Annotated in this window: 36 protein-coding genes; 14 read left to right on the top strand and 22 right to left on the bottom strand. The window is 54.9% G+C overall.

What is annotated here, in order from left to right:
- The 8 genes from KP814_RS26930 to KP814_RS26965 all read left to right on the top strand — a co-directional run.
- Positions 1–359, top strand: a 359-nt coding sequence (locus tag KP814_RS26930; protein ID WP_253938662.1) for a LysR substrate-binding domain-containing protein, incomplete at its 5' end; no start/stop codon positions are given.
- 151 nt (positions 360–510) lie between these two features.
- Positions 511–1,113: a restriction endonuclease subunit S gene (locus KP814_RS26935; RefSeq protein WP_216739683.1), complete on the top strand. Its 603-nt coding sequence runs from the start codon at positions 511–513 to the stop codon at positions 1,111–1,113.
- Positions 1,114–1,204: 91 nt separating this feature from the next.
- A complete protein-coding gene (locus KP814_RS26940; protein WP_216739684.1) occupies positions 1,205–2,920 on the top strand; it encodes a class I SAM-dependent DNA methyltransferase in 1,716 nt (571 codons plus the stop codon).
- Positions 2,910–4,133: a restriction endonuclease subunit S gene (locus tag KP814_RS26945; protein ID WP_216739685.1), complete on the top strand. Its 1,224-nt coding sequence runs from the start codon at positions 2,910–2,912 to the stop codon at positions 4,131–4,133. The genes KP814_RS26940 and KP814_RS26945 overlap by 11 nt, the downstream gene beginning before the upstream one ends.
- Complete coding sequence (locus KP814_RS26950) at positions 4,130–4,618, top strand: endonuclease domain-containing protein (RefSeq protein WP_216739686.1); 489 nt, start codon at positions 4,130–4,132, stop codon at positions 4,616–4,618. Before KP814_RS26945 ends, KP814_RS26950 begins: the two co-directional genes overlap by 4 nt.
- A 162-nt stretch (positions 4,619–4,780) precedes the next feature.
- Positions 4,781–5,002 (top strand): hypothetical protein, encoded by a 222-nt coding sequence (locus KP814_RS26955; protein ID WP_216739687.1) that lies wholly within the window; start codon positions 4,781–4,783, stop codon positions 5,000–5,002.
- Between the two features lie 3 nt (positions 5,003–5,005).
- Complete coding sequence (locus KP814_RS26960) at positions 5,006–8,443, top strand: type I restriction endonuclease subunit R (protein WP_216739688.1); 3,438 nt, start codon at positions 5,006–5,008, stop codon at positions 8,441–8,443.
- Between the two features lie 14 nt (positions 8,444–8,457).
- Positions 8,458–9,219, top strand: a complete 762-nt coding sequence (locus KP814_RS26965) for a M48 family metallopeptidase (protein ID WP_253938663.1) — start codon at positions 8,458–8,460, stop codon at positions 9,217–9,219.
- A 96-nt stretch (positions 9,220–9,315) separates the two neighbouring features.
- On the opposite strand, the gene KP814_RS26970 is transcribed toward KP814_RS26965, so the two are convergent.
- The 15 genes from KP814_RS26970 to KP814_RS27040 form a co-directional block, all read right to left on the bottom strand.
- Positions 9,316–9,558: a hypothetical protein gene (locus tag KP814_RS26970; protein WP_216739689.1), complete on the bottom strand. Its 243-nt coding sequence runs from the start codon at positions 9,556–9,558 to the stop codon at positions 9,316–9,318.
- 137 nt (positions 9,559–9,695) lie between these two features.
- A complete protein-coding gene (locus tag KP814_RS26975) occupies positions 9,696–10,460 on the bottom strand; it encodes an ABC transporter substrate-binding protein (RefSeq protein WP_216739690.1) in 765 nt (254 codons plus the stop codon).
- Positions 10,461–10,716: 256 nt separating this feature from the next.
- Positions 10,717–11,442: a transporter substrate-binding domain-containing protein gene (locus KP814_RS26980; RefSeq protein WP_253938664.1), complete on the bottom strand. Its 726-nt coding sequence runs from the start codon at positions 11,440–11,442 to the stop codon at positions 10,717–10,719.
- A 1,067-nt stretch (positions 11,443–12,509) separates the two neighbouring features.
- On the bottom strand, positions 12,510–16,379 hold the full coding sequence (locus KP814_RS26985) for a G8 domain-containing protein (RefSeq protein WP_216739692.1): 3,870 nt from the start codon (positions 16,377–16,379) through the stop codon (positions 12,510–12,512).
- Between the two features lie 750 nt (positions 16,380–17,129).
- Positions 17,130–17,687 (bottom strand): imm11 family protein, encoded by a 558-nt coding sequence (locus KP814_RS26990; RefSeq protein WP_253938665.1) that lies wholly within the window; start codon positions 17,685–17,687, stop codon positions 17,130–17,132.
- Between the two features lie 32 nt (positions 17,688–17,719).
- Positions 17,720–18,172 (bottom strand): imm11 family protein, encoded by a 453-nt coding sequence (locus KP814_RS26995; protein ID WP_216739693.1) that lies wholly within the window; start codon positions 18,170–18,172, stop codon positions 17,720–17,722.
- Between the two features lie 494 nt (positions 18,173–18,666).
- Positions 18,667–19,911 (bottom strand): MFS transporter, encoded by a 1,245-nt coding sequence (locus tag KP814_RS27000; RefSeq protein WP_216739694.1) that lies wholly within the window; start codon positions 19,909–19,911, stop codon positions 18,667–18,669.
- Between the two features lie 119 nt (positions 19,912–20,030).
- A complete protein-coding gene (locus KP814_RS27005) occupies positions 20,031–23,177 on the bottom strand; it encodes an alpha/beta fold hydrolase (RefSeq protein ID WP_216739695.1) in 3,147 nt (1,048 codons plus the stop codon).
- Positions 23,167–30,219 carry an SDR family NAD(P)-dependent oxidoreductase gene (locus tag KP814_RS27010; RefSeq protein ID WP_216739696.1) on the bottom strand — a complete coding sequence of 2,351 codons (7,053 nt, stop codon included), beginning with the start codon at positions 30,217–30,219 and terminating at the stop codon, positions 23,167–23,169. The genes KP814_RS27005 and KP814_RS27010 overlap by 11 nt, the downstream gene beginning before the upstream one ends.
- A gap of 120 nt (positions 30,220–30,339) precedes the next feature.
- Positions 30,340–30,894, bottom strand: coding sequence for an isochorismatase family protein (locus tag KP814_RS27015; RefSeq protein WP_216739697.1), 555 nt, complete (start codon positions 30,892–30,894; stop codon positions 30,340–30,342).
- Between the two features lie 12 nt (positions 30,895–30,906).
- Complete coding sequence (locus KP814_RS27020) at positions 30,907–32,325, bottom strand: FAD-dependent oxidoreductase (protein WP_216739698.1); 1,419 nt, start codon at positions 32,323–32,325, stop codon at positions 30,907–30,909.
- A gap of 18 nt (positions 32,326–32,343) precedes the next feature.
- Positions 32,344–33,255, bottom strand: a complete 912-nt coding sequence (locus KP814_RS27025) for an ACP S-malonyltransferase (protein WP_253938666.1) — start codon at positions 33,253–33,255, stop codon at positions 32,344–32,346.
- Between the two features lie 30 nt (positions 33,256–33,285).
- Positions 33,286–39,060: an SDR family NAD(P)-dependent oxidoreductase gene (locus KP814_RS27030; RefSeq protein ID WP_216739699.1), complete on the bottom strand. Its 5,775-nt coding sequence runs from the start codon at positions 39,058–39,060 to the stop codon at positions 33,286–33,288.
- Positions 39,061–39,075: 15 nt separating this feature from the next.
- Positions 39,076–39,918, bottom strand: coding sequence for a polyketide synthase dehydratase domain-containing protein (locus KP814_RS27035; protein ID WP_216739700.1), 843 nt, complete (start codon positions 39,916–39,918; stop codon positions 39,076–39,078).
- Positions 39,902–44,959 (bottom strand): beta-ketoacyl synthase N-terminal-like domain-containing protein, encoded by a 5,058-nt coding sequence (locus tag KP814_RS27040; RefSeq protein ID WP_216739701.1) that lies wholly within the window; start codon positions 44,957–44,959, stop codon positions 39,902–39,904. Before KP814_RS27040 ends, KP814_RS27035 begins: the two co-directional genes overlap by 17 nt.
- Before the next feature lie 1,166 nt (positions 44,960–46,125).
- Here KP814_RS27040 and KP814_RS27045 point away from each other — a divergent pair.
- Complete coding sequence (locus KP814_RS27045) at positions 46,126–46,890, top strand: transcriptional regulator (protein ID WP_216739702.1); 765 nt, start codon at positions 46,126–46,128, stop codon at positions 46,888–46,890.
- Positions 46,891–46,982: 92 nt separating this feature from the next.
- Here the strand turns inward: KP814_RS27045 and KP814_RS27050 are convergent, their stop codons facing one another.
- From KP814_RS27050 to KP814_RS27080, 7 genes are all read right to left on the bottom strand, one after another.
- Positions 46,983–47,393 carry a hypothetical protein gene (locus KP814_RS27050; protein ID WP_216739703.1) on the bottom strand — a complete coding sequence of 137 codons (411 nt, stop codon included), beginning with the start codon at positions 47,391–47,393 and terminating at the stop codon, positions 46,983–46,985.
- 714 nt (positions 47,394–48,107) lie between these two features.
- A complete protein-coding gene (locus KP814_RS27055) occupies positions 48,108–48,734 on the bottom strand; it encodes an HAD hydrolase-like protein (RefSeq protein ID WP_216739704.1) in 627 nt (208 codons plus the stop codon).
- Positions 48,735–48,756: 22 nt separating this feature from the next.
- On the bottom strand, positions 48,757–48,999 hold the full coding sequence (locus tag KP814_RS27060) for a hypothetical protein (protein ID WP_216739705.1): 243 nt from the start codon (positions 48,997–48,999) through the stop codon (positions 48,757–48,759).
- A 306-nt stretch (positions 49,000–49,305) separates the two neighbouring features.
- Entirely contained in the window at positions 49,306–49,749 is a 444-nt protein-coding gene (locus KP814_RS27065) for a DUF6334 family protein (protein ID WP_216739706.1), read from the bottom strand.
- Positions 49,750–49,893: 144 nt separating this feature from the next.
- A complete protein-coding gene (locus KP814_RS27070; protein ID WP_216739707.1) occupies positions 49,894–50,289 on the bottom strand; it encodes an Imm7 family immunity protein in 396 nt (131 codons plus the stop codon).
- A 37-nt stretch (positions 50,290–50,326) separates the two neighbouring features.
- The gene (locus KP814_RS27075; protein WP_216739708.1) at positions 50,327–50,797 is read right to left on the bottom strand and encodes a hypothetical protein; all 471 of its coding nucleotides are present in this window, start codon (positions 50,795–50,797) and stop codon (positions 50,327–50,329) included.
- 59 nt (positions 50,798–50,856) lie between these two features.
- The gene (locus KP814_RS27080) at positions 50,857–51,582 is read right to left on the bottom strand and encodes a hypothetical protein (RefSeq protein WP_216739709.1); all 726 of its coding nucleotides are present in this window, start codon (positions 51,580–51,582) and stop codon (positions 50,857–50,859) included.
- Between the two features lie 320 nt (positions 51,583–51,902).
- Between KP814_RS27080 and KP814_RS27085 the strand changes: the two genes are divergently transcribed.
- The 5 genes from KP814_RS27085 (at position 51,903) to KP814_RS27105 (ending at position 57,546) form a co-directional block, all read left to right on the top strand.
- Positions 51,903–53,519, top strand: coding sequence for a peptide ABC transporter substrate-binding protein (locus KP814_RS27085; RefSeq protein ID WP_216739710.1), 1,617 nt, complete (start codon positions 51,903–51,905; stop codon positions 53,517–53,519).
- Positions 53,520–53,603: 84 nt separating this feature from the next.
- Positions 53,604–54,524, top strand: coding sequence for an oligopeptide ABC transporter permease OppB (gene oppB, locus KP814_RS27090; protein ID WP_216739711.1), 921 nt, complete (start codon positions 53,604–53,606; stop codon positions 54,522–54,524).
- 9 nt (positions 54,525–54,533) lie between these two features.
- Positions 54,534–55,466: an ABC transporter permease subunit gene (locus KP814_RS27095; RefSeq protein WP_127970628.1), complete on the top strand. Its 933-nt coding sequence runs from the start codon at positions 54,534–54,536 to the stop codon at positions 55,464–55,466.
- Between the two features lie 70 nt (positions 55,467–55,536).
- Entirely contained in the window at positions 55,537–56,526 is a 990-nt protein-coding gene (locus KP814_RS27100) for an ABC transporter ATP-binding protein (protein WP_216739712.1), read from the top strand.
- Positions 56,527–56,550: 24 nt separating this feature from the next.
- On the top strand, positions 56,551–57,546 hold the full coding sequence (locus tag KP814_RS27105) for an ABC transporter ATP-binding protein (protein WP_216739713.1): 996 nt from the start codon (positions 56,551–56,553) through the stop codon (positions 57,544–57,546).
- The last annotated feature ends 125 nt before the right edge of the window (positions 57,547–57,671 follow it).

Here is a 57,671-nt window from a genome sequence, read left to right on the forward strand (position 1 = left end):
ATCTGGCGCAACACCACTATCTGGCGCAACACCACTTCGTGCTCTACTCCCAACTGCAAGCCAAATCCGACATCCAATTCAAGGACGGCAGCCACTTCCCCGCCGCAAAAATCCGCAGCGCCATCATGGCCAACAGCCTCAAATCCATCGCCTACTTCGTAAAAAGCGGCCTGGGCGTCAACTGGGGCCCGAGATGGCTCTACGAACAAGACCTGCAAGAAGGCAAACTAATCGAACTCCTCCCCACCACCCCCACCGAAAACTTCACCGTCACCGCCCTCTACACCACCCGACAATTTCTGCCCTATCGGGTGAGGTGGTTTTTGGAATTGTTGGGGGAGCGGTTGGAGTTGGGTTAGGGATAGAAAGCGGCTATTACACCAACTTTATCGCCAATCTGGTCAATTGAGCCATTTTATTTGCATCAAAGGCGATGAAACGCTTTTAGCTTGACATTCAACCGGGATCAACTGATTATTTCTGCATCATCGTCTATGAACTGGTAAAGATGTGAAGCTCAAACAGATCGCAACCATCAATGCAGGCTATCCATTTCGGGGCAAAATCCCTGAAGCGGCAGGCTCCGCTGTGGTCGCGGTTCAGATGAAGGATGTTTCGCTAACCGAAGGGATTCGCTGGTCAGACTGTATTGAGACAGAGCTAACCGGCAAGCGTGAACCCGACTACCTCACCGCAGGCGATATTTTAGTGGCCGCTCGCGGCAGCCATAACTACGCCGTACAGGTGGATCAGGCACTGGTCTCCACCGGTAAGCAAGCCGTTGCTGCGCCGCATTTTTTTCTTATTCGCTTAAAAAAAACCAGCCTGAAAAAGAAAGACGTTCTGCCAGAGTTTATGGTGTGGTTACTAAATCAAGCGCCGGCTCAGCGCTATTTTGAGCAGAATGCCGAAGGCACGTTAACAAAGAGCATTCGTCGCAGTGTGTTGGAAGAGGCCCCCGTGGTTGTCCCTCCTCTGGCGAAACAGCAAGCGATTATTGCGATGGCCAACACCCTGAATGAAGAGCAAAGGCTGATACAGAGGCTGGTAAACAACGGCGAACGCATGATGGGCGCCATCGCCAACGACTTATACCCGGCGCATGGCCACTAAACAGCAGCACAACGAATTTAAGACTTAAACCGGGCCAGCCAATGATTTGGCCCTACTACCAATCATTTGGCCCTACTAAAGGAAGCAATGGATGAACACAGTCCTGAACCAGAACAAAGACGCCGTGAGCGGTAAAGATAGAATCAATCAAGACAGCATCAATAAAGCGCTTTGGGCCGCCTGCGATACCTTCCGTGGCACCATCAGCGCCGATACCTATAAAGACTTCATCCTCACCATGCTGTTCCTCAAGTACATCTCAGACGTGTGGCAGGATCACTACGATGGCTACAAGGCTGAATATGGCGACGAGCCGGAACTCATCGAAGAGATGATGAAAAACGAGCGTTTTGTACTGCCCAAGGCGGCCAGTTTCTATGCCCTTTACGAGCGCCGTCACGAACCCGGCAACGGTGAGCGCATCGATCAGGCGTTGCACGCCATTGAAGAAGCCAACGGAACCAAACTGAAAGACGCCGGTAAAAGTGTGTTCCAGGACATCAGCTTCAACACCGACAAACTGGGTGAGGAAAAGCAAAAGAACACCATCCTGCGTCACCTGCTGGAAGACTTCGCCAAGCCCGAGCTGAACCTCAAACCCAGCCGCGTTGGCGCGCTGGATGTGATCGGTAACGCCTACGAATACCTGATCAAAAACTTCGCCGCCAGCGGTGGCCAGAAAGCCGGTGAATTTTATACCCCGCCCGAAGTCAGCGACCTGATTGCTGAACTGTTAGATCCGCAACCGGGCGACAGCATCTGTGACCCAGCTTGTGGTTCCGCATCGCTGTTAATGAAATGTGGCAGTAAAGTTCGCAAAAATCACGACAGTAAGAACTATGCTCTCTACGGTCAGGAAGCCATTGGCTCTACCTGGTCGCTGGCAAAAATGAACATGTTCCTGCACGGCGAAGACAACCACAAAATTGAATGGGGCGACACCATCCGTAACCCCAAACTGCTGGATAAAAACGGCGATTTAATGTTGTTTGATATCGTGACCGCCAACCCGCCGTTCAGCCTGGATAAATGGGGCCACGACGAAGCCGAGCACGACAAGTTCAGCCGCTTCCGCCGTGGCGTACCGCCGAAAACCAAAGGCGACTACGCCTTTATCCTGCACATGATCGAAACGCTAAAACCCAAAAGCGGAAGAATGGGCGTGGTGGTTCCACACGGCGTACTGTTCCGTGGCTCCAGCGAAGGCAAAATCCGCCAGCAACTGATTGACGAAAACCTGTTGGATGCCGTGATTGGCCTGCCGGAGAAACTCTTTTACGGCACTGGGATTCCGGCGGCGATTTTGATTTTCAGGAAAAATAGAAATGACCCCACCCCAACCCTCCCCTTACCAAGGGAGGGGGTTAAAAACTCCTCCCCCTGGCAAGGGGGAGGCAGGGAGGGGGTTTTGTTTATCGACGCCAGCCGCGACTTCAAAGCCGGTAAAAACCAGAACCTGTTGACAGAAGAGAATATCGCCAAAATCGTCGCTACCTATCGGGCATTTAATGACCCCACCCTAGCCCTCCCCTTACCAGGGGAGGGAACGCAAACTCCTCCCCCTGGCAAGGGGGAGGCTGGGAGGGGGTCTGTATTAGTCGATAAATACGCCTATGTCGCCAGCCTCGATGAGATCAAAGAAAACGACTACAACCTCAACATCCCTCGCTATGTCGATACCTTTGAAGAAGAGGAAGAAATTGATCTGATGGCGGTGCGTGCTGAACGTGAGCAACTGAAAGCGCAGCTGACCGAGCTGGAAACGGAGATGGCTAAGTATCTTGAGGAGTTGGGATATGGCGCCTAACCAGAAAGCGACAGCTTTAGACTCATTTGTTGATCCCAGCGCCCCAATTTGCTATGGCATCCTGAAACCTGGCGAACACGTTTCTGACGGAATTCCTGTCATAAAAGTTAAGAATATTATTGGCGGTAGGATTCTGGAGGATGACCTTCTAAGGACATCTCCCCAAATACATAATCAATACAAGCGAGCGGAAGTAAATCAAGGTGATTTACTACTAACAATAAGAGGGACAACAGGACGGGTTGCGATCGTACCGCCGTCACTTTCTGGCGCTAATATCACGCAGGATACAGCAAGAATTAGAGTGTCTAGCGATGATGACCCTTTGTATGTTTTTTACGCATTGCAGTCGCCAAGTGTTCAACGACAAATAGATTTGAACACTGTGGGACAAGCTGTCAAAGGAATCAATATAGCTGAGGTGAGAAAGCTAAAAATCTTTCATCCAGCTGATACCGAACAAAAGAAAATCGCCCAAATCCTCTCCACCTGGGATAAGGCCATCACCACCACCGAACAACTGCTCGCCAACAGCCAGCAGCAGAAGAAAGCCCTGATGCAGCAACTGCTTACCGGTAAAAAACGTTTGTTGGATGAGAATGGGGTTAGGTTTGGGGGGGAGTGGCGCGAAGTCTCATTGTCAACCATCTGCCAAATCAACCCTAAGAAATCACCTGCTCCCGAAGATGGAAAAGTATCTTTTATTGCAATGGAATGTGTATCGGAAGATGCAAAGCTACTTTCGTCGTCGGTTCGCGAGTATGACGAGGTGAGTAAAGGCTTTACCTCGTTTGCCGATGATGACGTGCTTGTGGCAAAAATTACGCCCTGCTTCGAGAATGGCAAAGGAGCGTATGTCGAGCGAATGCGAAACGGTATTGGATTTGGCAGTACCGAGTTCCATGTCCTGAGATCAGGAGCTAAATCTGACTCAAAATATCTCTATTACCTGACAAACACCTCAGAGTTTCGAGTTCGAGGCGAAGCAAATATGCAAGGTTCCGCAGGCCAAAAACGAGTTACAACAGACTACCTAAAGTCATTGAAAGTGACAGTACCAGTAAAGCTATCTGAACAACAAAAAATCGCTTCGATTCTATCCATCGCCGATCAGGAAATCACCGCTTTCCAACAAAAGCTCGGTGCCTTAAAGCAAGAGAAAAAAGCCCTGATGCAGCAGTTGTTGACGGGTAAGCGCCGAGTGATTGTATGAGTCAGAATGACCCCACCCCAACCCTCCCCTTGCCAGGGGAGGGAGTAAGAAGGCCTGATGCCGTCACTCCTCCCCCTGGCAAGGGGGAGGCTGGGAGGGGGTCATATTTTCAACCGCAAAGCCTTTTCAATCCTCGCTACCTCAAACAACGCCGACAAGATTTACGCAATAATCTAACCGACCCCGAAAAGCGTTTATGGCAAAAACTTCGCGGAAGCCAATTGGGTGTTAAGTTCCGGCGTCAACATGGCATAGGACACTATATTGCCGATTTTTACTGCGCATCCTGTTCGTTAGTCATCGAAGTTGATGGTGACAGCCATTACACGCCTGACGCGCTTGAATATGATCGGGAGCGGAATAACTATATGCAGTCTTTGGGTATTGACGTAATCCGCTTTAGCAACGAAGAAGTGATGAAAAACATTGACGGGGTATTACAGGCCATTCAGAAACAAATAGTAAAAAATGGGGAAAGACAATGACAGGCAGCCAGCTTACCCAATACCCGGCTAGCGAGCTTGTCATATTTTCAACCGAGAAGGTAAAACCATGGAAAATGATCTGATCCTCTACACAACGGAAGACGGCCAATAACAGTTTACGCTTCGCGATCTGGGGAGCTGGCATGGCTGACCCAGCTCGAAATGGCCGAACAATATCAGACGAGCAAGCAGAACGCCGGTAAGCATGTGGAGGCTGTCTTGGCAGACGGAGAGCTGGCTGAAGAGGCAGTTGTTAACTCAAAGTTTACAACTGCGGCTGAGTATGAACGTTTTGCAGAGCATGGTCGCCTCCTGAAAGAACAAGCTGGAGAAAACGATCCAAGCGAACGGTTGAATTGGACGCCGCCCAAGCAGCAAGGATAACGAATGACACAATACACACCCAAATTTCAGGAAGAATACAGCGCCAAGTTACCGGCGCTCACGTTGTTGACCCACCTAGGGTGGTCATTCCTCTCTCCTGAACTTGCGTTAGCCGCCCGCGGTGCCAAGACTGACGAAGTGGTTTTACGCCAGGTGCTGCGCACTGAGCTGCAGAAGCGCACTTTCACCTTTGCCGGTAAGCGCTATCCGCTGTCTGAAAAGTCCATCGACAACCTGATTGCCGAGGTGTGCAGCCCCGCGCTTAACGAAGGCCTGTTGACGGCCAATGAGCGTCTGTACAACCATCTTTTGTATGGCATATCCGTCACGGAGTTTGTGGATGGTAAAAAGGCCAGCCCAACTGTCGCCCTGATTGACTGGCTGAACCCGGCCAATAACAGCTTTGTGTTTACCGAAGAATTTACCGTTACCCGCTCGGGCGGTATTGGCTCTTCATTTCAAGACAAGCGCAGACCCGACATTGTGTGTTTTGTGAACGGCATTCCTCTCGTGGTGATTGAGGCCAAGCGCCCGGATGGGAAGGCCCGATCTGGAAAAGGGGGTGGCCCCACCATTGACGAAGGCATTTCGCAAAGCCTGCGTAACCAGCGCCATGATGAAATCCCGTTGCTGTTCGCCTATAGCCAGATGCTGCTTTCCATAAACGGCAACGAAGGCCGCTATGGTACTTGCGGTACGCCCACCAAGTTTTGGGCCGCCTGGCGTGAAGAAGACATTTCCGACGCAGAAATGCTCGCCATCAAAAACCAAAAGCTCAAAGACGACCAGCTGGCGAGCTTGTTCAGCCACCGCCCGGCAAAGGACCTGGAGTGGTACAAGAGCCTGACCGCTGCGGGTGAGCTGGCTGTTACCGGCCAGGATCAACTGCTGATCAGCCTGTTAAGCCCTGCCCGGCTGCTGGAGATGATCCGTTACTTCACCTTGTTCGATAAAAAGGCAGGCAAAATCGTCGCGCGTTATCAGCAGGTATTTGGTATCAAACGATTGATTGAGCGCTTGACCCCACCCCAACCCTCCCCTTGCCAAGAGAGGGGTTTAAAAACTCCTCCCCCTGGCAAGGGGGAGGCTGGGAGGGGGTCAGATCGAGGCGGTGTGATCTGGCATACCACGGGGTCGGGCAAGTCATTCACCATGGTGTTTTTAAGCAAGGCGCTGATCCTGTACGAAAGCCTGAAGCAATGCCGTATCGTGGTGGTGACTGACCGGGTGGATCTGGAAACCCAGCTCAGTAAAACCTTTGCCTCTGGCGGTGAACTGGCCGGTAAAAAAGACAAAGAGGCGGCGATGGCCACCTCTGGCAAACGCTTGGCCGAACAGATCGGCAAAGGTACTGAGCGGATTATCTTCTCGCTGATCCAGAAGTTTAATACCGCCACCAAGATGCCGGAGTGCGTAAACCACAGCCCCGACATTATTGTGCTGATAGACGAAGGCCACCGCAGCCAGGGTGGTGAAAACCATATCCGCATGAAGCAGGCGCTGCCCAATGCCGCCTTTGTCGCCTTCACCGGCACACCGTTGTTAAAAGACGACAAGACCACCAACAAGTTTGGCCCCATTGTGCACGCTTACACCATGCAACGCGCCGTGGAAGACCAGACGGTTACGCCGCTGCTCTACGAAGAGCGTATTCCCGATCTGGACGTGAATGAACGGGCCATCGACAGTTGGTTTGAGCGTATTACGGAGGGGCTTTCAGACGAGCAGAAAGCCGACCTGAAGCGCAAGTTCGCCAAGAAAGGCCAGGTATACGGTGCGGAAGACCGCATTCGTTTGATTGCCCTGGATATCGCCAATCATTTCGTTAAAAACATCGACGAAGGTTTAAAAGGCCAGTTAGCCTGCGACAGCAAGGCCTCCGCCATCAAATATAAAAAGTATCTGGATGAAGCAGGCCTGTTTGAATCCGCTGTAGTGATGAGCCCACCGGATAGCCGTGAGGGCAATACCGACGTAGATGAAGCCACCACACCGGAAGTCACCCAGTGGTGGAAGGACAATGTTGTCACTCCCTTTGGCTCAGGGGATGAACAGGCATACACCAAACATATTATTGAGCGCTTCGACAAAGATGACTCCCTGAAAATACTGATTGTGGTCGATAAGCTGCTCACCGGCTTTGATGAGCCGAAAAACGCAGTGTTGTACATCGATAAACCATTAAAAGAGCACAACCTGATTCAAGCGATTGCACGGGTAAACCGTCTGCATCCGAAGAAGAAATTCGGCTTGCTCATCGACTATCGCGGCATTCTGGCTGAACTGGATACCACCATTCAGAAATATCAGGATCTGGCCTCCCGCACTCAGGGCGGTTACGACATCAATGATATTGCTGGCCTCTACAACCAGATGAGTACCGAATACAAGCGCCTGCCACAGCTCTATAAGCAGCTATGGGCTATATTCGATGGCGTGAAAAACAAGAACGACATCGAGCAGTTGCGTCAGGTTCTGGTGCCGAAGATTGAAGAGCGTGGTGGAGAGTCCTCAACGGGTATTACTGGAGAGCCCTCAGCGGGTATTACTGGAGAGCTGGTCGATGTGCACCTGAAGGTGCGTGAAGACTTCTACGAAGCCCTGACAGCCTTCGCCAGTTGCCTGAAGGTCGCCCTGCAATCAGCCACCTTCTTTGAAGATAAGAGCTTTAGCGATCAGGATCGCCGTCATTACAAAGAAACGGTGAAGCAATTCTCCAGCCTGCGCCAACTGGTTCAGCAAGATGCGGGAGAGAAAATCGACTATGACGAATACGCCGAACAGGTTAAAAAGTTGCTGGATAAGCATGTGGTGGGCGTAGAGGTTAAAGAACCCGGTGGCGTATATGAGGTCGGCAAGATGGGTCAAAAGCAACAGCCGGAAGACTGGAGCGAAGATAAAACCCGCAACGAAACCGATATCATCAAAACCCGTGTGACACGCATGATTGAACAAGAGCTGCGGGATGACCCCTATGCTCAGGAGGCGTTTTCCAAACTGCTGCGTCAGGCCATTGAAGAAGCCGAAAAACTGTTCGACCATCCATTGAAGCAGTACATGCTGTTCCGTGAGTTTGAAGAGCAAGTACAAGACAGACGCTTGAACGACATACCCGATGCATTTGCCGGTAATCGTCATGCCCAGGCCTACTTTGGCGTATTCAAGAAAGTGCTGCCGGAAGCCTTTGCCCTCACTGTTAATAGTGGGGATCAGCAAGTTCTGGATAAGTGGGTCGAAGTCGCCTTTGAAATTGACCAGACGGTAGAAACCTCTGTCGCGGAGAACTCCATCAACCCGCAGAACATCGAAGCTGACATTCGAAAAAAACTACTTCCCCGTATGTTCCAGGAATGCAAAGCCATTGGCGGCGGCATGGATCAGGCCAAGAAGATTGTTGAGATGATTGTTCAGATCACCCGTGTGGGATTGAGCAGGGTTTGAACGGGGATCACCAGATGAATGCGCCGATAAAACCCCAATCAACGAAATCGGGCCAGACCATGAGCTTCCGCTACGGTGACGAGCAAATAATATTTGAGCGAGTTAAACGCCCGCATGCGACTGGCAAGGTATTAATCAAGGTGCATCCCGATTGCCGGGTCATCGCGTCTGCTCCCGAAGAGGCTGACAGCGAAGCAGTTCTCTCCGCGGTTAAAAAACGTGGCCGTTGGATATACGAGCAACTTAGGCACTTTCGCAAACAGCTTGAGTTCACCACCCCGCGTCAGTACATCAGCGGCGAGAGCCATTACTATCTGGGGAAACAGTACCTGCTGAAAGTGATTGAAGCGCCTGAGCAGGTTCAAGGCGTGAAACTGCTACGCGGCAAGCTGGAAGTATCGGTACGAACAAAGTCAGCCGACAAGGTTAAAGAGCTACTGACTGACTGGTACAAAGCACGAGCCAAGGAAACCTTCGCCAAGCGCCTCGACGCTATGCTGGAGCAAACCCTATGGGTAGATGGACGGCCACCGCTGCGCATACTGACGATGCAAACCCAATGGGGCAGCTGTTCACCCAATGGCCTAATCACCCTGAACCCTCACCTGGTCAAAGCGCCCCGCGAATGCATCGACTACGTGATCCTGCACGAGCTTTGCCACATCGCTGAGCATAACCACAGTGAGCGATTCTACCGACTAATGGGCCAGGTCATGCCAAAGTGGGAAAAGACCAAGGAACGCCTGGATGGGATGGTGACGTTAATAAACATATAGCGCCGAGAAGCTAAAAATAATGTGGCTTCGGTCATTACCTGCAAGATCGGCCAAAGCTGCCTACGATAGCCCGTTATCTGTTCTTATCAAAAGGCCCTATTCCTCCGTATCCCACTCAGGCCATTCGCCGCGAAAGCGGGCGACTATTTCTGTAGTCGAGATGAATCCGACAATGATATGCGTATCAGGTACTTTTTCTTCGCCGGGCAGGTCATACCAGCAGTTGTCTTTCCACCGCAGTAGCTGGTTTTCTCCGAGCCCGTTGGGAAACTTTGTTGACGCTAGAAAAATTCCCTCCCATTTTGGAGAGCCTTTTTGCCATTTCACTTTTCTATTCATTGATACCCGTCTTTAGATTCGCTCATTGCTTGGGCAGGTTTTTTAGTTGGCGTGGACGTTGCCCGACTTGGGCATACGGCGGGAAAATCATAACACCATCAGTCAACATCTTTTCTATTGCTTTAACGCTCCGGTCATTACCGATATTTATCCCAAATCCCCTCAATCTCCCCACTATCAAGCAACTCCTTAATCGCTGCATTCAACCGGTCCAGTGCGGCGGCTTTGTTGGGGTGGATGCGTAGCATGACGTCTACGCCGCCGACTTCGAAGCCGGGTTCAAGGCCTCGGTAGACGGGGTTTTCGCGCATGCGGTAGAGGACGAGGTCTTTGTTAATGATGACCTGGTCCAGGCGGCCGGCGAGGAGCATGGTGAGGAGTTGGGATTCGCCGTTGACGTCGTAGCGTTCGATGGCGCCGCTTTGGAAGAGTTTGGTGAAGGTTGGATATTGGTAGCCGCGCACGACGCCGATGCGTTTGCCAATTAAGTCTGAGGGCGCTTCGACGGGCAGGCTTTTATTGCGGCCGAATAGCAGGATGTCGACGGATTGCGCATAGGGAATGGTAAACAGCCCCAGGGTTTTCTCCCCTGCCCGCCATGCGGGATTCACTCCCGACTCGATATCCACCAGATTTTCATTGAACATCATCAGGCCGCGGGCCAAGGGGTGTGTTTGTGAGACGAAGGTGTCGCCGGTGATACGGCTGATGGCATCGAAAAAGTCTTTGTAGAAGCCGGTTGGGACGCCATCCTGGTAGAAATAATAGGGGGGAAATTCCGTGTTATGAGCCAGCACTCTGAACTCTTCCGCGTGCGCCCCATCCTTCGGCGGCCATATCCCGATCAGGAGAACGAGGAGGCTTCTCAGAAAGATACCCGCCAACAGCTTTCGTAGGGTCATTCTTACTCTAACTTCTATGACAAAGGCATGTGAAAAAGCGTGGCTCTCCCTGCGTCCGTTTGACGCCGCCTCAGCGTAACGCGCTTGCTGCCGGTATACGCCTCATAGTTAGGTGGCTACCGGTTAAAGCAGTCTGCTCTGATCATCTCCTTTTTGGCATGACACATTTGTAAATCAATGCAAATTCAGCCGCCAGACAGTCCCGCCCGTTCGCACGAGACCGGCTTGTCTGGCGGCAGATATGACTGTAGGCGGATTATTTGACTCCGTAATCCGCCAGGATCTTGTCGTAGGTTCCGTCCGCTTTGATGGCGGCGAGACCCCGATTGTAAGCCTCGATGATTTTCTGGCCCTGAGAGTTGGCCTTGCCGGTGGCGACATGCAGGTCGTTCACCGACAGGGCGTTGCTGGTGAACTCCACCGAACCCAGGTCGATGCCGGCGTCCTTCATGACAGACTTGGCGACGATCTCATCTTCCAGGGTCAGGTCCACGCGATCGCTCAACCGCTTTTTAACGTTGGCCTCTATCGTCCCCGCTTCCGGTCTGGAGAAATTAGTGGCGTGGGTGAACTCGTCGCCATAGCCGTAACCGCTGACGATGCCGACCTTCTTCCCGCTGAGACTATCCAGCCCATTGAACTCAAACGGGTCGCCTTTACGCTTGATGAACTTGATGCTGTTCTGCGCGTAGTAGTTGCTGTAGTTCAGCACTTTGGCGCGCTCCTCCGTGAACCAGGCGCCGGGCAATATGTCGATATTGCCGTTGATCACGTCGTTCAACGCCCGTTTCCACGGCAGGATTTTGAAATCCACCGTGTAACCCTCTTTCTCCATCGCCGCTTTCAGCAGCGCAATGGAAATTCCGGGATCACTCCCCTCCTGTATAAACGGCGGCCAAGGGTCCTGCGCAGCTGTGACGGTCTCCGCCTGCGCGGAAAACGCAACGAGCATGGTCAGAATCAAGGTAGAAAGAGCCTTCATGCTTATACCTCTCTGTTTGAGATAGATCATTGGCGTAGGCCGATAAACCTCGGGGAGAAAGTTCATCAGGCGAAGGTCAAACGGCGTTGTTTACAAATCCCCAGGGTGGCGTGGCGCAGCGGCCAGTAACCGTAATAAGGTTAGTTTATAAACAGGTCGCCAACAAATTGGAGCGCCGCAGTGTGTGGGCTTTTGGGGAGACAATATTGGAGGTGGCGGTAGTTTTGAACGTGGGAGTGACCTTGAAAGTTTGGATGTTGGAAGGCGCTGCGCTTTTCCAACCTACTTTGGGAGGCGGCGTTAATTGTAGGTTGAATAAGCGGAGCGCCATCCAACTGTTTTCGTGAAACGAAAATACAGCGCGGATCTTGGCGGGGTTTGTGGAGAAGAAAAGTCGAACGTGGCGGTAGTTTTGAACGTTTGGATGTTGGAAGGCGCTGCGCTTTTCCAACCTACTTTGGGAGGTGGTGTTAGTTGTAGGTTGGATAAGCAAAGCGCCATCCAACTGTTTTCGTCAAACGAAAATACAGCGTGGTTCTTTGCGGGGCTTATTGAGAAGAAAAGTTGAACGCGGCGGTAGTCTTGTACGTTCGATGTTGGAAGGCGCTGTGCTTTTCCAACCTACTTTGGGAAGGGTGTTAGTTGTAGGTTGGATAAGCGGAGCGCCATCCAACTGTTTTCGAAGAACGGAAAATACAGCGCAGTTCTTTGCAGGGCTTATTGAGAAGAAAGTTTGAACGCGGCGGTAATCTTGTACGTTCGAATGTTGGAAGGCGCTGCGCTATTCCAACCTACTTTGGGAGGTGGTGTTAGTTGTAGGTTGGATAAGCAAAGCGCCATCCAACTGTTTTCGTGAAACGAAAATACAGCGCGGTTCTTTGCGGGGCTTATTGAGAAGAAAGTTTGAACGCCGTGGTAGTTTTGAACGTTCGATGTTGGAAGGCGCTGCGCTTTTCCAACCTACTTTGGGAGGGGTGTTAGTTGTAGGTTGGATAAGCGAAGCGCCATCCAACAGTTTTCGTGGAATGAGCGCCGGAGTTCAGTTCGACTCCGGCGCATGAGAAAGGCTAGCGATCGCTAATCAGGTAGACGTTGTCGGCGGTGCCTTTGGGCAGTTCGGTGGCGCTTTGGAACAGAAAGCTCTGGAAGTTGTTTGCGCCGTTGAGCACATGAATTTCCGTACTGTTCACGCCATTGCGTTTGAAACCGATCAGGTCCGGCGCGCCGTCGCCATTGAAGTCAGACACGCGGAAGCTCCAGTTGTCATCGGTGGCGTGCAGCGCTGTGGCGGAGTGGACGACGAAGTTATCGTAACCGCTCTGCGCGCTCAGGATGTGCACCTCCGTTCTGTTGGAGCCGCCTCGTTTGGCGATGTACCAGAGGTCGGGTCTGCCGTCGCGGTCATAATCGCTGATCAGGAACTCATCCGACGAGTTCGGTCGCAAGCCCAGTCCTGTGGCGTCATGCAACAGGAAGTTCTGCGGGTTTCTCCCGTCCAGCACGTGCACTTCCGTGCGGCCACTGCCCGTCGTGTTATGCAGGATGGCCCAGATGTCCGGCTGGCCATCGCCGTTGTAGTCCCGTATCGCCATGTGATCGTTGACGTTCATGTAGCCCAGCGCCGTGCCGGACTGGAAGATAAAACGCTGCAGCCCGCTCTTGCCGTCCATGATATGCACCTCCATCGTCCCCGTGCCGGTGTTGCGCTTTTTGAAGCCGGCGATATCCATGTAGCCATCGCGATCCCAGTCCGTCATATCGAACTGCCAGGCTTCGTTAGCGGCTTCCAGCGCGCTGTTCTGCGCGGCGGTGGAGATGAAACTCTTGCTGCGCAACAGCTTCTGGAACGTGGTTCTGGCGCCGCCTTGTTTGTTCAACACATAAACATTGGGAGCCAGCGGACGATTGGCCCCTGGCGCGCACCCGGGATTCAAACATACGAAGATAGAGCCCAGTTCGCCGGGATTTCTGAAATCCGCGCCAGCAGGCGCTTTGAAGCGCACAAACAAACTGCCGTTCTCATAAGCCCAGGCGTTGCCGTCAAACGCGCGCAACGCCGCCCTGGCGCCGACCGAACCCAACTGAATCAGCGGACCGGAGAATCCGTATTGCGCCGCCGGCGTTCCCAGATAGACATACACGTTAGGCGCCACGCCCGGCAGCTCCAAAGTCACATACTCGCCGCTGCTCATGCTGTGATAATCGAAGCGGGTGATGCTGGGAATCTGATCATGGTAGATATAGCTGTAGTTATACGCGCCATCGACCATGGGCAGCAGACTGACGCCTTCGATTTCCTTGCGGGATTCGGTATAGCGCGCGCCGTCGCTACGGAAAAAGGTGCTGTCCTGACGTCTGCGGCTGACCAGCGGCGCCGGCGGCAGCCAGATTTCATCAGAGGGACGCACTTCCACGTAGGCGAAACGACGGCGACTTTCCATGCCGCTCAGTCCGTCTTTGATGCGGCTGCTGTTACCGTCGACCAGCATGGGATGGTCCTGGGTGATGGCGGTCATGGGCTGGCCGGTGAATGTCCCGTCCACATCGTAAATCGCCCCGTTGAACCAGACCGGGCCAATGTAGTCGTTGCGATAGCGCACCTGATAACTGCCCGGTGAAACCGTGGTGTTGTGCAGGGAGTGCCCGGAGTATTTGATGTTGGCGCCCCATTGATCGAACAGGGTGAAATTATCCCGCTCGAAACCGGTGAAATGGGAATCGCGAATACGCACCGGCCCGTCATACAGAATATGCCCAATCGCCATACCAATGACGCCACTGGAGGCGGATAGGCCCAGCGGCGCCACAGGCTCGTAGTTTTCCGAAGCGCCCACCCAGAGCACGCGATTATAGTCCGTCACCCAGGTGCTGGCTTCGCCTTCATAGTTATCCGCCACGATCAGGTCGTTGTAAGTGCTTTTGCCGCGATTGCCGCCCACTCGGGAATACATCCCCAGGTAGTTTTTGTACACCGTCAGCCCATTAATGACCGGCTCCTGCTGGGGCATGTAGTCATTGTTCAGGTTAGGCGTTTGCGAAGCGTCATTGGGGGTGGGCGCCATACCCAGCAACCAGCCGTGGAAACTGGAGTGCGCGGTGTTATTGTCAATAGCGCCGGCAGGCAGGTTCTGCACATTGGGATTCAGCCCCGGAACGAACACCGGACTGTTGGGGTTCTGATGAAAGGCGAACCAGAAACCGGAGCCGTCGGAGCCGGCGGCGTGATTATTCTGCACGATGTTATTGGGATTGGTGATCCAGAAGGTGGACGGACCGCTGGCGTTTCTCAATCTGCCATTGGTGAAATCGCTGGGCAGCAGCGCGTATTCCGGTGCGGGCTTGCGAGTCACCATGCCCAGATTGCCGACGATACGGTTGCCGGTCTCGTTGCCGTCCTCCATGAACAGGGCATGCCCCAGGTTGTCGTAGCAGACGTTGTTTTCCACTGAGGCGTTGTTGGTGCCATGAACGGTAATCGCGCGATTGTAGGTGTGGTGGATACTGGAGTTGCGAATGTATTGCCCGGCGGCGTTGCCGGCCAAATGCCAGTGGAAAGGATAACGTCCCAGCTTGCGGCGCTGCCCCATGCGGGTCAACTCCACATTGGAAAGACGACCGAAAGCGCCGCGCATCACCATGATGTTGCCGCCATAGGCGATGCGACCGCTGTCTGCGTCCCCCTGAATCCGGAGATTACGGGACAATAGGCCCACTTCCGCGCGTTCGTCCAGCGTCCAGCTTTGTCCATTGTCACTGTATTGCTGCAGTTTGCCGAAGTGGTTGTACGCGAGGCGGTCATTGAGCGTGAGCGTCTTTCTGTCGCCGCTCAGGCTGACGATAGTGAATTCCTCGGCATGGTTCATGTCGAAGTCGCTGGAGGCGATGACAATGCGATCCCCCGCGCGCCAGTTCACGGTCTCTTTCAGCGTGATGCTGTTGTCGCCAATCGCAGCGGAAGCGCCCAGTTGCGTCCAGGATCGCTGGGGCTGGCCATGCATTTCGATACGGCCGCCGTTCATGGCGTGAATCAGCTTGGATTCCGCCGCCGGATTATCTCCCAGCAAGGTAATCACGCCCTGGCCATTAAACGGCGCCTCTTCCCGGCCCAGCTCCAATAAGCCGCCCGCCATGACGTGGATTTCCGCCACATCCAGCGTAAAGTCGCGGTTGACGGGCGCGGTGAGAATCCCCTCGTTGATGATCACACTCGCCGCGTTCAGGTTGTCCAATACCATGGTGGAGCCAGCGGGAATGTAGACTTCTTCGCCAGGCCCGGGAACCGAGTTCTCCAGCCAGGACGACGCCTCCGACCAGACCGGCAGCTTCTCCAACTGCACGTCGTCGACAAAGGCGGTGTTATCGCCGCTTGCGCTCAGGCCGCTCAATAATAATTGGTATTTGCCTGGCTCCAGCCACATCGTGGTGGAATGATACAGGCGATAGTTAGTGTCCTGCGGGCGGATTCGGCCAACCTGGCTGCCGGCGAGCGATACCCGCAGCGTTTGCCCTTGAGAAGAGTTGATGCAGCCCCGTTGCGCTCCACGCAGATTGACGCGGTAAGAGCCTGCGCGAGGGATGGTAATGGTTTTCTGCACCTGCCCCGTCTGCTGGATAAACAGCGCCTGCTGGCCCTGAGGCGTGGCGGGATTGCATGAAGTAAACGCAGAGCCGTTTTCGGTAATGCCCGCGCTATCGGCGAAGGCCCATTCGCCGCCTTTGGGCAGATATTGATAGCCTCCCGAGGGAACATCCGGCGTCTCAAAACCGGAATCGCCAATCGGCGTCATCTCGCCCTCGCCGACCGCCGTCACCGCCATGGCGCTCTGATAAAACGTCAGCGCCGCGACGGTCGTCAGGATGGAAAGCGCCCTCTTGCGTTTTAAGACTGAGCCGCGCGTCGGCTCGTCAGTATGATTATTCGTGTCACCCAAGTTCATTTTATAGTCTTCCACAGTGCATTGATTCTTAGCTCTGGCTCGCCTGAACCCCGTTTAAAGGCGTTAGGAATCTATGCTTCAAACAGACATAGAAATCCCACATCCAAAATTACTCTTAAACGTTTCAGATTCGACATAGATAAATTAAGTAAAAAGTTCGGCATTGCTATCTTTGTCGCCGAAACCAGAACCTCATCCATTAAGTCGAATAACCGAAATGCATCAAGCCAATAACCGCTGGCGCGGCAATCAAATTAATGCGGTGTTTCCGTTATCCGTATCCCAGGCGAACATTAACATAAGTTCACAGTCAATCCATTAGGGCAATGTTTATAACCCATACGGGATAACGATGTATGAAGAATTATCCGAATTAATATGCAACTTAATCTGCATCACCAATGATAGATTTTCATATTTTAATCATGCGCCGTTGCAACCTGTTTCGTATGATCCCAAAGCCCTGCTGACAGGCCCTGCAAGCCTGATTTAGACTACTCGGCGACATAGCGACATATAGAAAGGGAGAGCTTTTCGTGTCAGAACTCATTAGTGAAAAGAAGAAATTCGACGAAACCTGGGAAAAGGAAGCGCTCAAGGCAAATCGCACTATATGGTTGAATAGTTGACAGTAAATTCATAGAGTACGCCCCTCCCCCCCTAATAAGGACTGTTATGGGCTCTTCTTTAATTGAATGCAGAGATCCTGATCGTCCGAATCTCCTAGTGAGTCTAACTCAAAATAATCCATCAAGTGTCGTCAGAGTACTTTAGCTTTGTCATAATCAAGTTGGTAAAGCCAGCTTGAATAAAATCATTTACAAGCTCTTCACTTATAATATACGAAGACACATGTTCTTTGGCCCTGAATAATGCGGGTGCGTTTTCAACCTTTTTGGTATCGAGAATATACTCCCCAATATCAATAACCTTATCGGTATCTCTCCAATACTTTACCTGACTGGCCTTAGTATCCAGGCAATCCATAATAGTCAGGGGGTTGATGAAGAAGTAATCGCCAGTGTGTGGTTTATTCTTATGGTTCAGTAGCGTGAAGGGAAAGTATTCGATATTGTCGTTGCCGATCCTGGATTCAATAATCGCTTTTACGTCTTTGTGAAGAATTAAATAACTTTCCGTGCTACCGATTAAAGAAGCAAGCTTCAAACCCTCTCTGTCTTCGGACATATGAACAACGGCATTTTCGGGGTAATAATCCTTAACGGCCTTCCCTCCTCGAAGCCTACTGTAGTGAGCGCCTATGCCTACTGGCGAGTGGTCTAACACCACTAAACCCTCATCATCCATATTGCCAATTGTGCTCAGCCTATAGAAATTCATTAATCTTCGTTGGCATACTGTAGCTTAGTTAAGATCATATTGGTGAAACCCTTTTGCCTAAAAGCGTTAGCCAGGTCTTCGTTAACAACGCAAGTAAATATCTCTTCTTTCACTCTGAAAATTGTAGGAGCATTCTCAACTTTCTTCCGGTCTAGAATAAACTGCCCTACATCCAAAACCTTATCGGTATCTTTCCAAGATTGCACCTCACTGGCTTCGATATCAAGGCAATCCAGCTTTATCAGAGGGTTAATAAAACAATAATCTTCTGAGTGTGGCTTGTAATTCTGATTATGAATGGTAAAAGGAAAGTATTCTACATCCTTGTTACCCGCTTTTTCTTCAATGATGCTTTTAACATCTTTGTGTACTATCAAAAAGCTCTTAGTGTTCCCTACAAGGCAGGCAAATCGCACTATGCGGTGAATAATCGACCATATTTTTTCTGCCATGAGAAGTGAAAGTGGCGCCCAATATCTCAAATTCGCTGCTTTAACCCACTATGCTTTGGTTTCCGGGGATTCGCTTCTACAGCGTATTTCACTAAGATCGTATCTTTAGCAATTTCCTGCCGTTTTAATGGAATTTCAAGCAAAAACGAAGTGCGATTCCCCTGAGAAGCGCTTAAGGCTTTTTCTCGTCTGTTTTCATCGCAGCAAATAACGGAGTTTGATCAGGCTTTGTTCGGCGATCAATTTGATAACTTTCGTCAGGGAATGAGCGTCATGTTTCCTGATTCGGATGATATTAATTTTAAAAGAATAAGGTCCAACAGATTAAAGCTTCTCGGTTATAGCTGGCAGGCGGATATAAAGACATGGATCAAAGTGTCGGGTTGATTACATCATGATGCATAAGCCGCCTGCTTTTCGTTTAAACAACCCGACAATCAGGCGGCGACATTCAAACGCTGACCGTTAACGGGACAGCGTTGTTTATTATTTTGCTAATCCGCGTATTTCACCTGCCGCGCCAGACTCAGTTGTTCTTTACAGCAAACCAGAATCGCCAGGCAGACGCAGAGCAGCGCCGAGACGATGGGGGCGCTGACGCTGATATTGGCCACAAAGCCAAAGGCGAAGCCGGAGAATCCTGCGCTGAAGGCGGCGATGGCGGCGGCCATTCCCATGATTGAGCCTTGCCTGCTCGCATCGACGCTCATGGATAACTGCGCCATCAAGCCGCTGTACGACAGGCCAAAGCCCACCGCGCCCAATACCGCCAGCAGATACAGCACATAGGGATGGGTGTTAAGCAGAGTTCCGCCGATGCAGAGCGCCATCAGGCCCAACGCCAGTCCAACCATGCCAAGCGGCTTCAGCATTTTCATGGCGGCGCCCACCAGAAACAGGAACGCCGCCGCCAGGCCAAAGCCGACCCAGGAGACGAAACTGCTCACTTCCTGCTGGCCGAAACCGAGCCCGCCTGTCAGATACAGACCAATAAACTGGAAGAAGGTATTCCAGCCCACCAGCATCAACAGCAGGAGCAAGGCGTAAGTGCGGATATCCTTGATTCTGACTGCGTCGAGCAGGTTCGCAATGGGGTTGGGAAGCGTCATCGCGCGGCTCTCGGCGTCCGCTTGCTGGTCCTGAAACACCAGCAGCAGGATCAGCAAATTCACCACGGACAGCGCCGCCACAAAGATAAAAGGCGTCTGCAGATTGAACCAGGGAACTAGCGCAGGATCGCTCAGATAACCGCCGATCAACGGGCCGACGACATAACCCAGGGAGACAAAGAACATGATGTAGCCAATGTACCTGGCCCGCTGTTTCTCCTCAGTGACATCGATAATGGAGGCCTGCGCGACGGGCAGACTGCCGGAAAAGAAACCGCCAATAAGCCGCCCGGCCATGAACAGCCACAGGCTCTTGAACGCCAGGGCGAGCGCCAGCAGGACATAGCTCATCGCCAGACCGCTCAGGCACAGCAGCAACGTCTTCTTCCGTCCCAGGCCATCAGACAAAGCGCCCAGCAAGGGCGCGCCAAAAAACATGGCGATGGAGAACGCCCCCAGCGCAACGCCGTATACGCCGTTGCGGAAACCTTCCGATCCTTCGCTGATCAGCCCAGCCACGGGATCGTGGGCGATGGGCGTCAACATGGGAATAATCAGGCTGGCGCCCAGATTATCAATGAAGATAACCAGATAAATGCCGATTAAACTCAACATCCTTATGTTTGTCATAAAACCTCTCGTACTGGAGCGCCCTAGGAGGACGCCCTATATTTTTCCCATTATTGGCTATTTGATTTGGCGCTTTATTGGCTTCTGAATCCTGGTCACTGCGCCGAAACGTCTTCGTCTTAACCGATAACCTCCCCATTGAGAAAGCGGAGTAATTGCGTATTAAAAAACCGGCTCGCAGTCAGGGGGATAAAATGTCCGTGTCCCTTCACGACCAGTTCGGCGGCCTGAGGAATGCGGCGTAACTGATCGAATGTGGCTTCATCGATAACGCAGTCGTTTTGTCCGTGCGTCAACAACACCGGCATAGCGATCCCGCCAAGGCGCGCAGTGACGTCGAAGCGCATCAGCGCGTCGTAGTAATAACGCAGCACGCTCATTGGCGCGCCGGCGCCCAGGCTGGCGACAATATCCTCCGCGCCGTCAAACACGATCTCCAGCATGTCGCGATGCGCCTTCAGTTCATCATGCAGGTCCAGCGTGTTGCCGAATACGTCCTCGCCGAAGCTCGGCGCGGTGCTGATCAAGGTCAGCGAACGCACTAGATCCGGGTTGTGAATGGCGATCAGACAGGACAGACATCCCCCCAGAGACCAGCCCACCAGATCGACGACGCCGCTGTTGAACTCCTGCTGAATAAAAACCGCCATGTCTTCCGCCAGTCTCTCCAACGAGAAAGCCGCGGCGTCGAAAGGACAGTCCTTATGGCCGGGATAGATCGGAATTAGCACCCGTCGCCCGGACTGAGTCAGGGCATTGATCTGCTGTGTCCAGGCCTCCGCGCTGGTGTTCAGAGGCGGCGCCAGGATAACGGGCCGCCCTTCCCCATAGCTCAGCCATTGCGCCATAGGGCCGGATGCGGTCGGAGACGCGCTTTCTTTCGGCGCTTTCGTTTCTCCTTTCTCCTCCACGACAGCCGCGCTATCAACTCCTGACGCGGCGCCTGACGCAGCAATGGCGGCGGCGAGATCCGCCAGGGTTGCATACTTGAACAAGTCGTGAGCCTGCAATCCGGGGCCGCGCTGTTGATAGGGGGCCAGCAGTTTCAGGGCGGACAGGGAATCCAGCCCCAGATCTTCAATTAAGACGTCCCTGGGCAGTTCATCCGGCGCAAACCCCAGCAGGTCTGACACCGCGGCGCGCAGCTCTTCTACAATGGCTTCGGTGGAAAGCGCCGAATCAGCCTGGGTGAACGCAGAAGCGTCGGCAGCTTGCTCGTCTTCCCGGTCATCAATCCAATAACGCTTGCCGTCAAACGGATACGCCGGCGCGTTGACGTCTGGATTCAGTGAGACGACCGCGTCCAATCGCCGCCGCACTTCCCCCTGCTCCCCCGACCGCCACAGCGTCATCAGGGCCAGTTTTTCCGTCGACAGGGTCAGTTCTCGCACGGCCAAAGGCGCATTTCGCAACGCTTCTCCGGCATCCAGCTCGTGCGTCAGTTGCGCCAGTGCGGATAGCAAATCTGACTTATTCGCGGCGATAACGACGCAGTGCTGTCCATAGCGGGGACGACGCAACAGCAATTGGCTGAGGTCATAAAGCGCATCCTCGGCCAATGTCCCGACTAGCTGACGAAGCCCCGCGATACTGGCGATCAGGCTGTGGCGACTCTGCGCCGAGAGGCAAAACGGCAGCGCCTCCCCTGTCCAGCGGTCATTCGATTTCCGCCTTACAGAGGGCATTTTCTGCAGTAATACATGGCCATTGGAACCAGTAAAACCAAAGGCGCTGACTGCGCACAAGGTTTTATCCTGCGGCCATGGCTGGGGTCCGAAATTCATGCGAAAGCCGGCGAAGTCGATCAGTGCATTGGTTTTGCGCAGAGGCGGAAACGGCGGAATCGTCTCGTGCCTGAAACTCAACAGCACCTTGATGACGCCGGCGAGCCCGGAGCACACCAGAGTGTGGCCGATAATCGGCTTCACCGCGCCTAATAGACAGTCGTAGTCCTTGCCGCTGTGTTTGAAAGCCTCGGTCAATCCGCGCATCTCAATAGGATCGCCCAAATGGGTGCCGGTGCCGTGGGTCTCCACATAAGCCAGCCGCTCGACATCCACCTCGTGACGACAATAGAGGTCGCGGATCAGCTTGCTTTGCGACTGGGCGTTGGGAGCCATTAAACCGTTGCTTTTGCCGTCATGATTCAAGCCCGTGGCGACAATCGCGCCGTAGACGCGAAGCCCCCGCGCTTTGGCTTCTCCGTAGCGCATCAGGATAATCGAGGCGCATCCCTCCGCAGGCGTGAAACCGTCCGCATCGTCGCTGAACGCCGCACAGCGCCCACTTGGCGACGACATGTTGGAGCGTTGCGCAAACTCAAACAGCTCCGGCGTGCTGAACACGGACGCCGCCGCCACGATCGCCGCGCCGCAATGGCCCGCCTGAATATTAAGGCAGGCTTCATGCAAGGCGCTCAGCGAAGAGGAGCAGGCGGTGTCCAGGGTCAGCGACGGCCCGTTAAAGTCATAGAAATAGGAGATCCTGCCGGACAGGGTCGAGGTGGCATTGCCAAGAAAGCTGTGGGTGCTGAACGCCTGTTCAGGGCGCCCCGCCACCACGAATTTATAGTCGCCGGGCAGACTGACTGCGAATACGCCGCACTGCAGCTCACGCAATTCGTCCAGTCCCAGGTAGCTGTCGTCAATGGCGTGCTGCGCGGACTGCATCAGCAGGCGTTGCTGCGGGTCCATGCATTTGGCTTCATTGGGAGAGATTTTGAAAAAGCCCGCGTCGAAGTGGTCGTAGTCGGGCAGAAAGCCTCCCACAAACTCCCCTGCTCCCTGACAAGGCCAACGCTCTGTCGCCGTGAGTTGGGAAGTCCCCTGCATGATCGCCCGCCAATATTCATCCAGGCCGTCGCAACCGGCGAACTGGGCCGCCATGCCCACGACGACAATGGCGTCATCCTGGATAATGGCGTCATCCTGGATGTCGTCTTGCGGATCTTCGCCCCTGGCCACCTGCGTGGCCTCACTCGACAGGTCCGCCTTCGTGGCCTCATTCGATGGCTCCAATGCCCCTGTTTGCGGCTTGTCCGCCAGCGCCTTGCTGACGCGGACGGCGAGCCCGTCGATGCTGATGCACTCGTAGATATCCGTCGGCGTGATCGCAATGTCGAAATGGCGGTTGATCAGCTTGCTCAGCTGCGCCGCCAGAATGGAGTCCACGCCGAGGGAGGCGACTTCCGCCGCCGTCTCAATATCGCCTGGGTCCGCTAATAGAGCCTCTGCAAACAGCGCGACAAGGCGCTCTTTAACTTCCATGATTCACCTCTTTCATCGCGGCGCTGTCCGCCGCCTGTTCAAACCAATAAGGCTTCGTATCGAAGACATATCCGGGCAAATGCAAACGACGATAATCGCCGTCCGCAAACAAGGGCGTCCAATCAATCAAGGCGCCCTGTTGATATTGCGCCTGAGCCTCCCGCATCGACGTCGTCCAGTCGTTTTTCGACAGGTCCGGCGTCCAGTGCGAAGTTTTGCCTGCGCACTTTTCCTGATGCGCGGCGTCAGTTCCGCGAATCTGCTCCGCCAGATCCGCAGAGGAGTGCGCGATCCAACTCAGGCGATAAGGAAACACTTCGCGCCCGGTGTTCAGAGTAAAAGCAATGTCCGCCAACCCGTGATCGGAGGTTTGCAGGCGGTCCCGTAATTGCTCCGCCATGCCCGCCAGGGAGTACGGCGTTTTGGCGCTGAGGGTCACCAGCCAGCAAGGCTTCTCCGACCGTTTGACGACTGGCGCAGGCTGCCCCTCTGACACAATGACATGCGCATTGGAGCCGCCAAATCCGAACGAACTGATCCCCGCCACTCTCGGGACCGCCGCCTCCCAGGCGCAATTCTCGGTCAGCAGGCGGAATGGGCCTTCGCTGAGGCGAATCATGGGGTTCAGGCGATGGAAATGGATATTCGCCGGCAGCCGCTGATGTTGAAGGCACAGCAGCACCTTCAGCAGCGACGCAATGCCCGCCGCAGGCTCCAGGTGCCCGATATTGGATTTCACCGCTCCCAGCGCAATGCTCTCCTCGCGCCGGTTCGGGGCCAGCGCGCGGAACGCCTGATGCAGGGCGTCGATTTCAATGGGATCACCCAGTTGCGTACCGGTGCCATGGGTCTCGATGTAACTGACCCGCTGCGCCAGTTCCGGCGTGTAGGCTTTCTGCAACAGCGCTGACTGCGCCTGTGGATTTGGCGCGGTCAACGAGTTTGCGCGCCCGCCATGGTTTTCCGCAGAGGCTTCAATCACGCCGTAAATGCTGTCGCCGTCACGCTGCGCATCCGCCAGACGCTTGATCACCACGCACCCTACGCCTTCCGCCCGTACATAGCCGTTGGCGCTGTCATCAAAGGTCGCGCAGTGGTAATCAGGCGACAGTACGCCCATGCTTTGCGCCGCGTCGCTGATGGCGGGGTCGATCAGCAGACTCACCGCGCCTACCAAGGCCACATCGCATTCGTTGCGCTGCAATGACATCACTCCGCGATTCACCGCCACCAGCGCGCTGGAGCAGGCGGTGTCGATAGTCTGGCTGGGTCCATTAAAGTTGAGCAGGTACGACACCCGGTTAGCCAGCATGGCATGGGCATTGCCGGTGGCGGCGTAGGGGTGCGAGCTTTGCCCCCAGGTCTGCAGCAGGGTCTGATAATCGTTGAACTGCACCCCGGCGAACACGCCAACATTACTCAGTAATGCCGGCGCGTACCCGGCGTCGGTCAGGGCGTTATAGCTGGTCTGTAAAAACAGGCGGTGTTGCGGGTCCATCAACATTGCTTCGCGGGCGGACAAACCGAAGAAGCGGGCGTCAAAACGCTCGATATCGTCAATGGTTCCCGCGTAATAGGATTTTTCTCCCCAACGCGCCACAGGGCGAATAGCGCTACGGTTTTCCGTCAGCAGTTCCCAGAATGCGTCCAGATCCGCCGCCCCCGGCAGGACGCCGCTCATGCCAATGATGGCGAAACGTTGCTCTGAATGCTTTTCCTCGGAATGCGCTTCTGCGAACATCTGCTTTGTCAGCGCAACAACGCCTGTTTGGAAAGACTCGCCGGACAACGCCGTTTTAGTCTGCGCAGCAGCGCCGTCCGATTCGTCGGCGTCCGCCAGGGTGGCGCCYTGCTGCTGCAGATATTCCGCCAGTCTCTGGATGTTGTTGTAGCTGAACAAGGCGTTTGGCGGAACCTGAGCGCCAAAGGTCTTGCCGATATCCTGCGCCAGGGTCTGCATCATGACGGAATTAAGACCCAGGTCGCCCCAGCTCTTATCCGCGCTGATATCCTCCTCCGAGAGCCTGGTTAAGGCTTCCACCAGACGAGTCAGTCCCGCCCGGATCTGCGCTTCGGAGGCGGCCTGTGAGATATTTTGACTGGCGTTATTAGCCTGCTGTCCGGAGTCCTGTTGCATGGAATCCTGAACTGCAGATGAGGTGAAATGCTCGCGAATCTTCTCCTGATCGCCCACCAGCCCCATGACCTGGTCATACTGATCGGGGACGCCGTTGATCCAGGTGATGAAAAGCCCCGCGCCCTGAGCCAGCGTCAACGGAACAAACCCGTAATGACGCCGCAGGTAATCCGCCAGAGAGCGATATTGATCCATCAGGTTTTCGCTATCCTGATCGTCGATCCACAGAGGCCAGTTGATGGATAGCGTATGGCCTTTGCGCGCCCCTTGTTTGACCCGACGATTGCGTTCCGCCGCAAACTCGTCAAGGAAACGATTGGCGGCGACATAATCGCACTGCCCCACATTGCCCATGATGCTGGACATGGAAGAAAACAGGCAGAAGAAATCCAGCTCCAGGTGGGCCGTGCAGCGATCCAGTTGCCGGGTTCCCGCCACCTTCGCCGCCATGACCGCGGAGAAGTCCGCCAGCGACTTGTTCTGCACCTGGGCGTCTTTCAATACGCCCGCGGACTGAATGACGCCATTTAAGCGACCGTACTTTTGCAGGACCTCGGCAATCAGGCGCTCCGCCTGAACCGGGTCGGCGATATCCGCCCGCTGGTAACTGATTTCGCCTTGCGGCCACTGCTGCAACCAGGCTTTCCGCTCTGGCGACAGGGCGGAGCGTCCGACCAGAATCACTTTGGCGTTGTAGTCCGCGTGCAGACGTCGGGCGATTTCTCTGCCGATCATGCCCATGCCGCCGCTGATCAGATACACGCCATCCTGACGCAAACGCGTTCCTTGAGACGGTTCAATGCAGGTCAGGCTACGCTCACTTTGTTCACCTTCCCGGCGTTCCACTTCCTTGAATTCGTCCCCGGTTTCGGCCTGTTCCGCCAACAGCCAGCGCCAGTCCTCCAACTCCCAGGACCCAGCGGGCTTGACGATCTGCGCCTGCCTGTAACGAACCGGGGTATTTTCCAGCGCCAGCACTCTGAAAACCCCGCCCATGGCGATGTTTTCAGGGGTCTGTCGGCTATCGCTGACATTTAATATTACGCAAGGGCGCGAACAGTCCTGCATCGCCTTCGCCAGGTTCAACGCCGACGCGTCGCTCCAGGAGACGTTACAGTTAATCCAATAAATCTCTTGCTGATTCAGTTCATTGGCGATGTAATCCAGCGCCTGGGTGAAATCCTCCAGGTGATCAGGCCGCAGGGTCAGGACGTCGTGCTGGAAACTCAACGCCGTTCCTGGACTGACGCGCAGAACCCGCGCGCCGTCGATCATCGACGGCAACGCCTGCTCTGACGGCGCCATCACCGCCACCAGCGGGATTGGCTTCAACAATGCTGGAGGGTCCCTGTGTCGCCATACCGGCGTCAACAATACCGCGGGCGTCGAGTCCGGCGTCGGCGCTAAACTTGGCGTGATTTGTTTAGCTGAATTAATCACCGCCGAAACGACTTCCGCCTGCAGCGTCGGCGCCCAGTAAACATCACGGGCGAACGGATACTTTGGAGCCCCTCGCAGCAGGGATTTCACTGGAAAGCTGCCAGCGAAGTCGACGCTGTCCCCTTGCAGGTAGGCGCGCATTAACGATGCAAATGCCCCGCTCGTCGGCCTGTTCGTTTCAGACGTATTTGCGCCTTCCAGTCTGTCGATCAATGCGGGAACTGACGCCACGACATAACATTCCCGCTCGGCGTGGTGTTGTCGAGCGCAGCACAGGGTGTAGCTCAGACTGTATAAGCTGACTTGCGATTGATCGCGCAAATACGCCGCCAGTTGCTGTTTCACCCGTCGCAGACCGCTGCGATTGGGCGCCGACAAGGCGATAAGAGTCTCCGATTGCGCCGGGATCGCAGCGGACTCACTCGCAAGATATTGCTGCAGAATAACGTGTCCGTTAGCGCCCCCCGCTCCAAACGAGCTGAGCCCGGCGAAGCGGGTGGCCGCTCCCGCCAGAGGCCAGGGCTGCTTCTCCCGCACCAGTTGAAAGCGGGTTTGTTCGATATTCAGATAGGGATTCTCAATGGCGCAATGCAGCGTGGGAGCAAGCTGCTCATGGGCGAACTGCTGGACCACCTTGAAGAGTCCCGCCATCGCGGCGGCGGACTCCAGATGCCCGATATTGCTTTTCACCGAGCCGAGGTAACAAGGCGCGTCCGCCCCCTCCAGATCAGCGCCATATGCGTTTTGCAACGCCTGCAGTTCAATGGGGTCGCCCAGGCTGGTGCCGGTGCCGTGGGCCTCGATGTAGTTAACCTGGGCGGGATTCACGCCGGACTTTCGCAAAGCGTCCTGAATCACCCGTTGCTGCGCCCGCGCTGACGGAACCGTAAAGCTGCTGGTTTTGCCGCCGGAATTAATCGCCGTGGCGCGTACGATGGCGTAAATCACGTCCTGATCGCGTATGGCGTCGGCGACAGTCTTCAACACCACTGCCGCAGCGCCTTCGCCGGGAACATAACCGTCCGCCTCCACGCCGAAAGCGTGACAATGTCCGCTGGCGCTGAGGAACTTGCCTTGCGACAGCAGCCGGTATTTGCCCGGGTGCGCCATGATATTCACGCCGCCGGCCAGGGCTATGCGGCACTCGCCCAGACGCAGGCTGTTGCACGCCATATGCAACGCGGTCAGAGATCCCGAGCACATGGTGTCCACGGTCAGGCTGGGGCCTTGCAGATCGAATGCATAAGATACGCGGTTGGCGATGGCGGCGAAGGAACTGCTCACGACCCTGCCGGGGGCGTTCATGTCCTGATAATGGCCGAACATGGCGGCGGCGAACACGCCCACCTCCTGGCTGGGGGAAACAAAGTACCCCGCGTCTTCCAGAGCATGGTAGCTGACTTGCAGAAAACGTCTTTCCTGAGGATCAAGCAGTTCTGCGTCCACCGGCGCAATGTTGAAAAAAGCTGGATCGAACTCCGCGACGCCCGGCATAAAACCGCCATGACGGCCGTAGGCGGCGTCCGCCTGCGCCGCGGAGGCGGAGTAATCCCGCCGCCAGTCCCAGCGATCTTGCGGGATGACGCGCACCGCGTCTTCGCCGTCCGCCAGAGACCGCCAGAACGCTTCCGGCGTCGCGCCATTGGGGAATTCCCCCGCCATGCCGATGATGGCGATGTCGTCGTCCCGATAAGCGTCCGTCGAGAGTTTGGGTTGGTTGGTCAACGTTGGTGCAGCGCCGCCGCCATGAGTTTTGACAAGCTCAGAGTTAGCCTCTTTGGCGTCAGGCGCTTTGTCTGTGGCGGCGATTTGCGCTTGTTCGGCAGGTGCTGTTTCCACTTGCTGGGACGCCGCAGCGCCGTCCGTGTCCGCCAGACAGGCGCATAGCAGCGGCTGCGCCCGCTCCATCAAATGCTCCGCCAGTTGCCTGATGGTGGAACACTCAAACAAGATAGCGCGACTGAGTTTGAAGTCGCCCTGGGGCGACAACTGCGCTGCAATGTCCGTGCTGATCTGAATGCTGGCGACGCTGTCGAGGCCTTTGTCCAGCAGGTTGTCATCATCCTTCAGCGTTTTTATTCCGCTATGGCGACGGAAGATTGCTTTCAGCCAGCGGCGCGTTTTTTCTTCCAATGCGCCCTGATCCATTGTCGATACAGGAGAGTCCGTGGACGCCTGAGATTGCGTCTCGCTCGCTGGAACCACTATGTCCGTGCGCAACGCCCCCATTCCTTCCGCTACGCCTTCATAGATCACCAGATGACGTTCTCCCGCGGCCAGGGCGGACAGCATACGTTCACAGGCCGGCTGCGGCTCCAGAGGGCGCAGCGCTGATTCGTCCGTCATTTGCATGCCCTGGGAGCGCCACAGGCCCCAGGCGAAGCTATACCAGTTGGGTAGCTGCTCCGACGCCAGTTCGACGAACTCATTGGCCGCCCCGTAGGCGCATTGCCCCACATTGCCGATGGTCGCGGTCAGGGAACTGAAGTTGACCACGTACTGCGGCCGGTAATCCTGCTGCAACGCCGCCAGATTCAACACCACGCCGACTTTGGCGAGCAGCGTCCTGTGCAGGCGCTCCGCATTCAGGTTGTGAAACAGACAGTCGTCCAGGGTTCCGGCCAGGTTAAACACCGCCTTGATAGCGCCGAATCCCTGCTCAATATGGGTGAAAGCCGCTTTCAGCACGCCATAGTCCGTGGCGTCGACGCGCAGGTAGCTTCTCACGCCATACGCCTTCAAGGTCTGCGTTAATGCGGCGTCAGGCGCTTTACGGCCCAATACGAATACATTCAGACGACGGGAGGATTGCAGTACGCGGATCAGTTCCTGACCCACGCCGCCAGCGCCGCCAATCAGCACGATATTGTCGCCATGGTTGAACGGGACGCCTCCGGCGTCACCCTGCCCGGCGGCGATCCAGGATTCCAAAGACAGGCCGGTCTCATCAAAACACAGGCGGCGTCCCGGCCAGGCGAGCGCAGCGGCGATACGACCGGATAAAGAAGCGCCAATGGGGCCAGAGGGAATACGTGCGGAAGTGAAAACACAACGGGGCATTTCCAGGCAGGCGGAGCGCGCCAGTCCGTCGAATAACGCGGTGAGCGCATCTTCCTGAGCATGAAATGACAGCAGACGCATTGGACGGTTTTGCGCGAATACCCAGCGCAGCAGCTCAAGGCTGCGACGACTACAGGACATCCAGCTCGCCTGAGTCAGCGACGCCAGGGGCTGATTGCGACCGACAATGACTGCAACGACGTCCCGACCACCGTCGATGCGAGCCAGCTCCGCCCGCATCGCCGCCTCATCCGCGACCTGATCCAGGCGCAGAACCGCCGCGCCCATATGGCGTGCGGCCTCCTCCGCCTCGGCGCTGTCCGTCGCCACCAGCACTCGCTCCGCCTGAATTTCGCCGTAGGGAGGCGCGGCGACCTCCGTCAATTGCCGTTTTAATATTTCCATTCAAACACCACTGTAAATATGCGTTGAGTCTTCCGTGTTGCTGCGCCGAAGCCTTCTACAGCCAAACCATCCCCATAGCGCCGCCAGCGACGCTATGTTTTCGCCCACAGTCAGGCGCGATTAACGAATGTAGCGCCCATCCAGATACTTCATCGCCAGATCCAGATAATTGGGGTATTCGGAATGCCGGATCAGCTCGAAGAAGAACATTTCCCGGGTGATCAGTTGCACGCCGTTTTGCTCAAGACGTCGCAGCGCCGCCTGATGGTCGGTTTGCGAGCGCGCTGAGCAGGTGTCCGCCAGCAGAAAGACTTCTTTGCCCTGGGCTTTCAAACGCAGCGCGGATTGCAGGATGCAGACGTGGGTTTCCGCCCCCGCCAGCACGTAATGGTCGCGTCTGGCGGCTTCCACTGAATGGGCGACGGCCTGTTCCTGCATGAAATCGAAGTGGGTTTTCTCTAAATATTCCGCCTCTCTGGCCACTTCGGTCAGAGACTGCGACAGCTTGCCTAACTTTTTGTGCTCGATGATCTGGGTGGGAACCTGCAGATCGCAACACATGTCCGCCAGCCAGCGGCAGTCGTTCAATAACTGGGTGCCGTTTTGCAGCAGCGGAATCAGTTCCAACTGCATATTGAAAATAACCACAGACGCTTTTTCTTTTTGTAACAACATTGTCCGACTCCTTTAAACCATTAAGTCCTTGATGAATTTGTGAGATTGTTCTTTGTGCAGGGATAGCGCCTTGGCCACTTTGAAGATCGCGTCGCCGACCCAGGAGGCGAATTTTTCCCCCGGCTTGTTGACGCCCATGATCTCCTTGATGACCTTGAACTGTACGTAGGCCAGCGTGTTGTCCCTGTAGGGGTAGGCGGCGCCCAGTCGATCCGCGATCACCATCGCCGAGACAATGGCGCCTTCGTGCCCGGTCAGGCTGGTGTCTGTGCCGCAGAACCAAAGATTATTGACGCCCTGAATCTCTTTGATGCGGGTCTTGCGATAGAAGTCCACGGGCCTGAGCTTGGGCAGCTTCCACGACCTTTCGCAGGCGATGCGCTCCGGCCTGATCTCCGCCTTTGGATCGAACGTGACCAACAGCGGCTTGTCCACGCCCCGATACGGCGGCAGCACGTTGTTGACCCGGGTCAACGTGCCGAATTGCGCCTCCGGCGCCGAGATATCGAAACTGTCCGGCATTTTGAACTGGCAATAGAGTCCTTCTCCCTGGGCGCTGATCCAACGTTCGTCATGATGCAGGTAGCTCTTCACGGGAACATGTTCGAAGCCGCCTAAAATCTCCTGATAGACGGTTTCCGTGGCGCCCAGCAAGGAGAGCGTCACATCCGCGTGGGTGGCGAATATCACCTGGTCGAAGCGCTGGCTCTTTCCGTTAAACTCCACGGTGACGCCTGAGGCGGACGGGGTGACGCGCTGTACCGGCGTATTCAGTTTCACCCGATCGCCCAGCTCCTGCTCGATGCGTTTCAGGTAGCCGTTTATTCCCCCCTTGGCTTTGCGCCAGTAACCAGGCGAAAAGAACGATAACAGATTCATGTTGAAGGAAATGGCGACGTACATCAGCGTGTAGTCCAGGGACGGCGCGTTACAGCCGGAATAAACCGTCATCAACGGCGCCAGCGCCTGATGTTTGAACGCCTCCGAATAGCCGTTCGCGTCCAGATACTGGCCGATGCTCATTTTCTTGTAGCGCTCGTCCCCGGAACTCAGCACGGCGGCCATATCCAGATGAAAGCGGTCAAATTCCTGCAGCAGCTCTTCGCCCAGCTCACCTTTGCCGTTGAGATTGTTCCAGAAGCGCCCTTCCCCGGGAAAATCCACATGCATGGTCAGCGGAGCCACATAACTGTCGACGCCGAAATGCGTCAGCAACGCGCACAAGTTAGGGGTCAGGCGCTCATTGAAATACTCCACGCCCATGTCGATATACTGCGTTCCCGTCTCGGTTTCGACAGGATGACTGTAGGCGTGGCCGCCCAGATAGTCGGCGGCTTCGAACAAGGTGACCTGATTGTCTTTACTGAGCAGCCACGCGGCCATTGCGCCGGCGCCGCCCCCGCCGATCACGGCGATGTTGCTTCCTTTCATATTGATTACCTCTATGGGTTAAGCCTGTGCGTGCGTCGCAACCGCATGCTGAATTTTTCCCTGCAGATTGGTAAGCACCCGTCCCGGCCCCAGTTCGACAAACTGCGCCTGCGGGTAGCGCCGCAACAGGCTCCGAATGGTCAGCGACCAGCGCACGGGTTTTACCAGCTGAAACGCCATTTCTTCGATGAGATGCTCGCCGCCAATGGCGCCGCCGCTGGTGCTGGAAATCACGGTTTTCTGCGGCGCTTTCAACTCAAGGCCCAGCAGAAAGTCAGTGAACTGCACCCGGCAGGGCTCCATATAACGGGAATGAAACGCCCCGCTGACCGGCAACGGCACACAGCGAAGCCCCTCCTTTTCCAGCAGTGGAGATAGCCGCCGCATGCGCTCTTCCTGGCCGCTCAACACCACCTGGCCCGGCGCGTTATCATTCGCCACATCGACATCAAAACAGTCGAGCTGAATCAGCTTTTCTCTTAACCTGTCGGCGCTGACGCCCAACACCGCCAACATGCCGCCGCCACGGATGGCCTGCATCAGCTCTCCGCGTTTGGCGACGATGCGAAGCCCGGTCATCAGATCGAACACTCCCGCTGCGAACAGCGCCGGAAACAGCCCCAGGCTGTGCCCGAGCAGACGTCCCTCAAAGGTGTTATGAAAGCGGCGGCCGGACTGACTCAGGTAGTCCAGGTAGGTCAGGCAGCACACAAAGTACAGCGCCGGCTGCGTATAGGCGGTCTGATTCAAACGCCCTTCCCGATCATGCAGGCACAGGTCGACGAGGGAGTAACCCAGGACCGCTTCCGCTTCCTGGCGCTGCGTCGGGTAGCGCTCGAACAAATCTTTTCCCATGCCCGGATGCTGCGATCCCTGGCCGGGGAACATCAGTATTTCCATGATTTCAACACTTCCATCGTTGTGATTCATCAGGCGGTTTCACTGCCGTTTGGACCGGCCTCAGCTAAGGTCAAACACTTCAAAACGAGGCTCCGGCCGCACTTGTCGAGGGCGCGTATCGACCTCGTCTTCCCCGTGTGGACGCACCACGACGGACACCATGTCATCCAGCATGATCAGCACCTCTCCCTGTCTGTCGGTGAAGTAGAAATCAAAGCGTCTGGCTTTGCTGGTCTGGGCAGTGGTTTTCTCCAGGCAATAGCCGTAAACCGCTTCGTTGTCCGGCAGCCGGTTCACCACCAGACGCCCCAGGTGATAAGGCATAAAGACAGCCGTTTCGCCATCGCCACTGCTCTCTGCCGCGCCCGCCGGCGCCAGAATCGCCAGTTGCAGGCCGGCGTCCAGCAGCGCCGGAGACACCAGGCGCCCCCAGTCGTGGTCGACCTGTAGAAACGCCCTGACCAGGCCCGGTCTGATCTGCGCCCAGCGAATGCCCTGCAGGGGCGCGCCGTAGTCATAACCGCGTTGCTGGAAGTCCCCATAAATTTCCGCCTGAGAGCGGCGGGGAGCGTTATCTATGTCTATCGCCTGCAATGGGTTTTCCACACCCAGGCGCGCCAATACGGTCGAGATATGTTGCGGAGTACTCTCGTCGCGGGTTCGCTCTGCGCTGCAATACTCGGTGAAGCCGCCGCGTCCGACGAAAAGTGTGCGGCCGCCCTCCTCGATCACCTCCACGTTGTGGGGGTCAGTGATCATGTCTTTCCACATAATGTTGGCGAAGCCGCCGTCATCGGCGCTTTCGCACAAAGTCGACAAGGTCCAGGCGGCGGGCGCCATGGTGCGACCGTTGATGCGGTGCGCCTGCGTCAACGAGTGGAAGCCCTTGAAGTTGGATTCAATCGAGTCAATCCAGTGACGATGGCGACTGAACACATACTCCGGGACCGCCGCCAGCCGGCGCTGCGGATAGACGTCGCGCCAGGGCAAATCATTTCCGGCTTCATACATGGCGGCGACGTTTTCAGCGTTATCGCGGGTCAGACGTTGTGGGGCCGCCTGTGGCGTTTGTCCCGATGTCCCTTTCTGTGACGCGACGCCTGTCATTTGCAGATCCCGCCCCAGTTGCTGAATCAGATCAGCCTGATCGCGGCACACCAGCGCCCGACGGAAGCGCTCGTGATCCCGCGCGCAGGCCAGCGTGTACGCCAGCGCATCCATATCCACCGGCCCCTTCTGCAGCCAATCGCGCAGGGCGTCGAGGGTCTGCTGCAGTCCCGCGCTGCTGTGATGTGACAGCGGAATGACATAAATCTCTTGCCTGGTTGGGCCTTGTGCAGCGTCGGTAATGGTTTCTGGCGAGGTTAACGCCTGCGCCACGCCCTGAATCACCACATGGGCGTTGCCGCCGCCGGCGCCGAAAGAACTGACGGCGGAAACCCTGGGGGCTGCGGCGTCCCATTCTCTCCGCTCTCTGTTCAGCAGGAACGGGGTCTGAGTGAAATCCAGATGGGGATTGAGCTGCTCAGCGTGCAGTGAGGGAACCCACTCGCCGTGGCGCATTTGCAGAACGGCCTTTAGCACGCCGCAAAGTCCCGCCGCCGATTCCAGGTGGCCCACGTTCGACTTCACCGAGCCCAGACGAATACTCTGCGGCGCGGCCGCCCCGTAGCTTTTGCTTAACGCGCGCAGTTCAATGGGGTCGCCCAGTTCCGTACCAGTGCCGTGCGCCTCCACATAGCCCACCTCCTGTGCGGAGACGCCGGCGGCTCGCAGCGCTTTGCCGATCAGCGCCGCCTGAGCCTCAGGATTGGGCGCGGTATAGCCGTTGGAGCGACCGCCGGCGTTGATGGCGGAGCCCTTGATGAAGGCGTACACGCGATCATTATCGCGAATGGCGTCCTCCGCCCGTTTCATCACCAGGCAGATTACGCCTTCGCCATCCACAAAACCGTCCGCATTGGCGCCAAACGGCTTGCACTGTTCGCTGCGGGACAGCATGTGCAGACCGCACAGCTGCTCGTAATGACGGGGATGAGTAATGAGGTTCACGCCGCCCACTACCGCCTGTTCGCAGTCGCCGTTTTTCAGCGCCTGACAGGCCAGATGCAATGCGGTGAGCGAGGCGGAGCACGCCGTGTCCACCGCCATGCTGGGGCCGCGCCAGTCAAAAAAGTAGGACGCGCGATTCGCCATCGACCAGAACAAAGAGGTCGCTGGCGCTGTGGACGCTTCTACCGGGGTGTGCCAGGCGTAATCGCCATTCATCACCCCCACGAACACCGCCGTGTCGCTGCCCGCCCATTGCTTGCGGGTATAACCCGCGTCCAGCATTGAGCGATAAGTCTGCTCTAGCATAATCCGCTCTTGCGGGTCCATTCTGGCGGCTTCGTTGGGCGTCAGATTGAAAAACACATGATCGAAGGCGTCCACGTCGTCAATAAATGCGCCGCGATTGGTGTAGCTGCCGCGACCGTTGAGAGGAGCATCCGTGAGGAATCCTTCCTGCTTCCAGCGTTCCGCCGGAATCACATCGGTGCAATCGCGACCCTGACGTAGATTTTCCCAAAAATGCGCTACATCCCGCGCCTTCGGCAATCGCGCCGACATGCCGATAATGGCGATATCGCCGGGACGCCATAACGATTTTTCTGGCGCGCCAGAGGATGATTGCGCATCCCGTTCAGGCTCATCGGCGCCACTACTGTCCGCATGTTGGCCTGTCTCAGAGGACTGGGCTGGCGTGCTATCTGATGTGGCCTCGTCTGAGGACGAAGTCGCCACCGTGGTCGCCAGATATTCCGCCAGTTGGCGCAGGCTGGGATATTCAAACAGCACCGTGGCGGGCAGATAGCCGAATATCTCCTTCAATGGACGAATCAGCTCCAGCGAAATAATAGAATCAACGCCGTATTCCTGAAACGGCGTATCCGCCTCCACATCCTCCGGCTCCATCATCATGGTGTCCGCAATGACCGTGCGAACCTGGTTCATGATTTCCGCCAAACTGTCCCGGCTCGGCGGCGTTTTTTCTACCACAGGAACCGCAACCGGCTCAGCGCTCGACTCCCCTTCACCCCAGGCCAGCCCGGAGATGAATATATGCTCCGCCAGCTGTCGGATAGTGGGATATTCAAACAGGATCGTGGCGGGCAAATATCCCGTTTTCTCTTTGATCGGCTTCAACAGCTCCATAGAGATCAGCGAGTCGACGCCCATTTCACTGAAAGGCATATCGCGCTCGATTTCACTGGGATCAAATTGCAGCACTTCGGCGATAACCTGCTGCAAAAACGCTTCAATAGACGCCTGACTGGCGACCCCAACCTGGGACACAGTTTGCGCCGCCGCACTGCCTTGAGATGGCTCTATGGGGACAGCTTCCGCCTGGGGCGCAGTGTTTTCGGACACAGCGCCTTGCTGCGCGGCAGCTCCGGCGAAGCCGACGATAACTTGCTGATCTTCGCCGCCATGGGCGTCCACGCCCTGGAATCCCGCCTGCACAATCAAACGCCGCCAGCTATCGCCGGACAGCAAAGGACTGTTGGGAATGCGATACGCGTCCTGACTCAGCCACCAGCCGTCCGTCAGGCCGAAGGTCAACGTCGCGTAATCCTGGCAGGAAGTGATTTCGTTGAGCACGAATACGCCGTCGTCACGCAGCAGGCGACGCACCTGGCGCAAGGTTTCCGGCAGGTCCGAGGTGGCGTGGATGACGTTGGTGGCGATGACCACATCGAAGGGTTCTTCGAACGCAGGCGGCTTCTCGATATTGCAGATTTTGTATTCTACAAAGGGGTAGTCAGCGAACCGGCGCCTGGCCTTGTTCAAAAACGCGAAAGACAGATCGGTAAAGGTGTAGCTCACATTGTCCGGGGCCAGTTCCGGCAGCACAAACTGGGTGGTGCTGCCGGTGCCGGCGCCGATTTCGATAATACGCAGAGGGCGTCCCGCGCGGGCCTTTTGCAAGTTGGCGACGATCCTCGCCACGACCTGGTTAAAGTAGTCCGCAATGGGATTGTCCCGGTATACCGGTTCAACCAGCTCAAAGCCGCCATCGGGGAAAATCACGCTCAGTGGGTTGGTCTCCCCGCGCAAAATAGCGGGCAGATTCTCAATACATTGATCCAGCAGGCGGATATGCCCTTGCAGCTCTGGATAGCGGCGTATCACTTCCTCGCGTTGCGGGGAATGTCCCGCCCTGATGCTACGGAGCGCCGCCGCCAGCTTGCCGAACTTCGGCGCAATGATTTCCGGCATAGGCGTCTGGCTCAAGCGCCAGCGCGCATACTCCTGCAAGGCGGCGGACATCGCCTCGTTGCGGGCGACTAACGGGTCCTGCGTGCGATACGCCGGGATCAAGTCATCGCCGGTTGCTGGAGCGGCAGGCGCCTGGTCCTTGAGTTGGGGAGGCGTTTGAGTCGTTACGTTTTTAGCCATTGCCTCTTGAAGTGCGGCATGAGGAGCGATATTCAGGCGTTTCAACGCCAGATCAGACGCTTTCACCACAGTGATTTGTCTGCGCTCGGTCACCAGAAAACGCTCAATAACGGCGAGGCCCTCGTCCACTTCGATAGAGCCGATTTGCAGCTTTTTCATGCGCTCGCGATAGTGCTCCGAGGCCACGACGCCCACCGAGCCCCAAAAGCCCCAGTTGATGACCTTGCTGTTGATCATCAGTCCGTTGTGCAATAAATCCGCGAAGGCGTCTTTGGCCACGCAGGCGGCGGTGTAGTTGCCCTGACCCGGATTGGCGATATAGGACTGAATGGAAGAGAAAAACAGGCAGAAATCCAGCGTTCGTCCCTTCAACGCCCGCGCCAGATTGTAGGCGCCGTGAACTTTCGGCCGCAGCACATTGAACAGGGTCTGCTCGGACATCGCCGCCAGAGACGCATCCTCCAGCACCAGAGCGGAATGCACCACGCCATGAATCACGGCGTACTGGTCCAACACGGCCTGCAATGCGGCGCGGTCGCTGAGATCGACGGAGTGATAATGCGCCTCAACGGCGCCCAGATCGCGCAGTCGCATCAGCAGGTCGTTCGCCTCAGACCGACGTCCGAGGATAACCAGTTTCGCCTGATAGCGGACGGCCAGATATTCCGCCAGCTTGCCGCCCAATCCGCCGGCGCCGCCGAGAATCACATAGGTTCCCTGCTGACGAAAAGCAGATTGGACAGGCCATGGACTCAAGGTCGTCGGCTGCATCTCGGCGACGCCGTAGCGTCCCTCGGCGATACAGACCGGCGTTCCGGGCAGCGTCGGAAGCGATATGCGCAACAGGTCTTGCAGCGCGTCCGCCGTCAGCTTTTGCAGCGAGAAACTGCGTACAATCCATTCCGGACGCTCCTTGGCCAGCGTCTGCGCCAGCCCCACGTAGACGCCGTCCACAGGATGGGTGACGCTCTCAAACAACGGGCTGGCGACGGCTTTGTCCGTAAATACGTCCAGCTTGACCGCAGGCTTGTCGCCCAGCGCTTTCAGCAGATGGAAAAAGGCGCTGATGTCTTCATCCGGCACGGCGGCGCGCCAGGGAGTACGGGTTACGAAACATAGACGCAAAGTGGCGGAGCCCGCGACGGCACGCGCCAAATCATCAATGGACTGAGGAGTTAGCAGACGCACGTCAGCCTGGGGCAAACGGTCAGCGATTTCCTGGCGCAACGCCGCTTGCGACGGTGGAACAATAATGATCCGGGGCTCCACCTCTTGCGCCTTCTCTTGCTCCGTCTCTTGCTCTGCCGTGGACACCGCCGGTAAAGGCAGAATTTTCCATGCGGGAGAAAATACCAGCGAATCGATAGCCGTTTGAGAAATTCCGGCAAATTCCATATCCCTCATACTCCTTTATTGTAAATGTGATGGTTTGACGCCCAGGTCAAAAACAGACAGCAAGGGGGTGTAGGTTTCGTCAAAAATAGTGAGGTTGGTGCGAAACGGAGACAGTTTTTCCGTTAGCACGAAGGCGCTGCCCAGGGCCTGATCGGGCAGCGCTCGATGCAAGGTCAGCCGGCCCAGGGAATACGGCATCAGACTCTCCCGGCGTTCGCCGATGGAAATCGCCATGCCCGCCTGAAACGCACAGTCCAGCAGGCTGGCCCAGCCCAAAAAAACGCCGTCGTAATTACTGAGCCAGGACAGCGCCTTGTTGGACAGACGTTGCACATAGCTGATGCGTTGAAAGTAAGGGCCGTAGACGATCCCCATGTCGGCGAAGGCGGCGTAAACCTCGCTTCGCGGAAAGTGATCCCGGGTCTCAGCGCCGACCTGACTGCGTACGCACAACGGCGTCGCCAGAGGATCAGCGCGCCCGGATACCGCCTGCGCATTCAAAACACCGCCGCCGCACATCTCTCCCCCATGTTCTATGCGGAACTCAATGCGCGTCGGGCTGATCGACGCCAGTTGCACGTCGATCTCCGTCTCAGGCGTATTGGCGAGAACGGGCCGCAGCCAGACCACTTCGTCGACAAATCCGGTTGTGAAATCCGGCCGCGCCCTGGCGACGGCGCTCAAGGCCAGCTCCAGGTACACCACCCCAGGCAGGACTTTCCAGCCGCGCACGCGATGATGCGAAAAATAAGGGTGATCGTCTCTCAGGCTGACGCGGAATCCATCACCGGTTGGCAGGCTGCGCCAATGTCCTTCTGTATCGAAAAAAGAGTCTCTGGCTCTAATGCTTGCGCTCATAATCTGTCTCGCCATCCTTAGCTGTTGTCGTTACCTGCGCCAATCCTGTTTGCTGTTTGGCGTACCGCCCGGTCTGGTTCTTGGCGTACCAATAGTCGCGTTCGTCGAACGCATAGGTCGGCAGCCTCATTTTGCCGGCGCCGGCGCCCTCATACAGACGCAGCCAGTCGATATGGCGTCCTTGTAGAAAATTCGATCGCACCTGCGCCAGATAATCTGGATCGTCCAGCGTTCCGGGATAGGTCGCCTCGTCTGGAGCCAGGCCTTGATTATCCTGACTTTGTTCATTCAGGGATTGACCGTGTCGAGGCGCATGCACGCCAACATGGCCGGAATGGAGTTGCGTCAGCAATTCGTCCGCGCCGCTCACCAGCCAGGCGTGGCGATACTCAAAATGCTCGCGCCCGCAGCTCAACGTGAAAGCCAGATCAAGCAAGCCGCTCTCCCCGAGTTCCGCGCGACGTTCGGCCACGAAACGCGCCAGCGCCGCCATACTTTTCTGCAACGCGCTTTCGGTACGGGCGGAAATGGGAATCAGGTATTGGTCAGGGTGATTGACCGAACGCCGCTCCCGCCGCGGAGGCGCGGACAAGACAACATGGGCGTTGGCGCCGCCGAAACCAAAGGAGCTGACGCCCGCCGTCAATGGCTGTTCGCTGCGCCAGGGAATACTGTCCGCCAACACCTGAAACGGTGATGATGACAGATCGATCTCCGGGTTCAGTTGCTGAAAATGCAGATTGGCGGGCAGTTGTTCGTACTCGAAGGCCTTGATGACTTTCACCACTGACGCCACGCCCGCCGCCGGCTCCAGATGGCCGATGTTGGATTTGACCGCGCCCAGCCAGACGGTTTGAGTCGCTTCGCCATTAGTGCGTTCCCGCAAGGCGCGTTTCAGCGCCGCCACTTCAATGGGGTCGCCCAGGCGGGTGCCTGTGCCATGGGTTTCGATATAGCTGACCCGCTGCGCCAGTTCCGGCGTGTAAGCGTCCAGCAACAGGCGATATTGCGCGTTGGGATTCGGCGCCGTCAGCGAGTTGGCTTTGCCGCCGTGATTTTCCGCCACACTTTCAATGACGGCGTGAATGAGGTCTCCGTCCGCCTGCGCGTCCTGCAAGCGTTTCACCATAAAACAGCCCACGCCTTCCCCTCTCACATAGCCATTGGCGCTGGCGTCAAAAGTGGCGCAGCGGCTGTCCGGGGACATAAAACGCCCCGCCTCCAATCCTTCGTTGATCTGCGCATCCAGAATCAGATTGACGCCTCCCACCATGGCGGCGTCGCAGGCCTGGGCTTGCAGATCCCGACAGGCCTTCACTAGCGCCGTCAGCACGCCGGAGCAGGCCGTATCCAGAGTAAAGGACGGGCCATTCCAGTCAAAGAAGGCGGAAATACGATTGGCCAGGATGCTCAGTGAGTGTCCCGACAAGGAGTACGGCGTCTGTTTTTCGCCGTCGCGAGCCTGCAGTAAGGCATAGTCGCTGCCGGTGGCCGCCATATAGCATCCGATGCGGCCGCCAGCCAATTGAGATGGCGCATAGCCTGCGTCTTCCAATGTTCTCCAGGCGGCCTGCAGCAATAACCGCTGGCGCGGGTCCATCCTGGTGGCTTCCAGGGGAGAAATGGAGAAAAAGCGCGCGTCAAATCCTCTGACCGAAGAAATGAAACCGGCTCGGTAGCCCGGCAAAGAGCGGTCCGCCGGAGCCTCGGAGATACAATCCTTACGATCCAATAAGGCGCGCCAGAAACTTTCCGCATCGTCTCCGCCCGGCAAGGTGGCCGACATGCCGACAATCGCCAATCGGTCGTCTCCGTTGCCGTCACGACGACGGTCAACGCTTCGCTCTTGCGATCTGGCGATCCGCTCCGGGGATTGACGTTGACGGATAGCTCCGGCCACCTCATTGATGGTGTTGAACTGATAGAACTCGTAGCTGCGAAACGCAATGTCGAAGCGCTGCTGAATCGCGGCGGCCAGCAGGTTGTAACTGATGGAGTTCAGACCCAGCCACCCAAGAGGCTGATCAAGATCGAGGGCGCAGACATCCAGCGTATCCAGCAGAATGCGCTGGATCTCCTGCTGAATTCCCTGCTCCTGCGGAACCGCCGCTGGCTGCGCTGACGAGGCTGACAACGTCTGAGTTCTAAGGGGTAAATCCGTCATCGCGGCTTCGCTCAGGAGTTTGACGTCCGCTTTGCCGTTGGCAGTTAGCGGAATACGGCTCAAACGATGCAGCGCTTTCGGCGTCATGTAATACGGCAAAGCGCGTCGACACCATTGCATGGCTGCGTCGACGTCCAATGTGCTGCTCTCAGGGGCCCAGACAAAGCAGCACAGATGCGCTTCCGGCGTGCGCCTGACCACGGTGAAAACGGCGGCGTCCGGGGCGAATTCTTTCAGGCGGTGACTCACCTCGCCGGTATCGACCCGATAGCCGTTCACTTTGTACTGACTGTCCCGGCGGCCGACGTATTCAATGTCCTGATGGGACAGGTAATGCACGATGTCGCCGGTTTTGTAGGCGCGCACGCCATTCGGCAAAGTGACAAAAGCCCGCTCTGAGGGCGCGTTCAAATAGCCTTTGCCAACGCATTCGCCCGCGATCGTCAGTTCGCCCTGCATTCCCGGCGCTACGGAGTCACCCTGCGCATCCAGTATGTAGTAGTCAGTGTTGAACACCGGTTGCCCCAAAGGAATCCGTTCCGCTTCCGTCACCCGGCGGCAGCTGGCCCAGATCGTCGCCTCAGTGGGACCATACATGTTGTATAGCTGTCCAGTCTGTTGCAGCAGGTATTGCGCCAGTTCTTTATCCAGAGCTTCGCCGCCGCACAGAATGGTCAATTCGCCGTCGGCGCGCCAACCCGCCTGTTGCAGCATACGCCAGGTTGACGGGGTCGCCTGCGCGACGTCCGCCCGCCGTTGATTGAGCGCAGCCCCCAGCAATTCAGCGCTCATGCGGACCTGATCGGAGACGATATGCAGCTCACCGCCGCACATCAGCGGCAATAGCAATTCAAGGATGGAAATGTCAAAACTGACAGGCGTCAGGGCGAGCATCCGTTCGCCAGCCTGAAACCCCGGCGAGGCCTGCATCGACAGGAGAAAGTTCGCCAGATTGCGTTCACTGATCACCACGCCTTTGGGCCTGCCGGTGGACCCGGAGGTGAACATCACGTAGGCGGTGGCGTCGGGGTTCGCGTCCTCCGCCAATGGCTGCTCAAGACCCTCTGCTCCACTGGCGGACTCTGTGATCACCAGAGCGAGTGCAGCGTCGACATTGATGATCGTCGCGTCGGGAAACAACGTTTCCGCTCTGGCGCGCGTGCGCTCATCCACCAATAGGACGCCGACATTGGCCACATCCATCATGTAGCTGAGCCGTTCATCCGGCAGCAGCGGGTCCATGGGCGTGAAAGCGCGCTGAGACGCCAGGGCGCTCAGATAGGCCACTGGCAACGCCGCCGACCGCTCCAGAAACACGCCTATGCTGATGCGCCCAGCAGAGACATTCGTCGAGCCATTTGTAGAGACATCCAGATGCGTCTTGATTTCGCTATACAGAAGACCGACGGCGGCGCAGGTTTGACGATAAGTCAGACTCGTCCGCTCATCACTGATTGCAGGCGCATTGGCGTGCTGTTTACCAGCCTGGGCCACCCTCGCCAGAATGCGCGCATGCGGCGCAGCCTCGTTGCGTTCGCCGCAGATAACTGGCGCCAAAGGCTGACTGATACTGCATTCACGCAGTGCACGCTCAGGCGATGCGGCGATAAAAGTCGCGACCTTGATAAAGTTATCCGCCAGCGTCGTCAGGGTTTCCCGCGCCAGAAAGCGGGATGATGAATCGAAAGACAAAAACAGCTGATCGCCGTCGCTGCTGAAGTTGATGGTGAGATCATTCTGACCTCCGGTATCCGGGCGTTCGGTCAACTCCACATTGCATCCCGTCAACACCGGAGCGGCATAAGGCACGAGTCCGTCAGAGGCGTTCACCACCAGATTAAACAAACGGCCGCCATGATTGGCGCGCGGGTCCGCCCATTCAACCAACTGCAGCGCGGGCGTATGTTGATGCGGGCGTACAGCCTGTCGCGCCTGTTTGACGCAAGAGAGCAATGTCGCGCCGGCTTGATCGGGGTTAACCTTGACGAACAGCGGAATCAGGTTGGTGAAGCAGCCATAGGCTTGCGGCTCGCTCCGACAATTGACCGTATGAGCGATAGTAACAGGCGCTTCATCCTGATCTTCCGTCGCTGAATACAGTCTTATGACAGCAGCGGTAACCGCGACGACGAACTGAAACAAAGTGAGGTCACGCTGTTCCAACAGGGAGCCGATTGCAACGACGCCCTCTCCCTCTGATGTCGTTTTCTCCGTCAGCGTAGGCTTGGCCAATGTACGTTTGATAGGCCATGTACGCTTGACCGAGAGATACACGCCTTTCTCTTTTGGCGTTTTGAAACAGAATGGCAGCGGCTGCGACAGACGCGCGCCTTGCAAGCCCGCCTTCCAATAATCAACGGACGTCTCTTTAACCGGCGTTTCGCCGATTTGCAGGAACGATATGTCCGCGTCTTCCCTGGCCTCACCAGCCAGGCTTTCCCGACGATTCCAACAGTCAGACAATGTATTTATAAAAGGTTGATAACACTCGCCGTCAAAGACTAAATGACTAAACTCTAATTTCAGGTCAGTGATCTTTTCGTCTTCAATAAAGCAAGTAAATCTGAATAACTTATCGCCGGCCGGATCAATAGGCTCTGATTGCGTCCATTGCGATTTATCAGTGACGATATCCACCACTTTTTCCGGCAATCTATTATCGCCAACTAAAAGCGCATCGCCCCTTTCTAAAAAGTAACTTAACAGGCCGTTAAATCCTTTTAAAAGCGTCGCTTTTAAAATGGCATTCAATACCTGAAACTCAATATTTCCGGCTACTTTAAACTGGTACTTTAGTGTCAGACCGGGGTCGTCAGGGTTACGTCGATAGCGCAGCCACTGAAACTGTTCATAACGGGTTGCCTTACGTAATTTCATGAAACTTTCTCAAGCATTAAAATCCCTAATTTCACTTGATACGATGCCGACGCAAAGTTGCAGGGAACAACTAGCGATAAAACAACAGCCGAAGGAAACAGCACGCAGTCGCCGTTCCTCTCAGAAGCGTTGGAAATGTTTGAATGGCCCGCGCCATCTGCGAAAAATAAGCCAAAAGTCGCTCAGATAGAGTTTCTAAGCACCTGTTTTTAAATGGCTATTTTTCTGAATTAAAGTGCGGGCGGACGAGTGCGTCCTGGTGAAAGTCGGAAAAGTACATCCATCACTTATTTACTCCTCGCGGGGAAACCCCAGCTTGATACCCTTCAAGTCACAATATTGATATGAGACTGCATGCAAAAAAAGAAAGTATGCTTTCCTTTATGTACATAACACCTGAAGACATCCTCATTCTGCTATGTCTTCAGTGAAAAGTTTATGAATTTAACATTAATAAATGTTAGGAATTGGATGCATCAATGCACTCTCTAAGCGCTACAACCACCGTGTGCAATGTATGTCACAGCAGTCAATATACAGCCAACTTCCACAGACCATTTGCAGCCAATTGTTCACAAATGGCCAGCTCACGTTAGCGCATTATTTAAAACAGTTCAACCGGTAAAGAACAAGGTTATTAATACTTGGGAACGTTTACTTAAATTGATCTGATATTAATTTGATTTGGCGCATTCTTTTAAATTTTATCGTTGTCAACCGTAGAAAATAACGTTGCGCAGTATGAATTGGCAGCCAATAGCGGGTTACCTATAAATATAGTAGCTCTATTTATAATCAATATTAAAAATTAGTTAACAAATACACGCCATCCAAGTCACAACATTGCCTCATCTTTTCAACGCTCCAGCGCCACGGCGCCCACTCCCTGACAGAGGCGGAACCTCACCGGCCCGCACACACAGGATCGCCAGCAAGTCCAACCAGACGAAGTACGAAAGAAACGGCAAAGCGCCATAGGCATATCGTGGTGAAGTATTGCGACCGCAGTCGCAATAACTGGCCTGGGTTCTGACGGGCTTTCGATACAGGCCCAGGCTTACGCTTTTTTGCTAGCATCGAATGATAAAGACGTCTGGTATGATCCGAAGGTGTTAAACGCCTCTTGGGCGAGCATCCTAACAACAAAAATCACGGAGTCTGACGAGATGCATATCGGGCCGAAGTTTTTACTTGCCGCCATCAGAAGAAGAATTAAAGACGAGGGGCTGAGTTACGGTTATTTGTCCGAGAAGACCGGTATTCCCCTCTCCAGCATCAAACGTCACCTGCATAACCCGTCTCTGGGGCTGGACAAGATCCTCATGTACGTCAGCTTTCTCAATACCGATCTGGTGGAGCTGACCAAACTCGCTAACAAGCTTCAGCACGAAAACGAGCTGTTTATTTCCGACAAACAGAGCGAGCTGTTTCTGGAGCACCCCTACCTGCTCGACTTCATCAATATGGTGACCTCTCATAATATGACGCCGGACGCAGTGGCGGAGAAACATGGACTCAGCGAAACCAGCCTGCGCTTTTACCTGCGCATCGCTGAAATACTTGGCTATATCGATGACTTTGGCGACGGCTCCTTCTACCAGTCCGGACGTCGCTATCTATTAGAGGAAGGCTCTGCCCTGGACAGCCTGTTTCGCCGCCGCTTTCAGGAGGAATCCCTGTCCCACCCCATCCACCCCGGCGTCTGCGTCGGTCGCATCAGAATGACAGAAGCGCAGAGAACCCAACTCGAAGACGACCTCTACGACAAACTGGTCGAACTCAACGCCGTGAACACCTCCAACGACGAAGGCGAACCCACCAACGTACTCATGCGCTGCACCCCAGGCAAACTAACCCAGTTTTCCGACGGCCTGCCGGATATCGATGGGCAACTGCTGAAGTATGTGTCGGAGATGTTTGCTAAGGCTTAGGGGGGATTTGGCGTGATTGTGCAGAGAGGGCGTGGTTATGGATCTATTTTTCCCTGACTGACCGTATCAATGCCAGGAATTCTGTATAGCGCTTACCGCCATATATTTATAATTGCGCTGATAAGCAGCCCAAAAACTAACACTGCAAATGTTTGCCATCCATAATCCCATATGCTTTTTTGGCGCCTCTTTGAAATAAGCTGGCATTTAACCAGGCAGGTATCTTTTGGAATGTCCAACTCAAAAGATATAGGATATGGCGAGTACGCCAAGAACTCTTCAGCCCAAGTAGAGCCTTTATCCACGCCAAGAAAGTTATCGTCTTTATCGTAGTATGAGAACGAGGCATGAAAGTCGTCGCCTTCAAGAAGGCTTGGAGCCTCTATCCTCGCCTGAAAAAATGCTCTCAATTTTTCTTCATCACCGTCGATAAATGAGCGGTCTCGTACTACGTATTCAAGAATTTTGATTTCAGCACCGACTTTTTCTAGTTCAATGTTCAATTTAACGCCTCCAAAAACCTTTTTTGGATATAACTTATTACCATTTCTGCATCCTCACAATTTACCATCCAGATTAAGATATAGACTTGATAAATGAGCAGCCCCCTAGCCTTAGGTTATGCCAAATTAGTACACTCAAATACTCTGAGAAAGCAATTTATTTTTATAGACAACCAACTTCACACTCATTCTTTTAAGTTGAAAGTAAACTTAATCCCATCAGGCAGAACGATAAATCTACCTTCTTGAAACCCTAAATATATAGCCCCTCCCTTTATGTTGGGGTTCCAGCCATTATTCAGACCAAAAATTATAGCTTCTCGAACAGTCTTTGGCCTAACCTCCACCCCCCAAGCGTATGGGTCTATATATAGAATTTGTCCGCTCGACTTTTTAAAAAATACAGTAATATGGCTAGCCCTGCTTTCTAAGCATCCACCTCGGATACACCAGCTATACTCAACTCCATTTACAACTATTTTCCGAATGTTTGTGCTAGTCATTTTAATCAATATGCCCTTTAACACCACAACCAAATATAAAGCTCAAACACTTAGCCAAACACTCACCTGGGTCATCCTGAGGCGATTGGACATTTATCAAATCAGAAACAAAGTAAATGGTTTCACTCTTCATTTTTGTCCACCAACCAGTTTTAAGTTCTAACTGCGGCAATGATTTGTTCACAGTTTTGATGCTAATAACTGCTGACTATCATATGCCAATGAACCTAAAGGCCTTGTCAGATTCAGTGTAGTCGCCAATGGATTGAGCAGTATGAATCCGACTTCCCACCGATATAAAGTTATAGCCGAGCGCTTCGGACGCCTTCCAATCCCAAGGCCCATCACCAAAGTAAGTTTTAGAGTCGTAACTCCCCTTGCTTGCACGCATTTCAGCCACCCTCATGATCTCCGTCCTGCAGTAATGGTCTGAAGATGAAGCCATCGCTATCCCTGGAAGGCTGATGCCAGCCGCGTCCAGCTTCATCCTGGCGGTTTCGGCCCAACCACCTGTCGCAAAAGCGATCGCCACATCCTGACGTTTTACGAGCCGTGACAAAAATTCAACCGCCCCACAAATGGGAGACAGTTCATGGTGCGAAATATATTCTTCTACGCGCCTAACAAATTGTGCTTTTACATCGAAAAAAATACGCTCCCGTTCCCTCTGAAGACCGGCTTTTTCAATTATCTCGGAAAGAATTCCTGCGTCAGTGACATGACGATACCGCCCCCAGTCAGAGCCAATCGAAATACCCATCACATCTTTTACGGCAGCCTGAAAGCACTCTGCATCGAAATCGTAGGATTCGACCAACGTTCCGTCTATGTCAAACATGACTAGATGCACGTCCTCTCCCCTAACCATCAAATTGCTGTCTGATTACCTGCCACTGCTCCCATGCCTTCTCGGGATCGATATCTGAGTACCCCCTCGATTCCTCAAGCGCTCTTACCTGATGAATCGTACCCATCTGGCATGTGGCGCTATCTCTTATTGCGATAACTTCATCTTCTGTAAGAGGTTCGCCTTTTTCACGCTCTTTATTGAGGAGCACCGCCACCAATGCCGGAATCGGTATTGGAATTAGATTATCAGCCATCTGTCACCTACCATTTTTAGCTATTTAGCCCTATAAACCCGATCATCCACTCGCTAAATACGATTTCAAGGAAATACTCTGTAGAAGAGAATCCCCGGAAACCATGGCATAGTGAGTAAAGTAGCGAATTTGAGATATTGAGCGCCATTTTCACCTCTCATGGCGGAAAATATGCACAATTATTCACCACATAGTGCGACTTGCCTGGATTAGGCCCCTTTCCTCAAGCCCTTTTTTAGTAAACATTTCTTTCGCAGTTTTATCTTTGAAAGGGTTACCGAGGCCTTTACTCCTTGTAACATCAAATTATTGAGTAAATGTAATAGCACTGCACTTTTCCGCAATATCTCGCTGCTTGATTTCTGAACCGAGAGCAACCAGTTGTACTATTACTGAGCGAGATTCAGTACTTTTCGCAAATTCAAGCTGAATTCCATCAAAGTAGCCTTGCTGATTATGAAGCATCCAAGACCATAGCAGCGGATTTCCAATTGCTAATGACCAAGGCCGTCTTTTCATAAATGATATGGATTTCCATTTAGGGTCACTGCACCAATCGTTTGCATGCAGCACAAAACTGTCATCCTCTTGGACCACAATGTAAAGTTTTGACTCCTCGAAAATGAATCCCATCGCGCATAAAACACACTCGGTACTGCTCTCTTCAGAATTCTCAAAATACCCAATAACATCTACTAACTTTTGCTCAGAATTTGCGTAGTATGATAATATTTTTTGATTTACGCTCATGCCTAATATTTCTGCCCTTTATTCCCGCCGGTTTGATAGTCTTGATAACAACTGGGGAACGACCGCTAAGAGTCTTCTTTAAGGAATTTTAGCGGCTTGTTATGAGCGCTCGCCAGGTTGCCTCTACTCAGATTCTTTACAGTTTTAAATTTCGTATGTCTCAATAATAGGATCGCAGGGAGATAGAAGACTATCCTTCATTTTAACAACCTTCCCTCTCGCCATTCGCCACACTTGAAATTCATTATCGTAATCTGAATTTTCCTGGTCTCTAATATACAAAAGCCCATGCGAGCCTTTGGCTATTTCGCCGATACGAATGAACAGCTCTAAAACCCATGACTTGTAATGATTTCTATCCCCATCAAACCTTACATATGGCGAGCCATTTTGATAAAAGAGTTCGACTCTTGACATATTGTCTTTGTATTTCACAATTTCCAACTGAATTTCACGGCAGTTTTCCTCACGAAGAACTGTGTCGTCTTCAGCCTCACAAGAGCCCTCCCAGACAGTAACCCAGCCGTGATATTCGAACATTTTTACACCTCATTCCGCATACACTGTGTGCTCAGATTTAGTCGCCCCTATGTCTAGGCGGTTTATAGAAAAGGCCTTGTATACGCCCAGGCCTGTAAACAGCAAAATACCAAAACACAACGGCTGACACAGCGCCAACGAAGCTGCAGAAAAGCGCCTGGATCAATAAGGATGGCTCAGCATCCTGACCGAAAGGTTTTAGCCAGTATACAAACACAAAACCAGGAAGAAGCGCGGGCGCGATATACCAAATCAGCTTGTCTTTCTTCAGTTTGTTTAGAAGCAAATGGCCGGGAATCGCCCAGATTACCAGAACCACTAGCGCCACCAATGTGGCCACGCCAGCGATTACGGCGGAAATTCGGAAATCAGAGAACTCATTATTAATGGAGTCAATCACTGCTGTGAGAAATACCAGCAAAAATACCGTGAGCAGCATGGCTAAGCTGGCTATTAGTGTGTTCTTCATAATATGTACGCCGACACTTACAACTGATGATGCGCCCACCAATCATTGCTTCCTTTCAAATCTTAGTGGACGAATTAATACCTGATGAAGAAAGTAGACTACGTTGTCTTATAGACATACCAGTTCCCAACGACATGCTCTATGTAAATATAGTTATCATCTGACATGCTGGGGGCGTTTGATCCAGCTGGCACGAATAGGTAACCAACTGAATTGTCGAGCATTCCGCCTATGTTTACATCAACTATTCCGCTTCCCTTCTCGTAGCGCACAAGATTCAAATAAAGCGCTTTGGCCGCTACCGTGGCTTTATCTGTATCAATTTGTGCTTCTGAGGCAATGGCGCTCAGGCTGTCAATGTTGCTACGTAAAAACTCTTTCAGCTCAGAGTCTAACCGCAAAGTAAGCAGCATATTCTGATACTGACGCTCTTCTTCTTTTGTTCTTTCGGATTTACTTTGCGCCTCATGTAAAGCCATAAAAAATAGGCCGGGTAAGGCGAGGTTTCTTACTGCGGAAATCTTCCATTTTTCCTGGTCATTTATTAAATAGATATACCAGTCCTGGGATTTCCCATCTTTTGAAAGCAATACCGCGTAGATTTCCCTCTCGGGCGTTTTCTCAAGCGCTCTTAAGCTAATTTCTATGCCTGTTGGCAGACTTTCACCTAAAGTGGGGCGATCTAAATAGTGCTCCAGCATTTCACCGGCATACACTTCCTTTTTATTCTTTATTCCATCCTGACTAAAAAATTGCTTCACAAGTTGCTGCTCATCCGCAAAAGCAACCAGTGGCAAAAACAAAAGAATGCTCAAAATTCGCACAGTATTTCCTCAGTAACCCTAACGAGCTATTCAACCACAGCCGATCCCAACTCCCCAACCGCTTTTTCACCCGACTTCAACACCCTGCAACGACACAAAATCCAGAATGAACCGATGACCGGGCGCTGTTTCTTGAGACGCAACTCAAGCTTCTAATGTTTCAAAAATCGACTCGTCATCCTCCAGCCAGTCTCACTTTCTGAGACCGCCAAGCTCTGATTCTGATCCTTCATATTGAGGTTTTCAAAGGGTGTTGAGAACGAATTGTATACAATATACATTCCCTCGTTGCATAACGAAAATAATACGACGAGGTAGTCATGAAGATAAGCAAACTACTGATGCTGGGCGCTATTTCTCTGATAAGCAGCGTGTGTACGGTAAGCGCAGTGGCGAAGCCCTACCCTCCAGGAACTCAACTCGCAGCCCGACAGGAAATTACGTTGAACAATGGTGGCGAGGTCACGTCTGTCGATCCCGCCAAGTATGCGGCGGAGCCCGCTTTTAATCTGGGTCGCGATCTGTTTGAAGGCCTCGCGATTCAGGACAAGACCGGTAAAACCATTCCCGGAGTGGCGGAGAGCTGGTCGGTCAATGACGACAACACCGTCTACACATTCAAATTGCGGCATTCACAGTGGTCAAACGGCGATCCGGTGACCGCTCACGACTTTGTTTATAGCTGGCGTCGCCTGCTCGATCCCAAAACCGCCTCTCCTTACGCCTGGTTCGCCGCCATGCCGAAAATCAAGAACTCGGCGCAGATCATGAAAGGCGAAGCGGACCCCGCGACCCTCGGCGTGCGCGCGGTGGATGATTACACCTTTGAAGTCACCCTGGAGCAATCCGTTCCTTTCTTCCTCAAGCTCATCACCCATCCAGTGCTGGTCCCTCTGCATGAGGCTACCGTTGAGAAATACGGCGCTGCGTGGACGCAGCCGGCGAATATCGTCACCAACGGCGCTTTTACTGTGTCCGAGTGGAAAGTGAATGAAAAAATGGTGCTGAAGAAAAATCCTCATTACTGGGATGCGGATAATGTGGTGCTGGAAAAAATCACCTGGCTGCCCATCGGCGACGCCAATGTGGCCCTGAACCGCTATCTGGCTGGTGAAATTGATCAGGCGTTGTCCATTCCTTCCGCGCAGAAGAAGCAATTGCTGAAAAAGTTTCCAGAAGAAGTGGCCAACACCAGCGCGTCCCTGGGTTCCGTTTACTACTACATGAACACCGTCGCCGGCCCCACCCAGGATGTACGCGTGCGCACCGCGCTGTCCTACGCCATTGACCGCGACATCATGACCAAGGCGATTCTGAATAACGGCGGCGTGCCTATGTACACCCTGGTGCCGCCGCAGACCGACGGCTACAAGCCTTACACGCCCGAGTACGCCACCTGGACGCAGAAGCAGCGCAACGAAAAAGCCAAACAACTGCTGACGGAAGCAGGCTATGGCAAAGACAAGCCGTTGAAGCTGACCTTCACCGTGCCCACGTTCTCCAATGACGTGAAGATCGCCACCGCCATGGCGGGCATGTGGAAGAGCGTGCTGGGCGTGCAGGTGGAGATCAAGCAGCTGGAGCCGAAAGTGTTCTACGCTTTGAAAGAAACCGGCGACATTCACCGCGGCGGCTGGGTCGCCGACTACAATGAAGCCTCCTCCTGGCTGGACGTTTTCGTCTCCTCCGGCGAATTCAACGACTCCAAATACAGCAACCCGCGCTACGACCAACTCATGCAATCCTCCAAGGTATTGAGCGATCCCTCCAAAGAGTACCGTGAAGCGGAGACGCTGCTGATCAACGATATGGCGATCATCCCGGTGTACCGCTACGGCAATGATCAGTACCTGATCAAACCCTATATCGGCGGCTATGAACGCACCAATCCGGAAGCCTCCTACTACCGCAAGAACGTGTATGTGAAAGCCCATTAAAGTGGGCGATCTCTTGGCCTGGATGTCGGAAGTACAGAGCCGGTGCGTCCAGGCCCTTTTTAACGGATTCCTGAGAGCGTCATTATGTTGCTATACATTTTGCGTCGCCTGTTGATCGCCATTCCGACGCTGCTGTTCATCGCCCTGGTGTCGTTCTGGCTGATGCACGTCGCTCCCGGCGGCCCTTTCGACATGGAGCGTCCCATGCCGGAAATCGTGCGCGCCAATATCGAAGCCAAATACCATCTGAACGAGCCGTTTTTCACCCAGTTTTTCATCTATATTCGCGATTTCGTACAAGGCGATCTGGGTCCGAGTTTCGTGTACCAGGACTTCACCGTGACGCAACTGGTGGGCCAGTCCTGGCCGGTGTCGGCGACGCTGGGCGTGTTGTCCTTCTGTATTTCCGTGCCGGTGGGCATGCTGCTGGGAACCCTGGCGGCGTTCAATCGCAACGGCAAGCTCGACTACTTTCTGATGTCGTTGTCCATGACTGGCGTGGTGGTGCCCGCTTTTGTGCTGGCGCCGGTGCTGGTCGCGATCTTCGCCATACGCCTGGATTGGCTGCCCGCCGGCGGCTGGGAAGGCGGCAAAACGGCCTTTCTGATATTACCTGTATTGAGCCTCGCCATCGGCTCCGTCGCCAGTATCGCCCGGGTCATGCGCGGCGCCATGATCGAGACCCTTAACCAGCCTTACATCCGCACCGCCATCGCCAAAGGTCTCTCCACGCCTTATCTGCTGTTTCATCACGCCTTGCGGCCCTCGCTGATTCCCGTGGTGGCGATGTTAGGCCCTGCGTTTGTCGCGGTGGTCACCGGATCAGTGATTATCGACATCTTCTTCGGCACCGGCGGCATGGGACAGCACTTCGTCTCCGGCGCGCTGAATCGGGACTATGGCCTGGTGATGGGCATCACCCTGATCGTGGCTTCGCTGACCATCTTTTTCAATCTGGTGGTGGACCTGCTGTACACCGTCATCGACCCGCGCATTCGCATTTAGGAGGCCGTCGTGCTGACAACCAGAAAACTCGACCCGCAATGGTTCTCCGATCAAGTTACGGCTCCTGTCGAAGCGGTGGCGGGACGCAGTCTGTGGCAGGACGCCTGGATGCGTTTCCGCAAGAACCGCGCCGCCATGGCGTCGGTGTACGTGTTGCTGTTTATCGTCGTTTGTATCGTCATCGGACCTCATGTCGCGCCTTTCAGCCACGATGAAATCGATTGGAACGTGGTGGCCGATCCTTACGAGCTGGGCAAGCCCTCCCTGGAAACCGGGCATTACTTCGGCACCGACGACCTGGGTCAGGATCTGTTCGCCCGTACCATGCAAGGGGGGCGTCTCTCTATCATGGTGGGCTTTATGGGCGCCCTCGTCGCTGTGGTGATCGGCACGGTCTGGGGCGCCATTTCGGGCTATGTGGGCGGGCTGGTGGACAGCGTCATGATGCGTGTCATCGAAGTGCTGGATTCCGTGCCGTTCATGTTCATGGTGATCCTGTTCGTCACCCTGTTCGGCAACAATATCTATCTCATATTTATCGTCATCGGCATGGTGTCCTGGCTCAACATCGCCCGCGTGGTGCGCGGCGTCACCTTCAGCATCAAGCGGCGCGAGTTTATTGAAGCGGCGCACTCCATCGGCGTGTCCAAACTCACCATCGTACGTCGCCATGTGCTGCCCAACGTGCTGGGCATTGTGATGGTGTATTCGTCGCTGATGGTGCCCGGCTTCATCATGTTCGAATCCTTTCTGAGTTTTCTGGGCCTGGGCGTGCAGCCGCCGGACACCAGTTGGGGAATCCTCATCGCCGAAGGGGCGAAAACCATCGATGTAGCGCTCTGGTTACTGATGTTTCCATCCCTGTTTCTGGTCGCCACCCTGTTCTGTTTCAACTTCATCGGCGACGGCCTGCGCGACGCCCTTGATCCGAAGGACCGTTAACTCTCATGCGCCCCGGACCTCTCATGCATCTAATAAAAAAGCAATCAGCCAGTAAGCGCCAGGAGCTCTCATGACCATATTGTCCATCGAAAACATGAATGTTCGCTTCGAAACGCCGGACGGACTGGTGCAGGCGGTCAGCGATCTTTCCTTCACCGTGCGCGCCGGCGAAACTCTCGGCATTGTCGGGGAGTCAGGCTCCGGCAAAAGTCAGTCGGTGTTCGCCCTGATGGGACTCACCGCCGATAACGGCCGGGTGTCCGGCGCCGCCAATTTTCATGGCGAAAATCTGCTGGCCATGAGTAAACGACAACTCAACCGCATTCGCGCGGAGAAAATCGGCATGATTTTTCAGGACCCGATGACCTCTCTGCATCCATTCCTGAAGATCGACAAGCAGCTCACCGAAGTGCTGATGATTCATAAGGGCATGAGCAAAGCGGCGGCGCGGGCGGAATCCATCCGCATGCTGGACGCGGTGCGCATTCCCTCGCCGCAGGCGCGTATGGGCCAGTATCCCCACGAGCTGTCCGGCGGCATGCGGCAGCGCATCATGATCGCCATGGCGTTGCTGTGTCATCCAGAACTGTTGATCGCCGACGAGCCCACCACCGCCCTGGACGTGACCGTGCAGGCGCAGATTCTGTCGTTGTTGTGGGAGCTGCAGGGGGAATTCAATACCGCCATTCTGCTGATCACCCACGACATGGGCGTGGTTGCGGAAATGTGCGACCGGGTGCTGGTGATGTATGGCGGGCGCAAGATGGAAGAAGCGGACACGGAAACCCTGTTCGAACGTCCGGCCCACCCTTACACCCAGGGCCTGCTGAAGGCGATTCCGTCGATCACCGAAGATATGCCGCGCCTGCCGACCATTCCCGGCAATCCGCCCAACGCGCTGATCAACAGCAAAGGCTGTCCGTTCCGGGAGCGCTGCGACTTGCAAAAGCCCAACTGCGAGACCGCCCTTCCGCCCCTGACGCGGCTCGGCGCCACGCAACTGGCCGCCTGCCATGCACTGGCGCAGAACAAAACCACGCCACTGGCGCGCACCGCCTGACGCCATCGACACAGGATCTGCTGGATGAACGCAAAAGAAGTCTTACTCTCCGCCCGAAACCTGGAAGTGCACTTTGCCATCGGCAAACACATTCTGCCCAGCCGACGTCCGCGTCTGAAGGCGGTCAACGGCATTGACGTGGATGTCTATCGCGGCGAAACCCTGGGCATTGTGGGCGAATCCGGCTGCGGCAAGTCCACCCTGGCGCGCGCTTTGTTACGGCTTATCGAGCCCACTCGGGGCGAGTTGCGCTGGAAAGGCGAAGACATGCGCGGTTTCGACAAAAAAGCTCTGGTGCGCCGTCGCCGGGAGTTCCAGATGGTGTTTCAGGACCCCACCGCCAGTCTCAACCCCCGTTTGACGGTATCGGAATGCATCGCCGAGCCTCTGCTGACCCATGAGCCCGGTCTGCAACGCCGGGAAATCGAGCGCCGGGTGATCGCCATGATGGATAAGGTTGGTCTGTCCGCGAGTCAGCGCAACCGCTATCCCCACGAATTTTCCGGCGGCCAGTGTCAGCGCGTCGGCATCGCCCGCGCCCTGATTCTCAACCCGGATCTGGTGGTGTGCGACGAACCGGTCAGCGCGCTGGACGTGTCTATCCAGGCGCAGGTGATCAATCTGCTGGACGACCTCAAACAGGAAATGGGACTGACCCTGGTGATGATCGCCCACGACCTGAGCGTGGTGCGTCATATCAGCGATAGAGTCATGGTCATGTACCTGGGCAAGCCCATGGAAGTCGGCCTGTATGACCGGGTTTTCGATCAGGCGCAGCACCCCTACACCAAGGCGCTATTGTCCGCGGTCCCGATCGCCAATCCCAGACTGGCGCGGCAACGGGAGGTGCAGCTTTTGCCCGGCGATCTGCCCTCGCCGCTCAACCCGCCCAGCGGCTGCGTCTTTCGCACCAGATGCCCAGAGGCCACCGACCTCTGCGGGAGCCAGCCGCCCACTCAGAGCGGCTCTGACGAGCATCATATTTTCTGTTCCAACACTTTGTTATTGGCGGGCCAATGAGATCGCTCGCCAACATGCCGGCGCCGGGATGCGCTTATCGTGGGAGACAGCACCTGACACGCGCAGGGTCTGTCGTTTTCAGTTTTTCCGCTGATTTAATCGTCTGTCATTAGGAAGTTTTAAAC

It is taken from the genome of Hahella sp. HN01 (assembly GCF_018986435.1).
GTDB lineage: Bacteria > Pseudomonadota > Gammaproteobacteria > Pseudomonadales > Oleiphilaceae > Hahella.

What these genes read in the sequence shown, in the direction of transcription:
- KP814_RS27000 (WP_216739694.1), bottom strand. Translation starts at nt 19,911, where the DNA reads ATGACAAACATAAGGATGTTGAGTTTAATCGGCATTTATCTGGTTATC.
- KP814_RS26965 (WP_253938663.1), top strand. Translation starts at nt 8,458, where the DNA reads ATGAATGCGCCGATAAAACCCCAATCAACGAAATCGGGCCAGACCATG.
- KP814_RS26990 (WP_253938665.1), bottom strand. Translation starts at nt 17,687, where the DNA reads ATGGATGATGAGGGTTTAGTGGTGTTAGACCACTCGCCAGTAGGCATA.
- KP814_RS26975 (WP_216739690.1), bottom strand. Translation starts at nt 10,460, where the DNA reads ATGACCCTACGAAAGCTGTTGGCGGGTATCTTTCTGAGAAGCCTCCTC.
- KP814_RS26980 (WP_253938664.1), bottom strand. Translation starts at nt 11,442, where the DNA reads ATGAAGGCTCTTTCTACCTTGATTCTGACCATGCTCGTTGCGTTTTCC.
- KP814_RS27100 (WP_216739712.1), top strand. Translation starts at nt 55,537, where the DNA reads ATGACCATATTGTCCATCGAAAACATGAATGTTCGCTTCGAAACGCCG.
- KP814_RS27040 (WP_216739701.1), bottom strand. Translation starts at nt 44,959, where the DNA reads ATGAAATTACGTAAGGCAACCCGTTATGAACAGTTTCAGTGGCTGCGC.
- KP814_RS26955 (WP_216739687.1), top strand. Translation starts at nt 4,781, where the DNA reads ATGGCCGAACAATATCAGACGAGCAAGCAGAACGCCGGTAAGCATGTG.
- KP814_RS27025 (WP_253938666.1), bottom strand. Translation starts at nt 33,255, where the DNA reads ATGAATCACAACGATGGAAGTGTTGAAATCATGGAAATACTGATGTTC.
- KP814_RS27055 (WP_216739704.1), bottom strand. Translation starts at nt 48,734, where the DNA reads ATGTTTGACATAGACGGAACGTTGGTCGAATCCTACGATTTCGATGCA.
- KP814_RS26970 (WP_216739689.1), bottom strand. Translation starts at nt 9,558, where the DNA reads ATGAATAGAAAAGTGAAATGGCAAAAAGGCTCTCCAAAATGGGAGGGA.
- KP814_RS27035 (WP_216739700.1), bottom strand. Translation starts at nt 39,918, where the DNA reads ATGAGCGCAAGCATTAGAGCCAGAGACTCTTTTTTCGATACAGAAGGA.
- KP814_RS27015 (WP_216739697.1), bottom strand. Translation starts at nt 30,894, where the DNA reads ATGTTGTTACAAAAAGAAAAAGCGTCTGTGGTTATTTTCAATATGCAG.
- KP814_RS26945 (WP_216739685.1), top strand. Translation starts at nt 2,910, where the DNA reads ATGGCGCCTAACCAGAAAGCGACAGCTTTAGACTCATTTGTTGATCCC.
- KP814_RS27070 (WP_216739707.1), bottom strand. Translation starts at nt 50,289, where the DNA reads ATGTTCGAATATCACGGCTGGGTTACTGTCTGGGAGGGCTCTTGTGAG.
- KP814_RS27060 (WP_216739705.1), bottom strand. Translation starts at nt 48,999, where the DNA reads ATGGCTGATAATCTAATTCCAATACCGATTCCGGCATTGGTGGCGGTG.
- KP814_RS26985 (WP_216739692.1), bottom strand. Translation starts at nt 16,379, where the DNA reads ATGAACTTGGGTGACACGAATAATCATACTGACGAGCCGACGCGCGGC.
- KP814_RS27030 (WP_216739699.1), bottom strand. Translation starts at nt 39,060, where the DNA reads ATGGAATTTGCCGGAATTTCTCAAACGGCTATCGATTCGCTGGTATTT.
- oppB (WP_216739711.1), top strand. Translation starts at nt 53,604, where the DNA reads ATGTTGCTATACATTTTGCGTCGCCTGTTGATCGCCATTCCGACGCTG.
- KP814_RS26940 (WP_216739684.1), top strand. Translation starts at nt 1,205, where the DNA reads ATGAACACAGTCCTGAACCAGAACAAAGACGCCGTGAGCGGTAAAGAT.
- KP814_RS27045 (WP_216739702.1), top strand. Translation starts at nt 46,126, where the DNA reads ATGCATATCGGGCCGAAGTTTTTACTTGCCGCCATCAGAAGAAGAATT.
- KP814_RS27065 (WP_216739706.1), bottom strand. Translation starts at nt 49,749, where the DNA reads ATGAGCGTAAATCAAAAAATATTATCATACTACGCAAATTCTGAGCAA.
- KP814_RS26960 (WP_216739688.1), top strand. Translation starts at nt 5,006, where the DNA reads ATGACACAATACACACCCAAATTTCAGGAAGAATACAGCGCCAAGTTA.
- KP814_RS27105 (WP_216739713.1), top strand. Translation starts at nt 56,551, where the DNA reads ATGAACGCAAAAGAAGTCTTACTCTCCGCCCGAAACCTGGAAGTGCAC.
- KP814_RS26950 (WP_216739686.1), top strand. Translation starts at nt 4,130, where the DNA reads ATGAGTCAGAATGACCCCACCCCAACCCTCCCCTTGCCAGGGGAGGGA.
- KP814_RS27005 (WP_216739695.1), bottom strand. Translation starts at nt 23,177, where the DNA reads ATGGAAGTTAAAGAGCGCCTTGTCGCGCTGTTTGCAGAGGCTCTATTA.
- KP814_RS27020 (WP_216739698.1), bottom strand. Translation starts at nt 32,325, where the DNA reads ATGAAAGGAAGCAACATCGCCGTGATCGGCGGGGGCGGCGCCGGCGCA.
- KP814_RS26995 (WP_216739693.1), bottom strand. Translation starts at nt 18,172, where the DNA reads ATGGCAGAAAAAATATGGTCGATTATTCACCGCATAGTGCGATTTGCC.
- KP814_RS27085 (WP_216739710.1), top strand. Translation starts at nt 51,903, where the DNA reads ATGAAGATAAGCAAACTACTGATGCTGGGCGCTATTTCTCTGATAAGC.